This is a genomic window from Streptomyces sp. NPDC052682 (assembly GCF_040678435.1).
In the GTDB taxonomy this organism is placed as follows: domain Bacteria; phylum Actinomycetota; class Actinomycetes; order Streptomycetales; family Streptomycetaceae; genus Streptomyces.
Window position 1 is genome coordinate 115,343 of sequence record NZ_JBFATS010000004.1, and the last position, 53,878, is coordinate 169,220.

Consider the following 53,878-nt stretch of genomic DNA (forward strand, 5'->3'; position numbering starts at 1 on the left):
ACGTGCCCGTCTGAAAATCTACACACCACCGCTGGGCGACGAATTACTACAGTCGTTGACGGGAAGCGCTCCTGAAGAGTGTCCTTCACTTTGTTTAGCATTGTCCAAGGGGAGCCTGGCTGAATTCCCTTGAGTGATGCCAAAAAGTCTGCGTCACTGTACTGCCATACGCCAGTCCCGTGCCGGAGGGAACCAATTTCGAACATCTCGCGCAGACCCAAATAAGCATCAAGGCGCGTTTCGATAGAGCCGCGGTGGCGCCGTGCTGCATCGAACTGCGTTGCAGTTGGCGTGTAGAGACTGGTCAAATCGTCCAGCCAAGTCATAGCCGACTGTCCCACGATGCCCCCCACTGTTCCGTGTGACACGAGCGTCACTACAGGTGATCAGAGTGAACTCACGATAGCGGCAAACACTGACATTGGAAGGGGTTCGTGGAAGCCCGCAGTTGGGGACCGTGCCGGACACCGGTGATCCGGGGGTACGGGACATGGGAAGCTGGAAACGATGAGGTGCTGATCGCTGGCGAGAACTAGGGAGGGGAGCCCACGTGCCGCAGGGCAGTCCGCGAGGTACGTACCTGGAGGTCTCGGAATCCCTCCGCGAGAAGATCAGAGACGGCGAGATCACAGAAGCGCTGCCGTCTCAGTCGGCGCTCGTGAGCGAGTACGGCGTCAGCCGCAGCACCATCGAGCGGGCGCTTGCCGCGCTCAAGGCCGATGGTGTGATCGAGTCGGTACAGGGCGCGGGATGGTTCGTGGTGGGGACCGGCGACCGCCGGCCGTTGGTCGAGCGGGTGACCGACCTGTTGCGCGGCGGGGAGGTGAAGGTGGGCGACCGCTTCCCCACCGAGAAGGAGCTGTGCGAGCGGTTCGGCGCGTCCAGGACTGCCGTGCGCTCCGCCATCGCGCAGATGGAAGGCCAAGGGCTGATCGGCAAGGGGGCAGGGCGAGGGCGGGAAGTCCTCACGCTGCCGACCGGACGGGAGACACAGACGGCATGACGACGACGGAACGCACGGAGTTCGACGCGGACGCGGCAGAGGCCATCCTGCGCCGGGCATGCGCGGTCGCCGACCTGGAGCCGGACGGCATCGAGATCCTTCGGCTAGGCGACCATGCCGTGTTCCGTGTCGACGGCGGCCGGATCATCTCGCGGGTGGGCCGGGGTGCCGACCGGCTTGCCTCGGTGCGGCGAGAAGTAGCGGTGGCCCGGTGGCTTGCTGACCAGGGATACCCGGCCGCTCGTCTCGTCACGGACGCCGAACAGCCGATCGTGATCGAGGACCACCCGGTTACCTTCTGGGAAGGGCTCGCAGACGGCGACACGTACGCGAGTACGGCGGAAATGGGCGTGCTATTGCGGCGGCTCCACGAACTGGAGCCGCCGCCTTTTTCGCTGCCTCGACTCCAGCCGTTCGAAAAGGTCGCGAGCCGCTTGGAGCGTGCCTCCATTCCGGCGAGTGCCCGATCATTCCTGCGCTCGATGGCGAGGGATCTGGAGGTCGAGTATGGGCGCCTCGCATTCTCGCTTCCCTCGGGACATCTGCACGGTGACTTCAACGTGGGTAACGTCCTGCACGATGCGTCTGGCTATCCGCGCGTCATTGACCTGGACGGGTTTGCTACGGGCCCCCGCGAGTGGGACTTGATGCAAACAGCCATGTACTACGACAGCTTTGGATGGCATACGGAAGCGGAGTATGCGGATTTCGTGGCGGGCTACGGTTTCGACGTGCGCGAATGGGACGGATACGTCGTGCTCCGGAGCGTGCGAGAACTGCTGATGGTCACGTGGCTCTCGCAGAACGCGGGCACGGACCCCCGGGCCGCTGACGAGGTCGAGAAGCGGGTGGCAACTCTCAGGTCGGGAGGATCACGCCGAGATTGGGCGCCCTTCTAAGGCGTCAAGCCGCATTGCTGCCACAGGCGGTAGGTCCGTGCTTCTTCCATGAAGGTGCGGAATTCCACAGCGCCTCGCATCGCGGGGGAAACGCGTTCGCGGAATTCTCGAACGTACTGGACGCAGCGCGCCGACTTCAAACCCTCGCCGAGTTGTAGGGCAGTCTTGGCGATTTCGCAGCCGCGCCCAATTTCGCCTTGGTTGATATACACTTCGGCCTGCACCATCGTCGCGAAGAAGTCGCTTCGATTGTTCAGGCCGTCGCCGAAGATCGATCCCGCGCCCCGTTCTGCCGCTTCTGCGGACCGGCCCAAATCTCGGAAGCAATGGCCGATCTCGGCTGCAAGCTCCACCTCATCGAAATAAGCGATGTACGGCGGATCGCTGTCCGGGGTCCGCTGACTGAGCTTGCGCTCTGCCTCTATCAAGGCGAGGTCGCATCCCCGTTCGTCGCCGAGGCGGGCCAGGGCCCGCGCCTCCATCGCGTGGAACTGCGCGGACATCGTGGGGCCCACCGCGCCGGCCGGGCCCGTGTAGGCCGCCCGAGCAAGGGTGGCCGCGTCGTGGTAGCGCCCGAGGAACGTGGCCTGGTGGCTCATCGCGGAAAGGATGCTGCCCCCAAGAAGCCGGTCTCCTGCCGCTTGCGTCATGCGCAGCGCCTGGATGAAGTACCGCTGAGCGATGCCGTGAAGGCCGCTGTCGTACGACATCCACCCGGCGAGCAGGAGCGCTTCCGCCACGGCCGAGTAGAGCTGTTTGCCCACGTCGTCCGAGTACTTGCCGTCCAGCATCGGCCGGACATCCGTGTGCAGGTACTGGATCAGCGCGCGTCGGGCATGGCCACCGCCGAACTTGCCATCGAGCATGCTGAAGGCGTCGGCAGTGGAGCGGATCATTTCCACGTCCACCATGCCGATCGCGCGGTTGCCCGCGCGCGTCAGCTCCCCGTCCGGCGGGGCGACGATCCAGCGCAGGGACGCCGTGTTCCAGGCGGCCGAGTCCGGCTGCGCCCTGACCAGTACCTCAGCCTCAGCAAGGTCGGCACGCCAGAGGTCCGCGACGGTCTTGGCTGTCGCCTCGGGCCTGTCTGCAAACTCAAGTCCGAGGTCAGGCTGTACGGAAGACACGGCCGCGTCACCCATGCCGATGTCGTCCAGGGTGAGCCGGCGCCCTACCTTCTGGCCGATGGCATCCGCGATGAACTGCGGCATGTTGCCGCGCGGGATTGCCCCCTTGAGCCACCGCGAGACGTACGTGTGATCGCAGGTGATGTCTTCACCTGACCGTGCGGCAGCGGCGACCACCGCGCGAGCAAGGGACTTGTGTGAGAAGTCGCCTTCCTGCATGAGCGCGGCCAGTCTGGCGTTCCGGTCTGCCATGGGACCCCCAGGGTGCGGCCGTGGTACCAGCTTGACTCATCGTCACTCTAAGCAGGTCAGGCCGGGTGTGCAGAGGGTTCGCACCTAGGAGTGCACGAGTGCACCCCCAAGTACTCGCTCCCGAACCGCCCCCCGGATGAGGACAGTTGAATCACCACCGCACGGGACAGGCCGGCGGGACCGAGTCGAAAGCCACGGGTTGACGGCGCGGAATCCTTCTGCCAGCGTGAGTGGTAGGTAATACACACCACGCTTGGTGGTGTGTGGCACCGAAGCACGACCAATGGGGGCCACGTCCACCGGACGCGGCCTCAAGGGGCCCGGGACAGAGCGGGCCGAGGGCGCACCCGACCCTGGTCATTCGGGAGGGCTTAGACCGAAAGGTCACGTCTCCATACGCCTACAACGGGGTCATGCCGCGCTACCTGATACGGGCGCGGCACCCCCGAAGGAGACACCTCGCCCCGGCATCACGCCGCGAGGGCGCCGGGTCGAATCCGGCCCGGGGCACTTGGCCGGCCGCTACTTGCGGCGTTGGCCAGCAACACCGGGGCGGCGGCACTCCCGGACAAGGACAGCCCGCCGCTTCCGGTCTTCCTCCCGACAAAGTCAGAGGGGTCTTCCATGACCGAGCGCGTTTTCGTCTCCGAAATGTCCGGCCCGATCGTGCTGGGCGTCTCGTTGCCGGTGGGCAGCGTCCGCGTTCAGGTGATCGACAGCCTGACCACCGCCCGCGTTGTGTTGAGCACCGACGACACCAGCGGACCGGCGGCCGACGCCGTCAACCGCGCCCGCGCCTCGCAGAACGGCCAGGCGTTCGCCATCGAGGTGCCGGAGATGCCCGGCAACGTGATGGTGCAGAGCCAGCACGGCAATCGGGTCGTCCAGAACTTCGGGGTGATCAGCGGTTCCGTGACCGGCGTGACCATCGTCAACGGACACATCATCTCCGGCGGCATGGGCGCCATGCAGACCGTGAGCCCGATTGAGGCCACGGTGTGCCTGCCCCCGCACTCCTCCCTCGCGGTCGTCTCGCAGTCCGCTGACGCGCACGTCTTCGGCTACGTCGACCGCATGGAGTTCCGCTCCGTCTCCGGCGACCTGGTCGCCGACGGCGTCCGCGAGCTGCGCGCCAACACCACCTCCGGCGACATCCGCGCCGGTCGCGTCACTGAGCAGATCACGGCTCAGTCGGTCTCCGGTGACATCGGGGTGGACCTGTACGACGGCCGTGGCGCCGCCCTGGGGACCACGTCCGGGGACATCACGGTGCAGGCCACCAACGGGGCCGCCGGCCACGTCAGCGCCAACAGCGTCTCTGGCGATGTTCAGATCTTCGGCGCCCGGCACCTCAACGTCTCCGCCAACACCGTCTCCGGTCGCGTCCGCAACCGCTGACCGGTCATCTGCACTACTCGATCCCCGCATGGTGCGGGGCGGTCGCACTCCCGGACAAGGACAGCAGACCGCCCCGCGCCTTCCCGACGCTTAGGAGAGATCCACCATGCGCATGCGCACTTTCGTCGCTGGTCAAGAGGCCATCGGTGAGGCCGAGTTCGCGGAACTGGCGCTCGGCATCGACATCGACCTGTTCCGCGGGCCGCTGGAGCCGGAGACGGACTCCGAGCGCGCCGCCCGTGAGGACGCTGCCCGTGACGTGCTCGCCGACCTGCGGGCGCAGGGCGAGGCCGGTGACGAGATCGCCGCTTGGGACGCCCTGTATGCCGACGCGCTGACCCACACGGTGCCGTTCCTGCGCGCCGCTCGCGGCCACCTGCCGGGGACGGGGGAAGCGGCATGAACGACTTCATTACCGCACTCGCCGGAGCCGCGCCGCTCGCCTCGGGGTGGGCCTGGCACGGTGTGGCGATGCGGCGCCGTCTGGCCGCCGCGCGCAGGGACCCGCTGTCGGGTCTGCCGACGCGGGCCGCGTTCGAGCGGCGGGCGGAACGCGCGCTGGCCCGTGGCCCGCACGTGGTGATCGTGATGGACCTGGACGGGTTCAAGCACCTCAACGACGTGTTCGGGCACGCGGCCGGTGACGAGGCGATCCGCGTCACGGCCACGAGCCTGAACGACGCCCTCAGCGGCGAGCACGGCAGCGTGGCCGCCCGGCTCGGTGGTGACGAGTTCAGCGCCGTCGTGCCGCTGCGGGACCGGGCGTCGCTGCCGTGGTTGCTGGGTGGCCTGCACGGCGAGGTGACCGCGCCGTTCCGTCACGCGGGGTGTGACCTCGCCGTGGGTGCTTCGATCGGCGCGTGCGTGACCACTGACCTTCCGGCGCCCTCGCTGTCGCTGGCGCTGCGACGGGCGGATGAGGCCATGTACGAGGCCAAGCGCAGCGGGGGCGGATGGCGCATCGCCGACGGCCCCGCGCTGACCCACACCACCACGGTGGGCCGCCGCACCGGGCGCCCCGGAACGGCTGGAAGGGAGGCCGCGTGATGACGGGACGCAAGCCGTTGACCAAGACGCAGAAGACCGTACTGACGGCCGCGTTCGTGCCCATGCTGCTGACCGGCGTGGCCGGTGGCATCGGCACATTCAGCAACATCGGCCACGCCTACGGCAAAGGCACCGCGCTGGGAGCGGTGGCGGCCGGTGAGGGCGCGACCGCCGTGCTCGGCCTGGTCCTGTTGGGCCTGACCATGCTGGGTCAGTCGTCCCCGTGGCCGGTCCGGATCGGGCTGTGGGCACTGCCGGCCGCCGCTTCGGTCATGGCCGCGATGGCGGGCCCCGACGCCGGCCGTACCGTCATCTACGCCGTGACCCCCATGGGCATGTGCGTGTCGGCCGAGGGCATGGCGTTCCTCGCGCGGCGCATCGTCGTCCACACCGACGGCCGTGACGCCGAGGCGGAACGCAAGGCCGCCGCCGTCGTCCAGGCCCTCGCCTACCACCGCGCCCGCGCGGCCAACCACCCCGATACGCGTGTTCGGAAGCGGTCGGACCGCAAGTCGTGGCGGCTCGCGCGCAGGGTCGGCGTCGGGGACGTGGCGCTCGGATCGAGGCTGCTGGACGTGCAGCGTGATCGGGTGACGGACGGCGCGAACGCCGCCCTGTCCGCCATGTTCGGCGGGATCGCGATTGTGGAGGAATTGACCGAGAACATGAGGAATCGGTCTATGGCTGACCTGCCGGAATCGACCCCGGCACCCTCGGTAGTGCTGACTCGACTGCCGATCCCCGATCCGGTGCCGGTCGACTTCGCCAAGTCGACTCTCCCGCTCAAGCCCGCCCCGCCGATCGCCGCTCCGGTCGACCGGGTGAAGGTCGATCGGGCGTCGGCCGAGTCGAGCATGCCTCGGGCGGTGGCGGCCGACTCCCCTCGCCCCCGGCGGGCGACCGGCAGGGTTCCTGAGGTAGCCCGGTCGCCCCGACCGAAGCGCACGGCGGCGCAGTTGCTGGAGGAGGCACGCGCCGCAACCGCGGATTGGCCAGACGCGCAGATCACTGCCGAGGGCATCCGCCGCACGGTGCGCACCTCGCCGGCGAATGCCCGGAAGCTGCGGGACACGCTCCTTGCTGAGCGTGCCGACGGTGGCGCCGGAGCGGTGGCCGCGTGACGCGGCTGACCCTCGCCGACTGCTTCGACCCCGACGGCGAGCGGTTCGGCATTCCTACCTATCCGTGGCGCTGTGCTCCGGATGGCTTGGCCACTCGCAGCCAACTGCGCAGTCAGGGACTACGGCCGGGCGGTCAGGACGTGGCGGCACAGATCCTCCGGCCGCGTCGCCGGCGCGAGCCGCTGACCGCATACCTCTACCGGATCGATCGGGCGCTTCCCGTACGGCCGATGACGCCGGGCAGGTGGCGTGCGCACGCGGCGATGATGCGCGCCCGCCGCCGCTGCCCCGAGTGCGGCCAGGACGCCGGTTACGTCGTCCCCGCCTCGCTCGGCATGTGCGTGAACTGCGCCTACCCCGAACAACGCGCCGCCTGAGCCTCACCGCTCGCCCGGCGCGCCCTCCGTTGATCCCGGCGGGGCCCGACCGCTCACCTTCCACAGCGCCGGTTGGGCCCCGCCTTTCCTCCCACTGGAAGGGACCCTCAGTGAAGCATCCCGACGACGACGAACTGTTCAACCGGCTGGAAGCCGAGATGGCCGCCGAGGGCGGGGCCGACGTGGTCGACCTGGACAAGGCACGCGCGGCGCGCGAGTCGACCGGCCCCGAGGTGGATGACCCGGCGGCCCCCGTCATGGTTGACCAGCCGACCCTGACCGCGACCGGGCCCGGTTACCTGGGTCGGCTCGCCGCCGCCCGGCGCCGCCCGGTCGTCCCGATCTGGCTGCGGTCGGTGGCTGAGCTGCGGACCGCGTCGGCGTGGGTGGCCCGCCACTACGCCCACACGATCGGCTACCACGCCCTGCGCGCCCCGGTGTACGCCGCCCGGCTCACCTTGCAGGCCCCGACCGGCGCGGCGCGGTTCGTCGGGGGCACGATGCGGTGGGTGGCCGACCGCGAGGGTGAACCGGTCCGCCTCGCCGCCGTGCGCCGCGAGGACGCTGCCGAATACCTCAAGCTCTCCCGGCAGCGCGACGGCCGGGTACGGCTGCGCACTCTCGTGACCGTGCTGGCGCTGTTCGTCGGCCTCGCCACGGCGCTCGCCATCTACGTGCTCGCCCCCGCCTGGCTGCAGGCGGTCTCGGTGAGCGCGGTGGTGCTCGCCCTCGGGGTCGCCGGCCGCCGCGCGGATGACCCGGTTATCCACCGGGCGGTGGAACTGCCCAAGGCGACCAAGCTCACGTCGGACATCGTCCTGCGCGCGCTCGGTTCGCTCGGTATCTCCGCCATCAGCCAGGCTCAGGCCAAGGGACGGGACGGGTTCGAGTTCACCGCCCCGATCACCCGGGACGGCCCCGGCTGGCGGGCCGAGGGCAACCTTCCGTACGGCGTGACGGTGACGGACATCATCGAGCGGCGCGAACGCCTCGCCTCGGGTCTGCGCCGCCCGCTTGGCTGCGTGTGGCCCGAAGCGGTGCCGGATGAGCACACCGGGCACCTGGTGCTGTGGGTGGGCGATCAGGACATGAACAAGGCCAAGAGGCCCGCGTGGCCGCTGGCCAAGTCCGGGACCGTGGACCTGTTCAAGCCCGTCGCCTACGGCACTGACCAGCGCGGACGCTGGGTCGAGGTCACGCTGATGTACATCGCGGGCGTGATCGGCGCGATCCCGCGCATGGGCAAGACGTTCCTGCTGCGTCTGCTGCTGCTCATCGCCGCGCTCGACCCGCGCGCGGAGTTGCACACCTACGACATGAAGGGCACCGGAGACCTGGACCCGGTCGGCAACGCCGTCTCCCACCGGCATGCCGCCGGCGACGATGACGAGTCGATCGCCTACGCGCTCGCCGACTTCCGCGCCCTGCGGGAGGAACTGCGCCGCCGGACGAAGGTGATCCGCTCCCTGCCGCGGGACATCTGCCCCGAGTCCAAGGTGACCAGCGCGCTCGCGGACAAGCGGTCGTTGGGGCTGCATCCGATCGTGGTTGGTGTGGACGAGTGCCAGGTGCTGTTCGAGCACCCCGACCACGGCAAGGAGTTCGAGGAGATCGCCACCGACCTGGTCAAGCGAGGACCGGCGACCGGCATCGTGGTCCTGCTGGCCACGCAGCGCCCGGACGCCAAGTCGCTGCCCACCGGGATCAGCGCGAACGCGTCGGCCCGGTGGTGCCTTAAGGTCATGGGCCAGACCGAGAACGACATGGTGCTGGGCACCTCGCAGTACAAGCGCGGGGTGCGCGCCACCATGTTCGCCTGGGGTGACAAGGGCATTCACTACTTCGTCGGCGAGGGCGCCGACGCCCGTATCGTCGCCTCGGTCTACGTCGACGCCCCCGGCGCCGAAGCGATCGCCGCCCGCGCCCGCAAGGCGCGCGAGAAGGCCGGACTCCTGTCCGGCTACGCGCTCGGGGAGGCACCCGAGGAGGTCACCGGCCCGTCGTACGACCTGCTGGCCGACATCCTCGCCGTGGTGCCCGCGGCCGAGGCCAAGGTGTGGTCCGAAACCGTCGTCGCCCGGCTCGCCGAGCTGCGCCCCGAGGTCTACGGCGGATGGGACCCCGACGCGTTGGCCGCCGCCCTCAAACCGCACGGGATCAGCACGGTGCAGGTAGGTCGCCGGGTGGACGGCAAGGTCGTCAACCGGCGCGGCATCACCCGCGCCCACATCACGACCGCGATCGCGGAGCGTGACGGAAACCGGAACGCGGGCTGAGGCTCCGGGGCCGCTAACGATAGCGGCAAGCCCCGCTAACGTTAGCGACCCCGCTAGCGCCCCATACCGCCCCTGATCAGGCCGCTAGCGGATAGCGGCCCACCTGCGGAAACCCCTGGAAACCGCCCCGGAGGGCCCTCCATGACACCCATCTTGCTCGCCATCACCCTGCTTCTCGGCGTCACGTTGTGTTACTGCGCGGTGTGTGCCGCCTCGCCGTTCGGCAACTGCCGCAAGTGCCACGGCTGGGGCTTCGAGATGAAGACCGACCGCAAGGGCCGCATGAAGCGCGGCAAGGACTGCCGCCGCTGCCGCGCCACCGGCAAGCGCATCCGCGTCGGCCGCTGGCTCTACAACCGCTGGGCGCGCATCTACCGCGCCGGAACCGCCGACTGACCCCATCCGGAGGAAACCTCGATGGTCCTGAACATCTCCGCCGTGCTGCTGTTCGGCGCCGCCTCCGCCCTCGCCGTCAAGACCAAGTCGACCGGTGGCGGCGCCGCCCTGGTGCTGTTCCTGTTCGGCTTCTTCACCGCTGGGACCGGCGCCTACGAGCCCATCCACAATCTCGTGCAGGCATCGGCCGACGCCATCGCCCAGCTCGGCAAGTGACAGGAGAGCGAGCCGTGAACGAACACGTCCCCGCCGTGCGGCCGGACACCGTGACCGCTGCCGCGTACGCCCCGGCACCGCTGGAGCCGTACGCGCCCGCCCCGGCCTCCGTGGAACTGGCCGCCGAACGCGGCCCCGTGGTGTGGGTGCCCGACGCCTACGGCCGGATGGTCCCCATGCCCAAGCACCTCGCCCCTCCGCCCATGCCCATGCCGGAGCCGCGCGACCTGACCCCGCTGCCGCTGCTGGACCCGATCGCTCAGCGCTTCATCGGCGCCGGAATCGGCGCATGCACCCTCGCGGCCGGCGTCGGCTGGGGCGTCGGCGAGGTCATCAACGCCGTCGCCGGATTCACCTCCGGTGCCGCGATGTGGCTCGCCCTCGCCTTGCTCGCGTGGCGCATGCCCGCTCGCGCCATCGCTGACGGCGGGCGCGGCAGCACCGTCCACATCCGTAAGGCCGTCATCAAGCGTAGCCACTTCCACGGCTGACAAGGAGGCAATCCCTGTGATGCGACTGCGTATCCAGCGCACCGCGCTGACCCGCAACGCGCTGATCTTGACCGACACGCCTCGCCCCGACTGCCCGAACTGCGAGGGCGTGGGCGGCGTCCCGCACGACTACGGCGACCCGGCGACCGGTGAGTACGCCGGTACTGACTGGGAGCCCTGCGACTGCTGGACCGAGTGGCGGATGCTCCTGCTGCCGCTGCCCCGACTGCCGCGCTGTCTGCGCCGACGCGGTACCGGCCGCGACCCGTGGGCCCCCGGCGGTTACAGCGACGAACCGCCCTTCTAGCTACGCCCGAGGGCGGCGGCACTCCCGGACAAGGACAGCCCGCCGCCCCCGGTCTCCCAATCCCGACGAAGCAGAACAGGAGACCTACAGGATGACACCTGACTGCAAGACCCGGCGCCCCGCCGGCGGGAATCACCCGGACGGGAACGCCCTGCGAACCGCGCTGAACCTCGCGGCAGCGGGCGTGCCCGTGCTGCCCCTGCGCGAGGGCAAGGTGCCGATCGGGAACTGCCGCGCGTGCGCGGGCGGCGCCTGTGGCGGGCGGCCGAACATGAAGAACACCGGCCCCTGCCAGTGCCCCGCGCCCTGCCACGCGTGGGCCGCCGCCACGACCGACCCGCAGGTGATCACCTCGCCCGCGTGGGCGCCGGCGTGGCGTGAGGCCGTCTGCGTCGGCTACCACCCCGGCGGGGCCGGGCTCACCGTCGTAGACCTCGACAACGCGGCGGCCGTCGCGTGGGCCCACGAGACGTTGCTCCCCACCCGGACCGTGCCAACCACGCGCGGCCAGCACTGGATCTACCGGGGTGCCATGACCTCGCACAACGCCGTCCGGCCCGGTGTGGACGTCAAGTCGCTTATGGCCTACGCCCGGTGGCTTGGTCCCGGCAGCGGCACCATGACGGACCTGCCGCCGGCCGTCCGCGCCCTCGCGGAGAAGGAAGAGACCACCTCCGCGCAGGGCGAGGTGGTCTCTTCTCACCCCACCCCCGCCACCTGGGACCGGACGGTTGCCACCGGGTGCCGCCACACCGAGCGCTACGTACGCACGGGACTGGAACGCGGCCTCGCCAAGGTGCGCTCCCGCATCGAATCGGGCGCCGGATCACAGGCGTTCGGGGTGGCCCGGTTCCTCGCGGCTCAGCACGCGAACTGCCCCGGCCCGTGCGGACTGGAAGCCATCGGGGCAGAGATCGTGGCCGCCGCCGTCTCCGTCGGAGTCCCCGAGGCGTACGCGCGCCGCGCGGTCGCCAACGGCCTTGAGACGGCCTCGGAGCGAGCGGCATGAACAAGGCATCCCGCAATCCCGCGAACGGCCCGCAGGACGCCGTACGCGCCGCGCCACGGACGGCCGGAGGCGAACCGAAGAACGCCGCCCGTAAGGGCGTCCTTTCTGCTGTTCGTTCCGACGCGCAGCCGGTCACCATCACCGGCATGCAGCCGGGCTTGCAAGTCCGCTTCACCGAACCGCCCGTTGCCGACTGGCTCTGCTGCTGCGGCCACCACGAACGTGCCCGTGGCCACGCCGCCGTCATAAAGCTCACGGTCCGCGTCCACGTCGGTATCTGCCCGCACACCACCACCGCCGAAGGGAGGGCAGCCGCATGACCACACAGCCTGTGGACAGCCCCGACCTGTGGGCCGGACTGTCCACCCTCGAAGCACCGCCCTCCGAGGGCGAGACGACACCGGACGTGTGGGAAGACCCCATTCCCCTCACCGGCCGGCGCGAGCGTCCGCCGTTCCCGGTCCACGTCTTCCCCGCGTGGCTGCACGACTTCGTGGCGGCCGTCGCCGAGGAGACGCAGACCCCGGTGGACCTCGCCGGATCGATCGCCCTCGCCGTGCTCGCCACGGCCGCGGGCGGCCGGTCCGTCGTCCACGTGCGCGGCAACTGGCGTGAGCCCACCAACCTCTACACCGTGGTGGCGCTCCCGCCGGCCAACCGCAAGTCCGCCGTCTTTGCCCTGCTGACGGACCCGCTGTACGAGGCAGAAAAGCAGCTCAAGGCCGCGATGAAGCCGGTCATCGTCGAGGCGGAGCTGACCGCCCGCCTCGCCAAGGAAGCGGCCGACAAGGCCGCCGCCAAAGCCGCGTCCGCCGACGCGGACAAGCGTGACGAGATGGTTGCCACCGCCGTCGGTCTTGCGCAGACCGCCGACACGCTCACCGTCCCGGCCGAGCCGGTCCTGTTGGCGGACGACTCCACCCCGGAGACGGTCACCTCGCTCATGGCTGAGCAGGGCGGTCGGCTGTCGGTGATGAGTGCCGAGGGCGGCATCTTCGACATCATCGCCGGCCGCTACTCCGGCGCCCCGAACATGGAAGTGTTCCTCAAGGGGCACGCCGGGGACCGGCTGAGGGTCAACCGGCAGACCCGCCGCGAGTACATCGACACCCCCGCCCTGACCATCGGCCTCGCCGTCCAGCCAGACGTGTTGCGAGACATCGGCAAGGTAAAGGGGTTCGACGGGCGCGGACTGCTGGCACGCTTCCTGTACTCCCTCCCCCCGTCCACGGTCGGTGAACGGAAGGTCATCACCGACCCGGTCCCGGAGCAGACGGCCGCCACCTACACCGCCAACGTCATCAACCTCACCTTGGCGTTCGCGGAGTGGACCGACCCGGCCGTCATCCAGCTCAGCCCCGAGGCGGACGCGGCACTCATCGAATACCAAGAGCACGTCGAACCGCAGCTCAAGGCGCGCGGCGGCAAGCTCGGTCACATCTCTAACTGGGCCGGAAAGCTCGCCGGAGCGACCGCCCGCATGGCCGCACTGCTGCACCTCGCCGAGCACCTGGGCAACGGCTACGCCCACCCGGTCTCCGAGACCACCATGCACGCGGCCATCGAGCTGGGGGAGTACTACACCGCCCACGCCCTCGCCGTGTTCGACGTCATGGGCGCCGACCCGGTCCTGTCCCGCGCCCGCAGCGTCCTGGAAGCGCTCAGGGACAACGGATGGGACGACGTAAGCCGACGCGACCTGTTCACGGTCCTCTCGCGCGCCGAGGTCCCCACCATCGCGGACCTGGAACCGGCCCTCGCCCTGCTGGAGGACCACGGGTACCTGCGGACCTATCAGCCAGAGCGCACAGGCAAGCGCGGCAGGCCGCCGGCGCCCCGGTTGCAGGTCCACCCCGCCCTGCGGCACGGCGGCCGGTGAGCCGGGCCCCCTCTCGGCCCCGCCCGCACAAGCCGCGAAATCGCAAAAAACCCTGTCCGGGCCGTTGACCAGCGGCAGGACCTCGCGGCACCGCCCGGCGAGGCCCCGCCGCACTATCCCGCGATATTCCGCACAAACCACCGTTCGGGAGCGACGGCACCAGCCGCCGACGCGGCGCCAGGGATTTTTGCGGAATATCGCGGGTTTCTGCGGGCCCTGCCCCCTCGCCGTCCGCGCACCGCATCACCGCAGCTCAGCGGCAGCAGCCGGGCTTTCTGCGGATAACGCGGTTTGTGCGGCGGCATCTCCCGCGAACGCAGCACAAGAGGAGTGAGCCCTTGAGCGAGCACAGCACCCTCGCGGCGCCCACCGAGGACGACCCGACGCTGGTTCTCCTCACGGTCGAAGAGGCCGCCCGCCGACTCCGCATCGGGCGGACCACGTGCTTCAACCTGGTGAGTTCGGGCGCGCTGGAGTCCGTGAAGGTCGGCCACCTGCGCCGGGTGCCAGCCGACGCCGTACCCGCATTCGTCACGCGTCTCCGCACCACCCAACGCGCCGCTTGACGCCGACCGGGGCGGCGGCACTCCCGGACAAGGACAGCCTGCCGCCCCGACCTTCATCCCGACACCTGAGAACAGGAGCCTGCCTGTGGCAGAGAAAGAGAAGCGCACCCGACAGCCGAACGGCCGCAGTTCCATCTACTTCGGCAAGGACGGCAAGTGGCACGGCCGGGTCACGGTCGGCGTCCGCGACGACGGCAAGCCCGATCGTCGCCACGTCGAGCGGAAGACCAAGGCGGAAGTCGTCGCCGCCGTGCGCGAGCTGGAGCGACAGCGCGACGCCGGCACCGTACGCAAGCCGGGGAAGCCCTGGACGGTGAAGGCATGGCTGACGCACTGGATTAAAAACGTTGCCCCCCTCGCGGTCAACGACAACACGATGGTGGGGTACGGCGTGGCCGTCCGGAAGCATCTCATCCCCGGGCTGGGCGCTCACCGGCTCGACAAGCTCAAGCCCGAGCACATCGAGGCGTTCTACGCGAAGATGCAGGCCAACGGCAGCAAGCCCGCGACCGCCCACCAGGTACACCGCACCTTCCGTACCGCCCTCAACGAGGCCGTACGGCGCGGCCATCTCGGCCAGAACCCGGTTCAGTTGGCCAAGGCACCGAAGACTGGAGACTACGAGGTGGAGCCCTACAGCGTGCAGGAGATACAGCGGTTGCTGAAGGCCGCTGACCAGCACCGGAATACGGCTCGGTGGGCTGTCGCCCTCGCCCTCGGATTGCGTCAAGGGGAAGTGCTCGCACTGAAGTGGGAAGACGTGGACCTCGACGGTGGATTCCTCGTGGTCCGTCGTAGTCGCCACCGCCCGCAGTGGGCTCACGGGTGCGCGGAACCCTGCGGGCGCAAGGCTGCCGGGTACTGCCCGCAGAGGCGACGCACCAACCCGGAAATCTGCACTACCAAGTCGCGTGCCGGCCGCCGCGTCGTCGGTCTCCCGGAACAGCTCGTTGACCTACTGCGGGCCCACCTCAAGGCGCAGGAAGCGGAGCGAGAGGCGGCCGGGAAGCGCTGGGAAGAGAACGGCCTCGTGTTCCCGGACGAGTACGGCCGGAGCCCGTCGCACCGCCGGGACTGGGCTGAGTGGAAGGCGCTGCTCGCAGAGGCGAACGTTCGGGACGGGCGTTTGCACGACGCGCGCCACACGGCTGCCACGGTCCTACTCATCCTCGGTGTCCCCGAGCGGGCCGTCATGGGGCTCATGGGGTGGTCGACGACGGCCATGGCCGCCCGCTATCAGCACATGGTGGATGCCGTGCGGACGGATATCGCGCGGCAGGTCGACGGTCTCATCTGGAAGCCCGAGACGGACCGGCCGGACGACGGCGACGACGGGGCCGCCGGCGTGCTCGTACCGGCCAACTGAGACGGGAACTGAGACGGACGACTGAAAGGGCGACACCCCTTCCGGGGTGCCGCCCTTTCGTTTTGGCTGGTCAGGCCAGGTAGAGGCCGTGGCGGGAATCGAACCCACGTAACTCGCTTTGCAGGCGAGCCCCTCAACCACTCGGGCACACGGCCGTGTTGACTTCGTGCCTCGACCGTATGCCGGTGCCGGTACGGGCCTCAAGGGAAACCGGAGCCCTGCAACGTGACTGCCACACGCCGTTCATGGAAGAGGTGCTCGACAGCAGTCACCGTGGGCTGTGGCCCTTACCCTGGCGGGCATGACCGCCTTGAAGCCGCGCGCGACGGATGCCACGGACGCCGAGCAGGACGAGCGGACCGTGCTGAGCCGCTCCTACCGGGCGCTGAGCATCGGGATCGTCTCCGTCGTGCTGTTGATCGCCTTCGAGGCGACGGCGGTGGGCACGGCGATGCCGGTCGCGGCGCGGGAGCTGGACGGGGTGTCGCTGTACGCGTTCGCGTTCTCGGGGTACTTCACGACGAGTCTGTTCGGGATGGTGCTCGCCGGGCAGTGGTCGGACCGGCGCGGGCCGCTCGGGGCGCTGACGACCGGGATCGCCTCCTTCGCGGCCGGGCTGCTGCTGTCGGGGACGGCCGGGACGATGTGGCTGTTCATCCTCGGGCGGGCCGTGCAGGGGCTCGGCGGCGGGCTGGTGATCGTCGCGTTGTACGTCGTGGTCGGGCGGGCCTATCCGGAGCGGCTGCGGCCGGCCATCATGGCGGCGTTCGCGGCCAGCTGGGTGGTGCCGTCGATCGTCGGGCCACTGGCCTCCGGCGCGGTGACCGAGCAGCTGGGCTGGCGGTGGGTGTTCGTCGGCATACCGGTGCTGGTCGTCTTCCCGCTGGCGCTCGCGCTGCCCGAGATACGGCGGCGGGCCGCGGGTCCCGCGGAGGGCACCGAGGAGGCGGCCGAGGAGGCCGCCTCCTTCGACGGGCGCCGCATCCGGCTGGCCCTCGCGATCTCCCTCGGCGCCGGGCTGCTCCAGTACGCCGCCCAGGACCTGCGCTGGTTCTCCCTGCTCCCCGGCGCGGTGGGCGTGGCGCTGCTCGTGCCGGCCGTGCGCGGGCTGCTGCCGCGCGGCACGTACCGGGCGGCCCGGGGGCTGCCGTCCGTGGTGCTGTTGCGCGGGGTGGCCGCCGGGTCGTTCATCGCCGCGGAGTCCTTCGTGCCGCTGATGCTGGTCACCCAGCGGGGGCTGTCCCCGACCCTGGCCGGGTTCTCGCTCGCGGCGGGCGGCGGGACGTGGGCGCTGGGGTCCTGGGTGCAGTCGCGGCCGCAGCTGGAGCCGTACCGGGAGCGGCTGACGACCGTCGGGATGCTGCTGGTGGCGGCGGCCATCGCCACGGCGCCCAGTGTGCTGATCGACGCCGTACCCGCCTGGACGGTGGCCGTCGCCTGGGCGTTCGGCTGCTTCGGCATGGGGCTCGTCATCTCCTCCACGAGCGTGCTGGTGCTGAAGCTGTCCGCTCCCGAGGAGGCCGGCACCAACTCCGCCGCCCTCCAGATCTCCGACGGCCTGTCCAACGTGCTGCTGCTGGCCGCGGGCGGCGCGGCCTTCGCCGCGCTCGGTGGCGGAACGGTGAGCCACGCCACGACCCACGCCGCGACCGAGGCCGCCTCCGGCACGCACCCGGCCGCCTTCGCCGCCGTGTTCCTGCCGATGGCCGGGGTGGCGTTGGCGGGGGTGTGGGTGACGACGCGGCTGCGGGCCTCGGCTCCTGACTAGTACCACTCTGGCCCCATCGATTGGTACCATTCTGGTATGGCTATGAACCTGCGTCTCCGCGACGACCAGACGGAATCGCTGAAGCTGCGCGCCGAGGCGGAGGGGGTCAGCATGCACGCCATAGTGCTGAGGGCGGTGGACGACTACCTCGCTCGGACAGCTCATGAGGCGCTGGTCCGCAAGGCCGCCAAGGAGCAGACCGCCAAGTGGGCCGAACTGCTGGAGCGGCTGAAGTGACCCACGTGTACCTGTCGGCCGAGGACGTCCTGACCATCGCCGAGTACGCCGTCGATGACCAGGACGTCGTCGTGCGCGATGCGGGTCTGCTCGAGTCGGCCGTGCATCGTCCTGCGGCCTCGATGTTCGGGCACGAGGCGTATGCGGACGTCTTCGAGAAGGCGGCGGCGCTCCTGCAGTCGCTGGCGGTCAACCACCCCTTCGTCGACGGCAACAAGCGCACGGCATGGGTGTCGTGCGTCGTCTTCCTGGCGATGAACGAGGTGCAGCTGCGCCCCGACATCGATGCGGCCGAGCGCCTGGTCATCTCGGTGGCGACCGGCGGCATGGACGACATCAAGTCGATCTCCGAAGCGCTGAGGGACCTGGCCGAGCAGGCGGTGTGACGTCGGTCCCACCCCCGGGCGACCCGGTGCCGTGCGCGCTTCGGCGGGGGTGGGCCGCCGGTAGGGTGGCCCGGTTGTCATACGTAGCCGAGCCGCTCGACCCGAACCGGAGACCGTGACTACCACCGCCAGCTCCTCCCACTCGCACCACCTGTCCCCGGCCTTCCCCGGCCGTGCCCCCTGGGGCACCGCCAGCAAACTGCGTGCCTGGCAGCAGGGGGCGATGGAGAAGTACATCCAGGAGCAGCCGCGCGACTTCCTGGCGGTCGCCACCCCCGGCGCCGGTAAGACGACCTTCGCGCTGACGCTGGCCTCCTGGCTGCTGCACCACCACGTCGTCCAGCAGGTGACGGTGGTCGCGCCGACCGAGCACCTGAAGAAGCAGTGGGCGGAGGCGGCCGCGCGGATAGGGATCAAGCTGGATCCCGAGTACAGCGCGGGACCGCTCGGCAAGGAGTACCACGGGGTCGCCGTGACGTACGCCGGTGTCGGGGTACGGCCGATGCTGCACCGGAACCGGGTCGAGCAGCGCAAGACGCTCGTCATCCTCGACGAGATCCACCACGCCGGTGACACCAAGTCGTGGGGCGAGGCGTGCCTGGAGGCCTTCGAGCCGGCGACCCGGCGGCTGGCGCTGACCGGTACGCCGTTCCGCTCCGACACCAACCCCATCCCCTTCGTGACGTACGAGGAGGGGCCCGACGGGATCCGGCGTTCGGCGGCGGACTACACGTACGGATACGGCTCGGCCCTCGCGGACGGCGTCGTCCGGCCGGTCATCTTCCTCTCCTACAGCGGCAACATGCGCTGGCGGACCAAGGCCGGTGACGAGATCGAGGCCCGGCTCGGCGAGCCCATGACGAAGGACGCCATCAGCCAGGCCTGGCGTACCGCCCTGGACCCGCGCGGTGACTGGATGCCCGCGGTGCTGCGCGCCGCCGACCAGCGCCTGACCGAGGTCAGGAAGGCCATCCCGGACGCGGGCGCGCTGGTCATCGCCTCCGACCAGGACTCGGCGCGTGCGTACGCCAAGCTCATCCGGGAGATCACCGGGCACAAGGCGACCGTGGTGCTGTCGGACGACGCCGGTGCCTCGAAGAAGATCGACGAGTTCAGCGCGAACGACGACCGGTGGATGGTCGCGGTGCGGATGGTGTCCGAGGGCGTCGACGTGCCCCGCCTGGCGGTGGGCGTGTACGCCACCACCATCTCCACACCGCTGTTCTTCGCGCAGGCCGTCGGCCGTTTCGTACGGTCCCGGCGGCGCGGCGAGACCGCGTCGGTGTTCCTGCCCACCGTGCCCGACCTGCTCTCCTTCGCCAACGAGATGGAGAAGGAGCGCGACCACGTCCTCGACCGGCCCAAGAAGGGCGGCGAGGAGGACGACCCGTACGCCGAGGAGGACAAGCTCCTCAAGGAGGCCGAGCAGCAGAAGGACGAGGACACCGGCGAGCAGGACATGCTGCCCTTCGAGGCGCTGGAGTCCGACGCCGTCTTCGACCGGGTCATGTACAACGGTGCCGAGTTCGGCATGCAGGCCCACCCGGGGAGCGAGGAGGAGCAGGACTACCTGGGCATCCCCGGGCTGCTGGAGCCCGACCAGGTGCAGCTGCTGCTCCAGAAGCGGCAGGCCAAGCAGATCGCGCACAGCAGGAAGAAGCCGGCCGAGGAGGCGGACCTGCTCGAGCTGCCCGCCGAGCGGCGGCCCGTGGTCTCCCACAAGGAGATGATGGAGCTGCGCCGGCAGCTCAACAACCTGGTCGGCGCGTACGTCCACCAGAGCGGCAAGCCGCACGGGGTGATCCACACCGAGCTGCGCCGGGTGTGCGGCGGGCCCCCGGCCGCGGAGGCCACGGCGGGGCAGCTGCGGCAGCGGATCGCCAAGGTGCGGGAGTGGGCCACCCGGATGCGGTGAGGCCGGGGCCGTCGATGCGGTGAGGCCGGGGCCGTTGATGCGGTGAGGCCGGGGCCGTCGCGTGTGCGTCAGGACTGTGCGTAATTCAGTCCAAAAGGAACTACTTCCTGTCCGTCTGTGACCGGATTCTGGACGGAGCCTTCCGCTGAGCGGACCGGCTCGCTACTGTCCCGCTACGCACACGCCCCGTGGCAGCGCCGCCGCGGAGCGCAGCCGTGAAGCGACGAGCCCGGAACAAGGCCGGGCCGACAGCCGATCGGCGGCCTCTGACACGCGTCACTGACGGGACTCGGTGACGCGTCCGCCGCGACGGGGCCGCCGACCTCACCACTTAAGGAGTGGGCGTCGTGACCGCGGAGACCTCCCAGACGCTCGACCGAGGACTGCGTGTCCTGAAGCTCCTGGCCGACACGGACCACGGGCTGACCGTCACTGAGCTTTCCCACAAACTGGGCGTGAACCGGACCGTGGTGTACCGGTTGCTCGCCACGCTGGAACAGCACGCGCTGGTCCGCCGTGACCTGGGCGGGCGTGCCCGGGTCGGACTCGGGGTGCTGGGTCTGGGCCGCCAGGTGCACCCGCTCGTACGGGAGGCCGCGCTGCCGGCGCTCAGGTCTCTGGCCGAGGACATCGGGGCGACGGCGCACCTGACCCTGGTCGACGGGGCGGAGGCCCTGGCCGTGGCGGTCGTGGAGCCGACGTGGACGGACTACCACGTGGCCTACCGGGCCGGGTTCCGGCACCCGCTGGACCGGGGCGCGGCGGGCAAGGCGATCCTCGCGGCCCGGCAGCATCCGCTGGGCGACCCGGGTTACACGCTGACCCACGGCGAGCTGGAGGCCGGGGCGTGCGGGGCGGCTGCCCCGCTGCTGGGACTCACCGGCATCGAGGGCAGCGTCGGCGTCGTGATGCTGGCGGACGTGGTGCCCGAGCGGGTCGGTCCGCGGGTGGTCGAGGCGGCCCGGGAGGTGGCCGAGGCGCTGAGGTGAGAGCGCGGAGCACGTCTCCTGGAAGCGCCCGGCACGGCGGAGCCCCCTGCTGGTGCAGGGCCCGGTGGTGACGGCTGCGGTGTCGGTGCAGGGCTGTGGTGACGGCTCCGGGTGTCGATACCGCCCCCGGTAGTGACGCCCCCGGTAGTGACGGCCCCGGCCGTGACCGCCCCGGTGCCGATGCCGGCCCCGGCCGTGACCGCCCCGGTGCCGGGGCAGGGCCCGGCCGTGACCACCGCCCGGTCGCTTCCGGGCTCCGCGTTAGATTGATCCCGTGCTCACTCGCCTCACGCGCCCCCAGACCCTCGCCGTCTGCGCCCTGCCCGTCGCCGCCCTGCTCGCCACGGCGGCGTTCGCGCCGCTGCCGTTCTCGGTGGCGCAGCCGGGGATGACGGCCGACGTGCTCGGGGAGAACGAGGGCACGCCGGTGATCACGATCTCGGGCGCGCAGACCCGTAAGACGAGCGGGCAGCTGCGGATGACGACCATCGTGGCGACCGGCCCCGACACCCGCGTGACGCTCCCGGACATGATCGACGGCTGGTTCCGCACCGACCGGGCGGTCATGCCGCGGGACGCGGTCTACCCGAGCGGGGACAGCATCAAGGAGATCGAGCGGCACAACGTGGCGCAGATGAAGGAGTCCCAGGACGCGGCGACGCGGGCCGCGCTGGGCTACCTGGGCCGGGACGCCAAGGGCGTCAAGGTGAGCCTGAAGCTGTCCGACGTCGGCGGACCCAGCGCCGGACTGCTGTTCTCGCTCGGCATCATCGACAAGCTGAAGGGCGACGGGCAGGGCGGCGACCTCACCGGCGGCCGCACCATCGCCGGCACGGGCACCATCACCGCCGACGGCACGGTCGGAGCGGTGGGCGGCGTGTCCCTGAAGACCCAGGCCGCCCGGCGCGACGGCGCCACCGTGTTCCTCGTCCCGAAGGCGGAGTGCGGCGACGCCCAGGCGGAACTCCCGGGGGGCCTCCGCCTGATCCCGGTCACCACCCTCAAGGGCGCGGTCAGCGCACTGCAGGCCCTGGAAACGGGCAAGGGCCCGATCCCGAGCTGCTAGGCCGCGGCTGCCGCCGGCCTCGCGGTGGTGGCGAGGCGCAGGCCGACCGCTATGAGGGTCCAGCCGATGCGCACACGAAGGGTGGACGGACGTATCGGTCCGGTGGCGTGGGCGCGAACCTCCGCGCGCAGTTCGGCCGCGCGTGCGTGGTGCAGGGCCAGGTGGATGTCCGGGTGCATCTCAGTCCGTCCTGATCGGGAAGGCGTGGGTGTGGAGGCGGACCTGCTCGGCGCCTGGGGTGTCCTCCGCGACCGCGCGGGCACGGAAGGTGTCGACGAGCGCGTGCATCTTCTCGACGAGTTCGCGCGTCAGCTCGGGTGTCAGCCGCAGTGTCGCGCTGCTCATGTCCCAGACGTGGTGCCACTCCTCGGGCCATGCGTCGCGGTTGCCGAGCCACGTCGACAGTTCCCGGGTGTGCGTGGTGGCGACTTCGTGCAGGTACAGATCGGCCGCGCCGCGCACGGCCGGGTCCGTGTCGGTGAGCAGGGTCTCGTCGAAGCGCAGGCCGTGGTGGACCGCACGCCACCACCGCTCCCGTCCCTTGCCCAGCTCGGGGGCGTCCTCGACGAAGCCGTACTCGGCGAGCTGACGCAGGTGGTAGCTGGTGGCGCCACTGGACTCGCCCAGCTTCTCGGCCAGCTGTGAGGCCGTGGCGGGGCCGCCGAAGCGCAGGGAGTCCAGCAACTGCATGCGCAGCGGGTGCGCGAGCCCGCGTAGGGAACGTGCGTCGAGTTCTCTTACCTGTGGGTTCTGAGCGTCGGTCACCATGCAAAGGTATCTATGCAAAGGAGCCCTTGCAAGGGTCCCTTTGCATGGTTGGGAGGCCGCAGGGCGAGAGCGGCCGGCTCATGACGCGTCCAGCGCCGCCTGCTCCACCAGCGGGATGATCCGCAGTGGAACCGGGTTCTCCATGACGATCGCCGTGGAGGCCCGGACGATGCCCTCGAAACCGACGACCCGGTCGATCACCCGCTGCAGATCGGCGTTCGAGCGGGCCACCAGCCGGCACAGCATGTCCCCGCTGCCCGTGGTGGTGTGCAGTTCCAGCACCTCCGGCACGGTCGCCAGGTGGGCCCGTACGTCGGCCCCCTGGCCCTGCCGGATCTGCAGCGTCGCGAACGCGGTGACCGGGTAGCCGAGCGCCGCCGGGTCCACCTCGGGGCCGAAGCCGCGGATGACTCCGTTCGACTGCAGCCGGTCCAGCCGCGCCTGCACGGTGCCCCGCGCGACCCCCAGCCGCCGGGACATCTCCAGCACCCCGATCCGCGGCTCGCGCGCCAGCAGCAGGATGATCCGGCCGTCCAGCTGATCGATCGCCATGTCCCGCCTCCCGGGTGGTCATCCTGTACAGAAACACCGTCGCTACCGCCGTACGACTGAGCAGAATGCCCAGTGAACACGCAAACTATTGCGCACCTTGCGGGGTGGGTCCACGCTGCCGTTATGACGCAGACCACACACCACACTCCCGACACGACCGCCCGGCAGGCCGACCCCTTCCCGGTCAAGGGAATGGACGCGGTCGTCTTCGCCGTGGGCAACGCCAAGCAGGCGGCGCACTACTACTCCACCGCCTTCGGCATGCGGCTGGTCGCCTACTCCGGACCGGAGAACGGCAGCCGCGAGACCGCGAGCTACGTGCTGGAGAACGGCTCCGCCCGCTTTGTGTTCACCTCGGTGATCAAGCCCGCCACCGACTGGGGCCGCTTCCTGGCCCGGCACGTGGCCGAGCACGGCGACGGCGTCATCGACCTGGCCATCGAGGTGCCCGACGCGCGCGCCGCGTACGCCTACGCCCTCGAGCACGGCGCGAGGTCGGTCGCCGAGCCGTACGAAATGAAGGACGAGCACGGCACGGTCGTCCTGGCGGCGATCGCCACCTACGGCGAGACCCGCCACACGCTGGTCGAGCGGACCGGGTACGACGGCCCCTACCTGCCCGGCTACACAGCCGCCGGCCCGCTGGTCGAGCCGCCCGCCCGCCGCACCTTCCAGGCCATCGACCACTGCGTCGGCAACGTCGAGCTCGGCCGGATGAACGAGTGGGTGGAGTTCTACAACAAGGTCATGGGCTTCACCAACATGAAGGAGTTCGTCGGCGACGACATCGCCACCGAGTACTCGGCGCTGATGTCGAAGGTCGTTGCGGACGGCACCCGCAAGGTGAAGTTCCCGATCAACGAGCCCGCGATCGCGAAGAAGAAGTCGCAGATCGACGAGTACCTGGAGTTCTACGGCGGCCCGGGCGTGCAGCACATCGCGCTCGCCACCAACGACATCGTCGCCACCGTGCGCCACATGCGCGAGCACGGCGTGCAGTTCCTGGACACCCCGGACTCCTACTACGACACCCTCGGCGAGTGGGTCGGCGAGACCCGGGTGCCCATCGACACCCTGCGCGAGCTGAAGATCCTCGCCGACCGCGACGAGGACGGCTATCTGCTGCAGATCTTCACCAAGCCGGTCCAGGACCGTCCGACCGTGTTCTTCGAACTCATCGAGCGGCACGGTTCGATGGGCTTCGGCAAGGGCAACTTCAAGGCGCTGTTCGAGGCCATCGAGCGGGAGCAGGCCCGGCGCGGCAACCTGTGAGCCGCCCCGAGCCGCAACCGCCCGGCGCGCGGTGAGACTCTCCCGTCGTGCGGGTGTCACGGGGCACCCGCACGACCCGGGGGAGTGACACATGAACGAGCGCACCGAGCACGCCGACCCCGTCGAGCCCCTCGACCTCGCGGCACCGGCCGTGCGCTGGCTGTGGAAGAAGGACACGCTCAAGGAGCCGACGGTGCTCCAGTCCTTCGCCTTCGACGGAACCGGTCGGCACCTGTACGTCCTCCAGCTCCGCCGGGGCGGCGCCGACGCCGGTGACCTGTGCCTGAACAAGCTCGACCACCGGGGCGAACGGCTCGGCCACATGCTGCTGCGCGGCTTCGGGCACGGCGTGAGCATGGGCGTCCAGCACGCCCCCGACGGCACCGTGTGGATCTGGACCGAGGCCGACGCCCGGGGCGGCTACGGCCAGGGCGTCACCCGCTTCCGCTTCGCCGACGGCGCAGTCCGCACCGGCAAGGACGTCAGGATCCGCCACCCCGTACCCGGCTCCACCCACAACCAGCCCTCCGTCTGCCAGGCCACCGGCCGCATCGCCGTCCGCTACCGCCTCGACGGCCGCCCCCGCTACCGCGTCTGGGACCTCGACGCGTTCACCGCGCGCGCCTACGACCGTCCGCTCGCCGACCTCCCGCAGACCGGCGCCCACCCGGACCCGCACGTCCCCTTCCAGGGGTACGCCCTGTACGGCGACCACCTCTACCAACTCGCCGGCAGCGCCTACGCCCCCACCGCCAACCCGCCCGCCGGGCACGGCAACGCCTACCTGTCCTGCCTCGACATCCGCACCGGCGCCCTGGTGCAGCAGCGGCGCACCCGGGCCGGGTACTCCCTGGACTTCCGGGAACCGGAGGGCCTGGCGATCCGGCACCACCCCGAGCCGCGCCTGTACGTGGGCTTCGCCTCGGGCGCCCCGGGAGCCCGGAGATTCTCCCTCTACTACAAGCCGCGCGCGTGAGCGAACCCGTACGCTGGGCCCATGGCCAGGATCAACGACGTGGGCGGCATGCAGGGCTTCGGTGCCGTCGACACCGCCGAGGACGCCGCCCCCTTCCACGCGGACTGGGAGGTACGGGTCCTCGGGCTCCTCAACGCCCTCCGCGAGCAAGGGGTGTTCAACACCGACGAGTTCCGGGACGCGATCGAGGCGCTGCCGCCCGCCGAGTACCTGGCGAGCTCCTACTACGAGCGCTGGTTCAAGGCGATCTGCGCGCTGCTGGAACGCAAGGGCGTCATCGCACCGGGTGAGCTGGATGACTGACCGCTTCCCGCCCGGCACCCGGGTGCGCACCTACCGCCACGACCCGCCACACCACACGCGGCTGCCCCGGTACGCCCGCGGCAAGCTGGGCGTCGTGGTCGAACCGGAAGGCCCGGCACCGCTCGCGGACGTGAACGCCCGGGGCCGCGGCGACGCCCCGGTCGAGCAGATCTACGCCGTCCGCTTCGCCGCCCGCGACCTGTGGGGCGAGGGCGACCACCACGTCGTACTGGACCTGTGGGAAAGCTACCTGGAAGAGGTTGTCCAAGATGAGCGGTGACCACACCGACGCCACCATCGCCCGCCGGGTCCGGCGCCTGGAGACCCTGCTGGAGGACAAGGGCGTGCTCTCCGGCGCGCGGCTGGACGAGATCATCGACGCCTCCCTGTCCGGCGCGTCCCCGGCCAGCGGCGCCCGGGTCGTCGCGCGCGCCTGGACCGACCCCGCCTTCAAGGCCCGCCTCCTCGCGGACGGCACGGCCGCCGTACGCGAACTCGGGTACATGGAAGGCGCCTACCAGCGCCTGCGGGTCGTGGAGAACACCGAGTCGGTGCACAACGTCATCGTCTGCACCCTTTGCTCCTGCTACCCGATCCGGCTGCTCGGCCCGTCCCCGAGCTGGTACAAGTCCGAGGCCTACCGCTCCCGCGTGGTCCGCGAACCCCGCGCGGTGCTGGCCGAGTTCGGCCTGGAGCTGCCCGCCGGGACCGAGATCACCGTGTGGGACTCGAGCGCGGAGAGCCGCTACATGGTGCTGCCCCGGCGTCCCGAGGGCACGGAAGGACTGGGGGAGGAGCAACTGGCCCGCCTGGTCACGCGCAACGCGCTGATCGGCACGGCGGCGGTGTGACAACAGCGCCCCGGGCCTGCCCGGCCCCCGCCGGGGAGAGGTACGGGTTGCTGCGCAGGGCCTGCTGAAGGCGCCGGCGCGCCGGGCCGTCCTTCCCCAGCGCCCGCTCGATCATGCCCTCGTCCGGCTGCGTGGCCTCGGTGACGTCCGTCCGCCTGGCTTGAGTGGCTCCGGTCTGCGTGGCCTCCATGGCGCTCACCGCGTCACCCCGACGGCCGCGCCCGGGCATCCTGCGGCTGCCGTACACGGGGTTCACACCGGTGGCCCCGGGTGCGACGCTGTGATCATGAGCCGTAGCGAAGCGTCCCGCTCCGAAGCCCCCGCCTCGACCGGCGCCCTCGTCGACCGGCTGCTCGACGGCCTGCCCGCCGAGGCCGTCCTGACCGACCCCGACGTCACGGCCTCCTACGCGCACGACATGGCGAGCTTCTGCCCGGCCGGCACCCCGGCCGTGGTGGTCCTGCCCCGCACGGTCGCACAGGTGCAGCACGTCATGCGGACCGCCACCGCGCTGCGCGTCCCGGTCGTCCCGCAGGGCGCCCGCACCGGCCTGTCCGGCGCCGCCAACGCCACCGACGGGTGCATCGTGCTCTCCCTGACCCGGATGGACCGCATCCTCGACATCGACCCGGTCGACCGGATCGCCGTCGTCGAGCCGGGCGTCGTCAACGCGGCCCTGTCCCGCGCGGTCGCCGCACACGGCCTGTCCTACCCGCCCGACCCCTCCAGCTGGGAGATGTGCACCATCGGCGGCAACATCGGCACCGCGTCGGGCGGGCTGTGCTGTGTGAAGTACGGGGTGACGGCCGAGTACGTGCTCGGCCTGGACGTCGTGCTGGCCGACGGCCGCCTGATGTCCACCGGCCGCCGCACCGCCAAGGGCGTCGCCGGGTACGACCTGACCCGCCTGTTCGTCGGCTCGGAGGGCTCCCTCGGCATCGTCGTCCGGGCCGTGCTCGCCCTGAAGCCCAAGCCGCCCGGGCAGCTGGTGCTGGCCGCCGAGTTCGCCTCCGGCGCCGCCGCCTGCGACGCCGTGTGCCGGATCATGGCGGCCGGACACGTCCCGTCACTCCTGGAACTGATGGACCGTACGACGGTCAGGGCCGTCAACGACCTGGCCCGCATGGGTCTGCCGGACAGCACCGAGGCCCTGCTGCTGGCCGCGTTCGACACCCCCGACCCGGCCGCCGACCTCGCCGCCGTCGGCGCGCTGTGCGAGGCCGCCGGTGCCACCCAGGTGGTACCCGCCGAGGACGCGGCCGAGTCCGAACTGCTCCTCCAGGCACGCAGGTTGAGCCTGACCGCGCTGGAGGCGGTGAAGGGTGTGACGATGATCGACGACGTGTGCGTGCCCCGCTCCCGGCTCGCCGAGCTGCTCCAGGGAGTGGAGCGGATCGCCGAGGAGCACCACCTCACCATCGGCCTCGTCGCCCACGCGGGCGACGGCAACACCCACCCCACGGTCTGCTTCGACCCGGCCGACCCCGACGAGTCCCGCCGGGCCCGCGCGTCCTTCGACGCGATCATGGCCCTCGGTCTGGAGCTCGGCGGCACCATCACCGGCGAACACGGCGTCGGCGTCCTGAAGAAGGACTGGCTCGCGCGCGAGCTCGGCCCGGTGGGACTTCAGATGCAGCGGGCCGTCAAACAGGTCTTCGACCCGCTGGGCATCCTCAACCCGGGCAAGCTGTTCTGACGCCTCCGCGCGGCGGGGCCTGACCGGCTCACCGGGCGAACAACTGGACCAGCGCGTCGTCCAGGCCCAGCTCCTCGCCCTCCGTGCCCGGCGGGACGATCCGCAGGGTGCGCTCCAGCCACGCCGACACGGGGGCCGCCGGCGCCTCCAGCAGGGCGTCGCCGTCGGGGGAACTCAGCGCCATCAGCACGACGTCCCTCCCTCGCGCCTTCGCCGGCCACACCCGCACATCCCCGTGCCCGCAGGGCCGGAACACGCCCTCCACCAGCAGATCGCGGGCGAACGTCCAGTGCACGGGCCGCCCGGAGTCGATGTGGAAGGTGACGTGGACGGCGTACGGGTCGTCGCTGCGGTAGCCGAGGCGTGCCGGCACCGGGACGCCGTGCGCCGGCGACAGGACGAGCCTCAGCTCCAGTTCGCGCTCCACGACGGTGTACATGACGTTCCCCTCTCCAGTCCGCGGCCCAGGTGAGCCGGTACGGCAGGAGAGAGCGGCCAGCGGCGCGCGCATTACGCGGGTTCACGGACCTTTTGTCGCCGGGGTCCGCGCGGCTACCACATCCGTGCCCGAAAGGGGTGGGTCCGGCGGGACGGGCGGTGGGGGTTGCGCCCGTCTGATAGATGTGGAGGCCCCCATTACACCCCCGAGCAGATACGGGACGACGGACATGAGCGCCCCAACCCCGGCACCCGGTGACGACAGGCCCCGCGAAGGGTACTACCCGGACCCGTCCATTCCTGGGTACGTCCGGTACTGGAACGGTGCCGCCTGGGTACCGGGCACCAGCCGTCCGGCGCCCCGGGACGGCGAGACACCGGCCCCGCCGCCGGGGGTGCGCCCGGCGCAGCCCACCGCGTCCCCCGCGGCCGCCTCCGCGGCCGCCCCGGTCGAGGAGACCGGGCCGCACTTCTTCGACGAGGACCCGGCGGGGGAACCGCCGGCGTCCGGGGCCCAGCACGGCAGCCGCCCCGAGCCCGCCTCCGCCTGGGGCGCCGACCGCTCCCGCCAGTCCGGCTTCGGCGGCGACCAGGACCGCCGGGTGTCCTGGGGCGCCCCGCAGGGCGCGCAGAGCGCCGACCCACGGGTGCCGGGTCCCGCCCGGCCTGACGGTACGACGGTGAACCCGCCGGCCGGCCAGGACGCGCAGGGCGCCGACCCGGGCGGCACGTTCGTGTTCCGCCGGCCGGGGGCGAAGCCCGGGGGAGCGGCGCCGTCCGACGAGGGCACCATGACCTTCCGCGCCGTACCGCCGCGTGCGGGGCAGCAGGGCGGGGCGGGTGGCGCGAGCGCCGGTGCCGAGGGCGGGGCAGCAGCCCCGGGTGCGGGGGCGGCTTCAGGGTTCGGTGCCTCCGGGGGTGCGGGGGCGGGTGCTTCCGCCGGGGCCGCGGCCCAGGGTGGGGCAGGGACCTCGCCGGCCCACGGCGGTTTCGGTGCCCCCGCCCGGGATGCTGCGGCCACGCCCGCCGCCGGTGCAGGGGCCGGGACCCCCGCCGTGGGCCCCGCGTCCGGGTTCGGTGCGCCGGAGCAGGCCGCTGCCGCCGGACGCCCCGGGTTCGGGGCCGGGAAGGCCGCCGCCGCCCGGGCCTCGGCCGGGCAGGCGGCGGCATCGGCAGGACCGGCCGCCCCGGCCGCCCCGGCCGCGCCCACCGCACTGTCCGGCCCGCAGCAGGCACCTGCCGCGGCCGTCCCCGCGCAGCCCGCTGCCCCCACGGCCTCGGCCACCCCGCTGACCAGCGGCCCCGGCGGCGGACAGTCGTCCTGGGCGCAGCAGGTGCACCGGCTGGCGGGCGACGAGCAGCCCGTCGCGCCCTGGAAGCCGCCGGTCGAGGACCCCTTCCAGGCGGCCGCCCGGCGTCAGGCGGCGGCACGCCCCGCGCCGCTCGGCAAACGGCTGGCCGCCCGGCTGCTGGACACCCTCGTCCTCGCGGGCGTCACCTCCGCGGCCGCCGTCCCCCTCGGCATCAAGGCGGTCGACCACGTCAACGAGAAGATCGACGCCGCCAGACTCTCCGGCCAGACCGTCACGGTCTGGCTGCTGGACGGCACGACGTCGCTGTACCTCGGCATCGTCCTGGCCGTCCTGCTGCTGGCCGGTCTGCTGTACGAGGTGCTGCCCACCGCCAAGTGGGGCCGCACGCTGGGCAAGAAGCTGCTGGGCCTGGAGGTCCGGGACATCGAGGCGCACGAACCCCCGGGGTTCGGCGCGGCCCTGCGCCGCTGGCTGGTCTACAGCATCCCCGGGCTCCTCGTCGTCGGTGCGGTGGGCGTCCTGTGGGGCCTGTTCGACAAGCCGTGGCGGCAGTGCTGGCACGACAAGGCCGCGCACACGTTCGTCGCGGGCTGAGGACGTCCCCCCCGCCGGCCCGCTGATCCGGTAGCCCTAACGGCGGCACGCCGGATGCGTGGCCGGGAGGTTCGCGGTCCACTCGGGCCATGAGCACCGAACCGCCCTCCGGCTCCGGCCTCCCACCCGAAGACGACCCGTTCCGGAAGCAGCCCCCGCCGTACCAGGGCCCCTCCGAAGGCGGCCCCCAGGGCGGGGACCCGTACGGCGGGCCTCCGCCCGGCGGTCCTCCGCCCGGCGAGGGCCCGTACGGTGGCGGCCCGCAGGGCGGGGACCCGTACGGCGGCGGCCCGTACGGCGGCGGCTCCGCTCCCGGTGACCCGCTCGCCGGCATGCCCCCGCTCGCCGACAGCGGCAGGCGCACGCTCGCCCGCCTCATCGACATGATCCTGGTGGGCGCGGCGGCCTTCCTGCTCGGCTGGGCGTTCGGCGTCAACCAGTACGAGATCGACGACGACCGGTTCCAGGTGGGCCGGTCCGTGGGACAGGCCGTGCTGACCGCCGTCCTCTACATCGCCTACGACACCTTCCTGACCGCCCGGACCGGCCAGACCCTCGGCAAGCGGTGGCTGGGCATGCGGGTGGCCAACCTGGACAACGGCGCCACGCCCTCCGTACCGACCGCGCTGACGCGCGCGGCCGTGCTGTGGCTGCCGTTCGCGTTCTGCTGCGCGTGCGTGTGGACCGCCATCGCGGGCGGCTGGAGCTTCTTCGACAAGCCCTACAAGCAGGGCCTGCACGACAAGGCGGCCCGAACGGTGGTCGTCAGCACGAGTTGACAACCGCCCGGCCCGGGGCGCTCGGTCAGGAGGCCGCCCGCTCGCGCACGGGTTCCGCGGGCGCCGCCGAAGTGACCGAGGCGGGGACGCGCTCGGTGGGCGCGGGCTGGTCCAGCACGCTCGTGCGCTGCTTGGGGAGAGGCACCGTCAGTGCGACGAGCAGCCCGAGTACGAGCCCCGCGACGGCGATGACCGCGATGGCCGGGCCGGAACTCGTCTGTGACAGCAACAGCATGGCGAGCGTCGAGAGAACGACGGTGCACGCACCGTAGGCGAGCTGTGCGACGGTCGGACGAGGCATGGCAATCGTGTCCTCGGAAGCGGGGGCATCTCGACTTTATTCGCGTGCATGCCCGAGCGGAACCGACGGTAAGCGTGACCTGACCAACAGTGCCGGTGCACAGGGGGCGCACGGAGTCATGGTGTCCACCAGGTGGACGATCGCACGCGCCTGCCGGGGAGCCGCCGGGCGTCCGTAAAGCGGACACCGGCTCCGCATAATGCAATTGACCTGTGCAAGTCAAGATCTGTCTTTTCCTCTTAACCTCTAGTCAAATGTCGTCACTTGACTACACGCGTTGATCGCGCGCGCGGACCTTCCACGACCAGGACCCTTCCTTGCCGCGCGCCCGGACGCGGGGGAGGATCTCAAGTGACCAGTAGACGCTGGACGTTCAGGGCCGCGGCCATCGGTGTGGCGCTCGCGGCGGCCACCACCACGCTCTCCGCGTACGCCGTGGCCCAGGCCGCCGACCCGGCCGGTACGTCCGCCACCGTGGACCGGCGCGACCCGGCGGACCACGACCACGCCGAGCACGACCTCGAGGGCCCGCTCTCCAAGACCCAGGAGGCGCAGCGCGAGGAGGCCCTGAAGCAGGTCATATCCGGCACAGCCGAGGTGAAGGACCGGGAGGGCTCGAAGGTCGTCCAGCTCAAGAGCAAGAAGGGCGACCCGAAGTACGTCGAGCTCGGCCGCGAGAAGACCGACAAGATCTTCACGATCCTGGTCGAGTTCGGCGACCAGATCGACAGCCGCTACGGCGGCACCCCGGGCCCGCTGCACAACCAGATCCCGCAGCCGGACCGCAGCAAGGACAACTCCACGGCCTGGCAGGCGGACTACGACCGCGAGCACTTCCAGAACCTCTACTTCGGCACCGGCAAGAAGACCGAGTCGGTCAAGAAGTACTACGAGAAGCAGTCCTCGGGCCGCTACTCGGTCGAGGGCGAGGTCTCCGACTGGGTCAAGGTCCCCTACAACGAGGCCCGTTACGGCAACAACGCCTGCGGTGACAAGAACTGCCCGAGCGTCTGGAACGTCGTCAGCGACGGTCTGAACGCGTGGGTCTCCCAGCAGAAGGCAGCGGGGAAGACCGACGCGCAGATCAAGGCGGCCGTCGCCCGGTACGACCAGTGGGACCGCTACGACTTCGACGGCGACGGCGACTTCAACGAGCCCGACGGCTACATCGACCACTTCCAGATCGTGCACGCCGGCGAGGACGAGTCCGCGGGCGGCGGCGCGCAGGGCGAGAACGCCATCTGGGCGCACCGCTGGTACGCGTTCGGCACCGACGCCGGCGCCACCGGCCCGGCGAACAACAAGCTGGGCGGCGCGCAGATCGGCGGCACCGGCATCTGGGTCGGCGACTACACCATCCAGCCGGAGAACGGCGGACTCGGCGTCTACGCCCACGAGTACGGCCACGACCTCGGCCTGCCGGACCACTACGACACCAACGGCGGCGAGAACTCCACCGGGTTCTGGACGCTGATGTCCTCCGGTTCCTGGCTCGGCACCGGCAAGAACGAGATCGGTGACCTGCCCGGCGACATGACCGCCTGGGACAAGCTCCAGCTCGGCTGGCTGAACTACGGCACGGCCAAGGCCGCGACGAAGTCGAAGCACAAGCTGGGCGTCGCCGAGTACAACACCAAGCGCAAGCAGGCGCTCGTGGTCGAGCTGCCCAAGAAGGCGGTCACCACCGAGATCGTCACCCCCGCCCAGGGCGCCACCCAGTGGTGGAGCGGCAGCGGCGACAACCTCAAGAACACGCTGACCCGTTCCGTCGACCTCACCGGCAGGACGTCGGCCGCCCTCACCTTCGACGGCTGGTACGACATCGAGGCCGGGTACGACTACCTCTACACCGAGGTCTCCACCGACGGCGGCGCCAACTGGACCGCGCTGGACGGCACGGTGGACGGGCAGCCGATCCCGCGCGACGGCAGCGACAAGCCGGCCCTGACCGGCACGGTGGACGGCCACAAGAAGCTGGCGTTCTCCCTCGACGCCTACGCCGGCAAGAAGATCGACCTGCGCTTCCGCTACCAGACCGACGGCGGGGTGGCCCAGAAGGGCTTCACGGCCGACCGGATCACGGTGACGGCGGACGGCACGGCGCTCTTCTCCGACGACGCTGAGTCCGCCGACGCGGCCTGGACGGCGAGCGGCTTCTCCCGCGTCGGGGCGTCCTTCACCAAGGACTACGCGCAGTACTACCTGGCCGAGAACCGCCAGTACGTGTCGTACGACAAGACCCTCAAGGTCGGCCCGTACAACTTCGGCTTCGCGCCGGAGCGGCCGGACTGGGTGGAGCACTACCCGTACCAGAACGGCCTGCTGATCTGGAAGTGGGACACCTCCCAGGCGGACAACAACACCAGCCAGCACCCGGGCACCGGCCTGGTCCTCCCGGTCGACTCGCACCCGGTCCCGCTGAAGTGGTCCGACGGCACGCTGATGCGCAACCGCATCCAGGCCTACGACTCGCCCTTCAGCCTGTACCGCACGGACGGCATCACGCTGCACAAGGCGGGTGTCGCGACGAAGATCCCGTCGTCGAAGGGCGTGCCGGTCTTCAACGACCACACCAGCACGTACTACGACGCCTCGAACCCGGCCGCCGGTGTCAAGATCACTGACACCAACACCAAGATCAAGATCGTCAAGGAGGCCAAGGACGGCTCGACGATCTCCCTCGAGGTCGGCCCCGCAGTGAAGTAGCTCTGCGTTATCGCAGGTCAAACGGTGTTCGGCGGCAACCCACTGGCGGGTTGCCGCCGATCCGTGTTTAGGTGCGTCCTGTGGCTCTCTTATTGACACCGACCGGTACGGGGGGATGACCGCATGGCCGCAGGAGGTTTCTGCAAACTGCCGAACGGCTCGGTGGTCGTGGCGCTGAACCTGCCCAGCCCCGCCCCCGACGGCCCCGGCTGCGTACGCGTACTCGTCCACGCCCAGAACCGCGCCCGGGCCCTGACCAGGCTCCGCAACCTGGGCATGCGGGCGGTCTACCTGCGGGGCAACGCGGCTCCGCCGACCCCCGACGAGGTCACCGCGGTCCTGCACCACCCCGACGGCCTGATATGGCGCACGGCCCCCGGCAACGGTGTCGCGCCAGGCCCCGAACCGGTGCAGGAGCTCTGGCGCCCGATCAGGGCCCTGCTCGGCCGCCCGGCGGCCCGGACCTGACGACGGCCCGCGCCGTACGCACGACGCGGGCCATCGGTGCGGCGGGAGTGCCCGAGGTCACTCCCGTCCGGCCCCGGAGGGCCGCGCGCGTTCGTTCGCGGCGGCCACCGAGGCGGCCTTCTGCAGCCCGGCGACCGTCGTGGTGAACCTGGTGCGCTTCGGCGCGGGCGCGTCCGAGCCCCCGTTCACCTTCTCGGCGTCCGCTGCGGTGAGCCCCACGATGGTGGTGGAGGCCGGCTGGACGCTGCCCTTGGTGACCAGGAAGATGCCCTGGTTGCCGCCCACCGGGATCCAGAACTGGGGCACCGAGGTGATGCCCGGGTGGTCGCCGGCGGCCAGCTGGGTGAGGTAGAGGGCGTACTGCTTGCCGACGACGAGCGGCGTGGTCCCTTCCATGGACACGGCGTCCGTGTCGATGTTGCCGACGGTGATCTCGTCGCCCTCACTGACGCCGAAGCCGCGCTTCATCATCCCGCTGACGCGCACCTTCAGGAACACCATCGGCATGCAGGTGGTGTCCCCCGAGCCGTCCCCGGCGATCCCGGACGGCGTCGAGGTGGGATCGGGCGAGCTGGTGGCGGACGGATCCGGGCTGGGATCGATGCTGTCGGGGGCGGTCGGGTCGACGGGCGGCTCGGTGGTGGATTCGCCGCCCTCGTCGCACTCCTTGGTCTGCACGCTCAGGACCGCGCCGGTGATGGCGATGTCCGCGGCGGTGGTGACCTCCTCGGCGCTGGCGTACTGGGCGTAGTCCGCCTCGACGTGGGGCCGTCCGTCACCGCCCCCGGCCGACGAGCCGGGTCCCGAGCAGGCCGTCAGGCAGGCGAGGGCCAGGCCGGCGGCGACGGGGAAACGCATGCTCTTCTTCACACAACCCCGATCTTGGACTCGCCGTTGCTCTTCGCGTGCCGGAAGCAGCCGGTTGCCCGGTGGCGTCCCCGCGGCCCCGGGCGCTCGGAATCGGCGATCTTGGGTTGGCGACCGTGTCCGTCAGGTGGCGACGACCGGCTTGCCGGACAGTTCCACCCCGGCCTCGCGCATCTCCTCCAGTGCGCGTTCGGTCGTCTCCTGGGAGACCCCGGCGGTCAGGTCCAGCAGGACGTGGGTGCGGAAACCCTCCCGCACGGCGTCCAGGGCGGTGGCCCGTACGCAGTGGTCCGTGGCGATGCCCACCACGTCCACCTCGTCGATCTCCCGGGCCCGCAGCCAGTCCGCGAGCTGCACCCCGTTCTCGTCGGCCCCTTCGAAGCCGCTGTACGCCGCCGCGTACGCCCCCTTGTCGAAGACGGCGTCGATGGCGCCCGAGGCGACGGCCGGGGCGAAGTTCGGGTGGAAGCCCACGCCCTCCGTGCCGGCCACGCAGTGCGCGGGCCAGGAGCGGACGTAGTCGGGGTTGTCGGCGAAGTGGCCGCCGGGCGCGATGTGGTGGTCGCGGGTGGCCACCACGTGCCGGTAGCCGGCGGGTGCCTGCCCGATCAGCTCGGTGATGGCGGCGGCCACGTCGGCACCGCCGGCCACCGGGAGGCTGCCCCCCTCGCAGAAGTCGTTCTGCACGTCTACGACGATCAAGGCGCGGCGCATGGTCGGTGTCCTTCGACTATGGGGTCGGGGTTCTCGGCTGCGGGGCCCGGCCGGTGAACCTCCGAGCCTATGAAGTGGAAATGCCGCCGGGGAGGGGGTCTGCGGGGCGTACGACGGCACACGGCCCTTAGCTACCCGAGCCCCCGTGGACGTACTCCGTCGGAAGGACGGGTTCCCCGCGCGAGAGCTGGGTAGCGGACAGCGGCAGGCCGGCCCGGGCGGCCGCGTGCCGCTCCCGGGCCGCGTCCAGCGGCTCGCGGGCGACCACCTCGCCCCCCTTGACCAGCTCGACCAGCAGCTGCCGGTCCACCAGCTCGCCCGGCACCCGGCCCGTGCCGACCACCTCGGCCTCCGCCACCCCGTGGGTGTCCAGCCGCCGCGCGGCCCACTTGCGCCCCCCGAGGGAGGTCTTGCCGCCGGTGGACTTCTTCGCCACCGGCACCAGCGGCGCCCTGGGGTCGGCGGACTCGGCCCGCGCGACCAGCTTGTAGACCATCGACGCCGTCGGATGGCCCGACCCGGTCACCAGCTGGGTACCGACGCCGTAGGCGTCCACGGGCGCCGCCGCCAGCGAGGCGATGGCGTACTCGTCCAGGTCGGAGGTCACGATGATCTTCGTGTCCCGCGCGCCCAGCTCGTCCAGCTGCTGCCGCACCCGGTGCGCGACCAGCAGCAGGTCGCCGGAGTCGATCCGGACCGCGCCCAGCTCGGTGCCCGCGACCTCCACCGCCGTACGGACCGCTTCGGTGACGTCGTACGTGTCCACCAGCAGCGTGGTGCCCCGGCCCAGCGACTCCACCTGGGCCTGGAAGGCGTCCCGCTCGCTGTCGTGCAGCAGGGTGAAGGCGTGCGCGGAGGTGCCGACGGTGGGGATGTTGTAGCGGAATCCGGCAGCGAGGTCGGAGGTCGAGGAGAAGCCGCCGACGTACGCGGCCCGGGACGCGGCCACCGCCGCCAGCTCGTGGGTGCGCCGGGCGCCCATCTCGATCAGCGGCCGGTCCCCGGCGGCCGACGCCATCCGGGAGGCCGCCGCGGCGATCGCCGAGTCGTGGTTGAGGATCGACAGGATCACGGTCTCCAGCAGCACGCACTCGGCGAAGCTGCCCTCGACCCGCATGATCGGCGAGCCGGGGAAGTAGACCTCGCCCTCGGGGTAGCCCCAGATGTCGCCGCGGAAGCGGTACCCGGCGAGCCAGGCCAGGGTCTGCTCGTCGACGATCTGCCGCTGCCGCAGGAAGCGGAGCACGCCCTCGTCGAAACGGAAGTTCTCCACGGCGTCCAGCACCCGCCCGGTGCCCGCGACGACCCCGTACCGCCGCCCCTCGGGCAGCCGCCGGGTGAAGACCTCGAACACGCTCCGCCGCTCGGCCGTACCGGCCTTCAGCGCGGCCTGGAGCATCGTCAGCTCGTACTGGTCCGTGAAGAGCGCCGTCGAGGGAACGTCCACCGGCAGCCCAAGGTCCGCTGTGTTCATAGGAAGAGATCGTACCCCCATTTCGTCACTCTGACGATTGTGGTCGATTCCCGTACGCGCCAGGCCTGTTTGTGCGAGTACCCCCCTGTGGTGGCAGCATGGGCCTTGTGACGGCAGCCGCACCCATCGAGATCGAGAAGACCGAGTCGGCGGAGGAGACCTCCGCCGTACCCGAGCCGGACGTCCCCTGGGTGACGATCGTCCACAACGACCCCGTCAACCTCATGAGCTATGTGACGTACGTCTTCCAGACGTACTTCGGCTACTCCAAGGACAAGGCCACCAAGCTCATGCTCGACGTCCACCACAAGGGCCGGGCGGTCGTCTCCAGCGGAACCCGCGAGGAGATGGAACGGGATGTGCAGGCCATGCACGGCTATGGCCTGTGGGCCACCCTCCAGCAGGACCGGAAGTAGCGAATCGCCTTCATGCCAGGACACTTCGAACCGCTCCCCGGCGGCGGCGCGGCCGTCGCCCTCGACGACGTCGAGATCTCCATCATCCGGTCGCTGGCCGTGCAGCTCCTGGAGCTCATCGGCCCCGGCCCCGCCGAGGACGCCGAGGCCGACCCGCTGGCCGAGCTGTTCGCCGAGGGCCCGAGCGAACCGCCCTCCGACCCGGTCCTCCAGCGCCTCTTCCCGGACGCCTACAGCGACCCCGAGCAGGCTCCCGCCTCCCCGCGGGAGGCCGAGGAGCGGCGGGCGTACTCCGCCGAGTTCCGCCGCTACACCGAGAACGACCTGCGCGCCGGGAAGCGCGACAACGCCCTGGCGGTGATCCGGACCCTGGACCAGCTGGCGTCGGCCGCCGCCGGCGAGGGCGGGGCGGTGCTCAAGCTCTCCCCGCAGCAGTCCCGGCAGTGGCTCGGTGCCCTGAACGACCTGCGCCTGGCGATCGGCTCCCGGCTGGAGATCACCGACGAGGACGACACCGACGCGCTCTTCCGCCTTCCCGACGAGGACCCGCGCAAGCCGATGGTGATGGCCTACCTGTGGCTCGGCGGGCTCCAGGAGACGCTCGTCGGCACCCTTATGCCGTGAAGTGTGGGGATTTCGTGTTCGCTCAGCGGACGCTCAAATCCGCATAACGATCCCGTCACCGCGACGGCCCCGTATGGGCGGCTGGCGCGGCTTTTGTCCGCTTCTTTCTGTGGCATGCGCCACACTCCGCCCCGGTGATCAATGACGCGGCCGTGGTACATCTTCACGACCGCCCGGCGAACACCACCCGTATGTTCGGCCGGGTGCGCCATGTGGCCGGCGGATCGCCGGCCGGGCACCGCTCCATCAATCCGGGGGGATCGAAACCCGATCCGCGGCCGACTCCAGGCCCGGGTCGGCATGGAGAAAGGCGCACCACACATGACCTCAGCGCAGGTCGACAAGAACACCGGGGACGCCGTGCCCGAGGAGGGGTACGAGCGCGGGCTCGGCAGCCGTCAGGTCCAGATGATCGCCATCGGCGGCGCCATCGGCGTCGGTCTGTTCCTGGGCGCCGGTGCGAACATCGCCAAGGCCGGTCCCAGCCTCATCCTGATGTACGCCCTCGCCGGCGTGATCATCTTCTTCATCATGCGGGCGCTCGGCGAGCTGCTGCTCTACCGCCCGGTCTCGGGCTCCTTCGCCGAGTACTCGCGCGAGTTCCTCGGCCCGTTCTTCGGCTACTTCACCGGCTGGACGTACTGGCTGATGTGGGTGGTCACCGGCATGGCGGAGCTCACCGCCGCCGCGATCTACGTGAACTACTGGTGGCCGTCCGTCCCGCAGTGGGTCACCGCCCTGGTCTTCCTGGTCGTGCTGTTCACGGCCAACCTGATCTCGGTGAAGCTGTTCGGCGAGATCGAGTTCTGGTTCTCGATGGTCAAGGTCACCGCCCTGATCGGCATGATCGTGATCGGCCTGGGCGTGCTCACCTTCGGCTTCAGCGCCGCCGGCGACACCGCGGCCGTCTCCAACCTGTGGGCCTTCGACGGCTTCTTCCCCAAGGGCATCGGCTCGTCCCTGATGACCCTCCAGGGCGTGATGTTCGCCTACCTCGCCGTCGAGCTGGTCGGTGTGACCGCCGGTGAGTCGGAGGACCCGGAGAAGACCCTGCCCAAGGCGATCAACACCCTGCCCTGGCGCATCGCGCTGTTCTACGTCGGCGCCCTGACCGTCATCCTCTGCGTCGTGAAGTGGACCGAGTTCGCCGAGGGCGTCAGCCCCTTCGTGAAGGCCTTCGCGGTCATCGGCATCCCGGCCGGCGCGGGCATCGTCAACTTCGTCGTGCTGACCGCCGCGCTGTCCTCCTGCAACTCCGGCATGTACTCCACGGGCCGCATGCTGCGCACCCTGGCCGACAACGGGGAGGCCCCCAAGGTCTTCACCAAGCTGTCGTCGACCAAGACCCCGGCGCTCGGCATCACCGTCTCGGTGCTCTTCATGGGCATCGGCGTGATCCTGAACTACATCGTCCCGGAGAAGGCCTTCGGCTACGTCACCTCCGTCGCCACCGCGGCCGGCATCTGGACCTGGCTGATGATCCTCGTCAGCCACGTGCTGTACCGCCGCGCGGTGGTCGCGGGCCGGCTGCCCGCCTCCTCCTTCCCGGCGCCGGGCGGCGCGGTGTGCTCCTACATCGCCATCGCGTTCCTGCTCTTCGTCACGGGCCTGATCGCCTACGACGCCGACTCCCGGGTCTGCCTGTACGTCATGGCCGGCTGGGCCGCCGCCCTGGCCATCGGCTGGGCCGTGCTCAAGAGCCGCAACCCGGAGGTCACCCAGCGCCGCGAGCCCGAGCTGGAGAACGTCTGAGCCAGGGGGTCCTGCCCTCTCCAGGACGTCCAGGCGGACGGGGTTCTCGTGGCACCCCGTCCGCCTGCCGCTCAGGACGTCCGGCATGTGGGCCGTTCCGTACCATCCCTCGGTACGGAACGGCCCTGTTGCTTATCCTGACGAGCATGCTGACCATCACCCAGGCCCTGTACGACCAGATCGTCGCCCACGCGCGCAAGGACCACCCCGACGAGGCGTGCGGGGTCGTGGCGGGTCCGGCGGGCTCGGACCGCCCCGAGCGCTTCATCCCCATGCTGAACGCGGCGATGTCGCCCACCTTCTACGAGTTCGACTCGGGCGACCTGCTGAAGCTCTACCGCGAGATGGACGACCGGGACGAGGAGCCGGTGATCATCTACCACTCCCACACGGCGACCGAGGCGTACCCGTCCCGCACGGACATCTCGTACGCCAACGAGCCCGGCGCCCACTACGTCCTGGTCTCCACCGCCGACACCGACGGACTCGGCGAGTTCCAGTTCCGCTCCTTCCGGATCGTCGACGGCGAGGTGACGGAGGAGGAGGTCACGGTTGTCGAGGCCTACTGACCAGGGCCCTGAGCTGCTGCGTCTCGCCAGGCGGTCGTAAGGCGTCCACCATGCGATATCACACTCCGAGCCCCGGATCGGGAATCGATACGATGAGCCCATGGTTCTCCACGACGTGAGCGACAAGACGCCGGGCACTCTGCTCGTGGCGCGGCTGCACGTCGACCTGTGCAGGCTTGCCAGCGCCATCTGTTGACGCCCCCTGCCGCCGTACGGCCGTGAGCCGCGGCGACCGCTCCCCCTGCGTACGACCACGCACTCCCGCGCCGCCGCGCGTCCACCGACCCGACGAAACCTTCCGACAGGAGCCCGCAATCATGGCCATCGAGGTCCGCATCCCGACCATCCTCCGCCAGTACACCGACGGCCAGAAGGCGGTGGAGGGAACCGGGGACACCCTCGCCGAGCTCTTCGCCGACCTCGAGACCCGGCACGCGGGCATCCAGGCCCGCATCGTGGACGGCGACCAGCTGCGCCGCTTCGTCAACGTCTACCTCAACGACGAGGACGTGCGCTTCCTGGACGGCATCAACACCAAGCTGTCCGACGGTGACAACGTCACGATCCTGCCGGCGGTGGCCGGCGGCATGGCCTGACCAGGGCTGCTGATCCTCGATGCGTTACGACTCCCCGCTGGCCGCGGTGGGCAACACCCCGTTGGTGCGCCTGCCGCGGCTGTCGCCGTCCGCCGACGTCCGGATCTGGGCGAAGCTGGAGGACCGCAACCCGACCGGCTCGGTCAAGGACCGCCCGGCCCTGCACATGATCGAGCAGGCGGAGAAGGACGGCCGCCTGACGCCCGGCTGCACGATCCTGGAGCCGACGTCCGGCAACACCGGCATCTCCCTGGCCATGGCGGCCAAGCTCAAGGGCTACCGCATGGTGTGCGTGATGCCGGAGAACACCTCCCAGGAGCGCCGGGACCTGCTCGGCATGTGGGGCGCGGAGATCATCTCCTCCCCGGCCGCGGGCGGCTCCAACACGGCGGTCCGTCTCGCCAAGGAGCTGGCGGCCGAGCACCCGGACTGGGTGATGCTCTACCAGTACGGCAACCCGGACAACGCCGGCGCCCACTACGCGACGACGGGCCCGGAGATCCTGGCGGACCTGCCCTCGATCACCCACTTCGTGGCCGGCCTCGGCACCACCGGCACCCTCATGGGCGTCGGCCGCTACCTGCGCGAGCACAAGCCCGACGTGAAGATCGTCGCCGCCGAACCGCGCTACGACGACCTGGTCTACGGCCTGCGCAACCTCGACGAGGGCTTCGTCCCCGAGCTGTACGACGCCTCCGTGCTGACGACCCGCTACTCGGTCGGCTCGGCCGACGCCGTGACCCGCACCCGCGAGCTGCTCCAGCAGGAGGGCATCTTCGCCGGCGTCTCCACGGGCGCGGCCCTGCACGCCGCGATCGGCGTCGGAAGGAAGGCCCTGAAGGCCGGCGAACAGGCCGACATCGTCTTCATCGTGGCCGACGGCGGCTGGAAGTACCTCTCCACCGGCGTATACACGGCCGCCACCACGGAAGAGGCCATCGAAACGCTCCAGGGCCAGCTCTGGGCCTGACCCGCCACGGGGGACCGGGGCCCTGAAGCTCCGGTCCCTTCGCCGGACCGGGCCGGTCCACCCGGCAGCCGCTGTGCCGCCGGCCAGGCTGCCGGGCGTCCCCTCACCCCGCCAGGTACCGCACCCGGTCCCACAGCGCCGGGTCCACCACACCCACCCTGTGCCGGAACCCCCACACCGGCACCTCGCGCAGTTCGTCCGTCTCCAGGAAGCTCGCGCGGCCCTGCGCGTCGCCCACCGCACCGGGCGGCAGCGCGATCACCCCGGCCCGTCCGTCCCGGAAACTCGTCGTGATGCCGGCGACCGTGGCGCGTTCGCCCCGCACCGCCAGCACCAGACACGGCCGGTCCTGCGCCCGGCCCCGCTCGTCCTCGCAGGGCACCTCCGCCCACCAGATCTCCGCCGGCTGCGGCCGCCCGTCCCCGGGCCCGGCCGAGCCCCGGCCCCACAGCCGCGCCCGCCGCTCCAGCGACCGGCGGCCCCACCCGTCGACGAGCGTGGCGACGAGGACGAGGAGCATCACCGCCGCGAGCGCCAGCCACCAGGAGGTGTCCATATCGTTGACAGTACCGGCGCACAACCGCCCCCGCGCGCCCCCTGCCAGGTCCCGCACACCCCGCGACCAGCCGAACCGGTGATACCACAGGTGAGTTCGCCCACAACGGCCCCTGGTGGAGGAGCGACCGGACGTTTTGCGCCTTACGCTCGACGCACCGCACGACCCCCTACGCCCCTACCAGACTTTTCCCGCCAGCGGAGGTTTCTGCTTCATGAAGCTCACCGTCGTCGGCTGCTCGGGGTCGTTCCCGTCCGCGGAATCGGCCTGCTCGAGCTACCTCGTCGAGGCCGACGGCTTCCGGCTGCTTCTCGACATGGGCAACGGCGCCCTGGGCGAGCTGCAGCGCCACTGCGGTCTCTACGACCTCGACGCGATCTTCCTCAGCCATCTGCACGCCGATCACTGCATCGACATGTGCGCGTACTTCGTGGCGCGCTACTACCGGCACGACGGCGGCCGCTGCGCTCCGCTCCCCGTCTTCGGACCCGAGGGCACCGAGCACCGGCTGACCACCGCCTACGCCGACACCCCCTCGGCCTCCTCCATGAGCGAGGTCTTCGACTTCCACACGGTCAAGCCGGGCACCTTCGAGATCGGCCCGTTCACCGTGCACACCGAGCGCGTGGCGCACCCCGTGGAGGCGTACGGCATCCGCATCGAGCACGGCGGGAAGGTCCTGACGTACTCCGGCGACACGGGCGTCAGCCAGGCCCTGGACCAACTGGCCCAGGACGCCGACCTGTTCCTGTGCGAGGCCGCGTTCACGCACGGCAAGGAGAACATCCCCGACCTGCACCTCAACGGCCGCGAGGCGGGCGAGACGGCGGCCCGGGCCCACGCCCGGCGCCTGGTCCTCACCCACATCCCCCCGTGGACCGACCCGCAGGTCAACCTCGCCGACGCCCGCACGGTCTACGACGGCCCGGTCGAGCTGGCCGTGCCGCGCCGGACGTACGAGATCTGACCATCCGGACCCGGACACGGCTGTGGGCCACGGACGCTCCCGTCCGTGGCCCACAGTCATGTCCGCCGCGTGAGGCCTACTTGGCCTCCGCCTTCTGCAGTTCGGCCAGCTCCTCGTCGGACTCGCGGCCCGGCGTCGGCAGGTTGAACTTCGTGATCGCGAAGCGGAAGACCGCGTAGTACACCGCCGCGAAGCACAGGCCGACCAGGGCCAGGCCCCACGGGTTGGTCGCGATGCCCAGGTTCAGGAGGAAGTCGATCGCGCCGGCCGAGAAGCCGAAGCCGTCCTTCATGCCGAGGGCCCAGGTCAGCGCCAGCGACACACCGGTGAGCACCGCGTGGATCGCGTACAGGACCGGGGCGATGAACATGAACGTGAACTCGATCGGCTCGGTGACACCGGTGACGAACGAGGTCAGCGCGAGGGAGAACATCATGCCGCCGACGACCTTGCGGCGCTCCGGACGGGCGCAGTGCACGATCGCCAGGGCGGCGGCCGGCAGCGCGAACATCATGATCGGGAAGAAGCCGGTCATGAACTGGCCGGCGGTCGGGTCACCGGCCAGGAAGCGGGCGATGTCGCCGTGCTTGCCCTCGTACTCGCCGGCCTGCAGCCACGGGAAGGAGTTCAGCAGGTGGTGCATGCCGACCGGGATCAGGGCGCGGTTGGCGACACCGAAGATGCCCGCGCCGACGGCGCCGGAGCCGACCAGCCACTCGCCGAGGTTGTGCAGTCCCGCGCCGAGGACCGGCCAGATGTAGCCGAAGACGATGCCGATGATCAGACCGGCGAAGGCCGACAGGATCGGGACCAGACGGCGGCCGCCGAAGAAGCCGGCCCAGTCGGGCAGCTTGGTGCGGTGGAAGCGCTGGTAGAGGAGGGCGACGACGATGCCCATCACGACACCGCCGAGGACCCCCGCGTCGACCGGCTTGTCCACCATGACGATCTTGTCGTCGACGACGGTGGCGACCTTCGGCAGGTTCTTGTCGGTGAACGTGGCCAGGACGTTCTTGAAGACCAGATAACCGGTGACGGCGGCGAGCGCCGTCGAACCGTCCGACTTCTTGGCGAAGCCGATGGCGATGCCCACGGCGAACAGCAGCGGCATGTTCTCGAGGATGGCGTTGCCGCCGGCCGCCATGAAGGAGGCGATCTTCGTGAGGAACGCGGGGAACGACTCGCGCCCGAGCATGTCGCCGTTGCCGAGGCGGACCAGGAGTGCGGCGGCGGGCAGTACCGCCACCGGGAGCATCAGGCTGCGGCCGATACGCTGCAGTACAGCCATCGCCCCGGCGCCCTTCTTCTTGTCGGCCGCGGGAGCGGCGCTGGCCGTGGTCACAACTTCCTCCAGGGGGTGCCCCCGGCCGGGCCGGACCGGGGGAGGGCATGGCGCCGCCCGGACAAGGAGGGGACGGCGGGTGTCTGGTCTACACCACTCAGTGGTGTAGACCTGTTGTAGCACGGTGAAGGCAGGATAAGGAACCCGCGATTCGCGCTACTGATCCGCTACGTTCCGCCGCCGGCGTCCGGCCCTTTGTCGAGGGGCGGGCTCCTGGTGTAGACCAGTCGGCGAACGGTACCGCTGGGACCATTCGCGAAGACGGGCCAACTGTGGGTTACTGCGACAAAGCGGTTTTGACCAGGGAGAACGAACATGGCCAGCAAGGCTGAGAAGATCGTTGCCGGGCTCGGCGGCATCGACAACATCGAGGAGGTCGAGGGCTGCATCACGCGCCTGCGCACCGAGGTCGTGGACCCCGGCAAGGTCGACGAGGCCGCGCTGAAGGCCGCGGGCGCCCACGGCGTCGTCAAGATGGGCACGGCGATCCAGGTCGTCATCGGCACCGACGCCGACCCGATCGCGGCGGAGATCGAAGACATGATGTGAAGAGCCGGCATCATCCCCGGCTTCACCCCTTAAGGGCCCTTCCCCCGGCGGGAGGGGCCCCGTCCGTCGCTACGGCTAGGCTCAGCCCATGTCTCGAATCGACGGCCGCACCCCCGAACAACTCCGCCCGATCACCATCGAACGCGGCTGGAGCAAGCACGCCGAGGGCTCCGTCCTCGTCTCCTTCGGCGACACCAAGGTGCTGTGCACCGCCTCCGTCACCGAGGGCGTCCCGCGCTGGCGCAAGGGCAGCGGCGAGGGCTGGGTCACCGCCGAGTACGCCATGCTGCCCCGCGCCACCAACACCCGCGGCGACCGCGAGTCGGTCAAGGGCCGGATCGGCGGCCGCACCCACGAGATCAGCCGCCTCATCGGCCGCTCCCTGCGCGCCGTCATCGACTACAAGGCGCTCGGCGAGAACACCATCGTCCTGGACTGCGACGTCCTCCAGGCCGACGGCGGCACGCGCACCGCGGCCATCACCGGCGCCTACGTCGCCCTCGCCGACGCGGTCGGCTGGGCCCAGGGCAAGAAGCTGATCAAGCCCGGCCGCCAGTGCCTCACCGGCACCGTCAGCGCGGTCTCGGTCGGCATCGTCGGCGGCGTCCCCATGCTGGACCTCTGCTACGAGGAGGACGTCAAGGCCGACACCGACATGAACGTCGTCTGCACCGGCGACGGCCGCTTCGTCGAGGTCCAGGGCACCGCCGAGGCCGAACCCTTCGCCCGCGAGGAACTGAACGCCCTGCTCGACCTCGCCGTCGCCGGCTGCACGGAACTGGCCGCCCACCAGCGCACCGCGCTCGACACGACCCTGGCAAGGTAAAGGGAACCCCAAAAAAGCCGGCCGGTGCGCGCAACCGCACCGGCCGTCCGCCGCGTCTGAGGAAGTACGGGCGCACGGCTCATCCCTGTGCGCCCGGCCAGTACCCAGGGCCCCTGAGCCCCACCGAGGAGGGACTCTGCCATGTCCGCGAGGTCCGCGAGCCGCCGACGACGCACCGCAGCCGTCGCCGCCGGCCTGGCCGCACTCGCCCTGACGGCCGGGCTGACCACCGGCTGCGACGCCGTGGGCAAGGCCCTGGACTGCGTCCAGACCGCCGACGCCATCGCCGGCAGCGTCGCGGACCTCCAGCAGGCCGTCGAGAACGCCGCGAACGACCCCACCCAGCTCGACGAGTCCCTCGACTCCATCGACAAGAACCTCGACGAACTCGGCGACAAGACCGGCGACGCCGACGTCAACAAGGCCGTCGACGACCTGAACAAGGCCGTCGAGAACGTCCGTACGGCGATCAGGAACGGCGACGAGACGCCCGACATCAGCCCCGTCACGGACGCGGCCGGCGAACTCACCAAGGTCTGCACGCCGTAACGGGCCGCCCGGGCCCCCGGCGATACTGGGGGCCATGACCCGCTTGATCCTCGCCACCCGCAACGCCGGAAAGATCACCGAGCTGAAGGCGATCCTCGCCGAGGCCGGCCTCCCGCACGACCTGGTCGGCGCCGACGCGTTCCCCGACATCCCCGACGTCAAGGAAACCGGCGTCACCTTCGCCGAGAACGCCCTGCTCAAGGCCCACGCCCTCGCCCGGGCCACCGGCCTGCCGGCCGTGGCCGACGACTCGGGCCTGTGTGTGGACGTCCTCAACGGCGCCCCCGGCATCTTCTCCGCCCGCTGGTCGGGCCGCCACGGCGACGACCGGGCCAACCTCGACCTGCTGCTGGCCCAGCTCGCCGACATCCCCGACGCGCACCGGGGAGCCCACTTCGCCTGCGCGGCGGCCCTGGCCCTGCCCGACGGCACGGAACGCGTGGTGGAGGGCCGGCTGCGCGGCGTCCTGCGCCGCGAGCCCGCCGGCACGAACGGCTTCGGCTACGACCCGATCCTCCAGCCGGAGGGCGAGACCCGCACCTGCGCGGAACTGACCCCACAGGAGAAGAACGCCATCAGCCACCGGGGCAAGGCGTTCCGGGCGCTGGTGCCGGTGGTGCGGGAGCTGCTCGGCTGAGCAGCCGACGAGCTGGTGCGGCCGGAGGGACTCGAACCCTCACGGGAGTTACCCCACTGGGACCTAAACCCAGCGTGACTGCCAATTCCACCACGGCCGCCCGGCGCTGCCCGGCCATGCTACTGGTCGGGCACCGTCCTCACAGGCCCAGATCCCGGATGATCTTGGCCACGTGACCCGTCGCCTTGACGTTGTACAGGGCGCGTTCCACCTTGCCGTCCTCGTCCACGACCACCGTGGAGCGGATCACGCCGACCGTGGTCTTGCCGTACAGCTTCTTCTCGCCGTACGCGCCGTAGGCCTTCAGGACCTCCTTGTCCGGGTCGGCGAGGAGGGTGACCCGCAGGGACTCCTTGTCGCGGAACTTCGCCAGCTTCTCCGGCTTGTCGGGGGAGATGCCGATGACGTCGTAGCCGGCGCCGGCCAGCAGGTCGAGGTTGTCCGTGAAGTCGCAGGCCTGCTTCGTGCAGCCGGGGGTGAGGGCGGCCGGGTAGAAGTAGACGATGACCTTGCGGCCCTTGTGGTCCGTCAGGGAGACCTCGGTGCCGTCGGCGTCGGGGAGGGTGAAGGCGGGGGCCACGTCCCCCGGCTGGAGTCGCTCGCTCATCGGACCAGCGTAACCGGGGGTGCTGACATGTCCGCCGGGCATCGAGCTGACAGACTGTGCGGCACAGGCTTTCAACCGACTTCGGAGGCGACACGGTGGCGGACCAGGCGGACACCAGAACCCCGGCGCAGATCGAGGCGGACATCAGGCGCCGCCGCGAGGTGCTGGCCGAGACCCTCGACGAGATCGGGGTGCGGGTGCATCCGAAGACGATCGTCGGGGACGCCAAGGCCAAGGTCGCGTCCCACGTCGACCACACCCTCGGGCGGGCCTACGTCCAGGTCAATCGCGTGGTGAGCGAGGTGAGGGCGCAGTTCGTGGACGAGGAGGGCGCGCCCCGGCTGGAGCGGGTGGTGCCCGCCGCGCTCCTGGTGGTGGGGGTCGTCGGGCTGCTCACGCTGAGCACCCGGCGGCGCAAGGACTGACCCACCCGCGTACGGATGCGGCGAAGGCAGGTAGGTTTCACAGCGTGAGCGCCAACAGAAACGACAGCACCCATCACGACAAGCTGCCCATCCGGATGCTCCACGACCGCGTTCTCGTGCGGCAGGACACCAACGAGAAGGGCGAGCGGCGTTCCGGCGGCGGCATCCTGATCCCGGCCACGGCGGCGGTCGGCCGCCGGCTGGCCTGGGCCGAGGTCGTCGCGGTGGGGCAGAACGTACGGACCGTGGAGCCGGGTGACCGGGTTCTGTTCGATCCGGAGGACCGGGCCGAGGTCGAGGTGCGGGGCGTCGCGTACGTGCTGATGCGCGAGCGGGACCTGCACGCGGTGGCCGCGGACCGGTTCGAGGGAGCCGAGGACTCCACGGGCCTGTACCTGTAGATCAGCTGCCGAGTCCAGTGGCCAGAAGGGGCCGGTGACCGTTGTCACCGGCCCCTTCTGGCCGTGGTCCGCCGGCCCGCTACTCCCTGCGGGTCGTCTGCGGGAGGGTGCCGCCGGTCGTGCCGCCGGTCGAGCCGCCCGCCGGGCCTCCGGTGGTGCCGCCGTCGGTGGTGTCGCCGCCGCCCGTCGTACCGCCGTCGGTGGTGCCGCCCGTGGTCGTGTCGCCGCCGCCCGTCGTCGTGCCGCCGTCGGTGGTGGTGGTGCCGCCGTTCTGGCCCGGGGTCTGCTCGGGCGTGCTCGGCGTCTGCTCGGGCGTGCTCGGGGTCTGCTCCGGCGTCTGGCTGCTGTCCTGCCCGCCGGTCGCCGTGCCGTCGTCGCCCTGGCCGCCGGTGGTCGGGTCGGCCGGGGCCTCGCTGATGCCCTGGTCCTCCCCGGCGCCCGTCTGGAGCTGGAGGTCGAAGTCGGTGACCGGCTTGCCCTTGAGGGCGTTGCGGGTGAACTGGGCCCAGATCTCCGCGGGCGCCCCGCCGCCGTTGATGCGCGGCAGGCCCATCGCGCCGTACAGCGGCTTGTGCGCGGCCGTGACCGGGTCCTGGCCCATCACCGCGACGACGGTGGCCAGGTCGGGCGTGTAGCCGGCGAACCAGGCGGCCTTGTCCTGCTCGGCGGTACCGGTCTTGCCCGCCGCGGGGCGGCCGGCGGCCTGGGCGGCGGTGGCGGTGCCGTTCTGGACGACGCTGCGCAGCACGGAGGTCGTGGTGTCGGCGGCCTCCCGGCTCACGGCCTGCTTGGTGCGCCGCTCGGGCAGCTGGATCGGCCTGCCCTCCTTGGTGACCTTCTCGACGATCGTGTACGTGCCGTGCCGGCCGTGGTTGGCGAGCGTGGCGTAGGCCTCGGCCATGTCCAGCACGCTGGCGTGCGCCACGCCGAGCGCGATGGACGGGGAGGGGTACAGCTCGGGGGTCGAGGCGGGCAGGCCCAGGTCGACGGCGGTCTGCTTGACCTTGGCGGGGCCGACGTCGACCGCCATCTGCGCGTACACGGAGTTGACGGACTTGTCGGTGGCCTGGCGGACCGTGATGTCGCCGTAGTCGACCTGGTCCTCGTTCTCCGGGGCGTAGGAGCCGCCGGACCAGCCCTGCACGGGCCGCTGGTTGGTCCCGTCGTAGACCGTGTTCGGGGTGATCATGCGGCCGTCCTGGGTCTGCGAGTGGTTCTCGACGGCCGAGGTGAGCACGAACGGCTTGAAGGTGGAGCCGACCTGGAAGTCCCGCCGGGTGGCGTTGGGGGTGTACTGCTTGACGTAGTCGATGCCGTTGTACATCGCGACGACCTTGCCGGTCTTCGGGTCGACGGCGGCGCCGCCCGCGCGGACGTACGTGTCCACCTTGCGCTTCTTGTCGAGCTTGTCGATCAGCTTGTCGTTGACGGCCTTCACGAACGCGTTCTGCTTGCTCTTCTGCAGTGTCGTCGTGACGCGGTAGCCGCCGGCGTCCAGCGACTGCTTGTCGACGATCTTCTTCTGGACGAGGTAGTCCTCGACGATCCGGACGATGTAGCCGCGCTGCCCGGACATGCCGGTGGAGACGGCGGACTCCTTGGGCATCGGGAACTTCATGCCGGCCCGCTTCGAGGCGTCGAGCCAGCCCTTCTTGACCATGCCGTCCAGGACGTAGTTCCAGCGGGCCTCGGCGGCCTTGCGGTTCTCCGGGTGGACGACGACGTCGTACTCGCTGGGCGCGTTGACCAGCGCGGCCAGGTAGGCGGCGCGGCCCGCGTCGAGGTCCCTGGCGTCCATGCCGTAGTAGGCCTGGGCGGCGGCCTGGATGCCGTAGGCGTTGCGGCCGAAGAAGCTGGTGTTGAGGTAGCCCTCGAGGATCTCGTCCTTGCTCTTCTCGCGGTCCAGCTTGATCGAGATGAAGAACTCCTTCACCTTGCGGGTGACGGTCTGCTCCTGGCGCAGGTAGTAGTTCTTCACGTACTGCTGGGTGATCGTGGAGCCGGACTGCTTGCCCTTGCCGGTGGCGGTGTTCCAGGCGGCGCGCAGCATCGCCTTGGGGTCGATCGCGGACTCGGTGTAGAAGTCGCGGTCCTCGGCGGCCAGGATGGCGTGCTGGGCGGGCTTGGAGATCTGGGCGAGGGTGACGTTTTCCCGGTTGACCTCGCCGTCGCGGGCGATCACGGAGCCGTCCGCGTACAGGTAGACGTTGGCCTGCTTGGTGGCGAGCGCGTTGGCGGGCGGGATCTTCACCAGCGAGTAGCCGAGGAAGAACCCGCCGACCAGCAGCAGGGCGACGACGATCGTGGTGCCCAGCACCATCCGCCAGGTCGGGATCGCCCGGCGCCAGCCGGTGCGGCGGCGCTTGCCCTGTCTGTCGTCTCCCGGGTCGTCAGCCGCCTGTGGCTCACCCGGTGCCCAGCCCTGGGTCGGCTGCTGCGGCTGCGGCTCGTCGCTCATCTCGTGCACGGACTCCTGTTTCGCGTCGTACGTTCCCGTACGCCTCGTACGCTTCTGCGCCCCCTGGTGAAGACACCGGCACCGCGCGTTCCGTTCCCGGCAGCCGGCACCCGGTAAATCCGTGGCAGGCCCTGCCGTCCGCCGACTAGGCTCCTGCGCTTCGGTGCCAGGCGCGCTGCCGACGGGTGGGGAGGGCTGTGGGTGTGGGCTCGGGACGGTTGTACGCGGCCGTCGCGGCGGGGGGCTTCCGACGGTACGCGACGTATCGGGCGGCCACGGTCGCCGGGGTGTTCACCAACACTGTCTTCGGCGTGATCCTCGTCTACACCTACCTGGCCCTGTGGGACGAAAGACCCCACCTGGGAGGGTACGACCAGGCGCAGGCCGTCACCTTCGTGTGGGTCGGGCAGGCGCTGTTCAAGACGCTCGGCGTCAGCGGGGGCGGCTTCGAGGACGAGCTGATCGAGCGCATCCGTACGGGTGATGTCGTCACGGACCTGTACCGGCCCGCCGACCTCCAGCTGTGGTGGATGGCGACGGACGGGGGCCGGGCGCTGTTCGAGCTGTTCGGGCGCGGGGTGGTGCCCTTCGTGTTCGGGGCGCTGGTCTTCGACCTGGCGCTGCCGGCAAACGTGCTGACGTGGCTGGCGTTCCTGGTCGCGCTGGTGCTGGCGTGGACGGTCGGCTTCGCCGTCCGCTTCCTGGTGGCGCTGTCGGCGTTCTGGCTGATCGACGGCACCGGTGTGACGCAGATCTCGTGGTTCGTCGGGTTCTTCTGCTCGGGGATGCTGCTGCCGCTGAACGTCTTCCCGGGCGCCTTCGGCGAGGTCGTGCGGGCGCTGCCCTGGGCGTCGATCCTCCAGGCCCCCGCCGACGTCCTCCTGGGCGCGGCCGACCCCGTGGGCACGTACGCCTTCCAGGCGATGTGGGCGGTCGTCCTGCTGACGGCGGGCCGGCTGGTGCAGTCGGCGGCGACCCGGCGGGTGGTGGTCCAGGGTGGGTGAGCCGGCCGGCGTGCGCGAGCGAGGGGCCGCGCTGGAGGGCGTACGGGCCTACGGCCTGGTCGCCCGGATGTGGATCCGCTCGACCCTGGCCTACCGGGCCTCCTTCGCGCTGACCCTGATCACCAACTTCGCGGTGACCGGGCTGGACTTCGTGGCGATCCTGCTGATGTTCTCCCGCGTGGAGGAGCTCGGCGGCTGGTCGCTGCCCGAGATCGCCTTCCTGTACGGCCTGTCCGGTGTCGCCTTCGGGCTGGCGGACCTGCTGGTCGGCGGCATCGAGCGGCTGGGGCGCCGGGTGCGCGACGGCACGCTGGACACCCTGCTGGTGCGGCCCGCGCCGGTGCTGGCGCAGATGGCCGCCGACCGTTTCGCGCTGCGCCGCCTGGGCCGGATCACCCAGGGCCTGCTGGTGCTCGGCTACGCGCTGACCCGGCTGGACATCGCCTGGACCCCGCTGAAGCTGCTGC

General features: G+C 70.8%; 63 protein-coding genes and 2 tRNA genes (2 of these 65 cut by a window edge). 49 read left to right on the top strand and 16 right to left on the bottom strand.

Going from position 1 to position 53,878, the window contains the following annotated elements:
• Positions 1–326, bottom strand: partial view of a nucleotidyltransferase gene (locus tag AB0K80_RS07345; protein WP_365666796.1) — the start only. 484 nt of this gene lie to the left of the window's left edge; only the first 326 of its 810 coding nucleotides appear in the window; its start codon is at positions 324–326; its stop codon lies beyond the left edge, outside the window.
• Positions 327–550: 224 nt separating this feature from the next.
• On the opposite strand from AB0K80_RS07345, the gene AB0K80_RS07350 reads away from it, so the two are divergent.
• On the top strand, positions 551–1,003 hold the full coding sequence (locus AB0K80_RS07350) for a GntR family transcriptional regulator (protein ID WP_329873292.1): 453 nt from the start codon (positions 551–553) through the stop codon (positions 1,001–1,003).
• The gene (locus AB0K80_RS07355; RefSeq protein ID WP_365666798.1) at positions 1,000–1,902 is read left to right on the top strand and encodes an aminoglycoside phosphotransferase family protein; all 903 of its coding nucleotides are present in this window, start codon (positions 1,000–1,002) and stop codon (positions 1,900–1,902) included. Before AB0K80_RS07350 ends, AB0K80_RS07355 begins: the two co-directional genes overlap by 4 nt.
• Here AB0K80_RS07355 and AB0K80_RS07360 read toward each other — a convergent pair.
• Positions 1,899–3,281, bottom strand: a complete 1,383-nt coding sequence (locus tag AB0K80_RS07360; protein WP_365666800.1) for a hypothetical protein — start codon at positions 3,279–3,281, stop codon at positions 1,899–1,901. The genes AB0K80_RS07355 and AB0K80_RS07360 overlap by 4 nt on opposite strands.
• Before the next feature lie 624 nt (positions 3,282–3,905).
• Between AB0K80_RS07360 and AB0K80_RS07365 the strand changes: the two genes are divergently transcribed.
• The 15 genes from AB0K80_RS07365 to AB0K80_RS07435 all read left to right on the top strand — a co-directional run bounded on the left by AB0K80_RS07365 (position 3,906) and on the right by AB0K80_RS07435 (position 15,730).
• Entirely contained in the window at positions 3,906–4,679 is a 774-nt protein-coding gene (locus AB0K80_RS07365) for a DUF4097 family beta strand repeat-containing protein (RefSeq protein WP_365666802.1), read from the top strand.
• Between the two features lie 112 nt (positions 4,680–4,791).
• Positions 4,792–5,082 carry a hypothetical protein gene (locus tag AB0K80_RS07370; protein WP_365667292.1) on the top strand — a complete coding sequence of 97 codons (291 nt, stop codon included), beginning with the start codon at positions 4,792–4,794 and terminating at the stop codon, positions 5,080–5,082.
• On the top strand, positions 5,079–5,726 hold the full coding sequence (locus tag AB0K80_RS07375; protein ID WP_365666803.1) for a GGDEF domain-containing protein: 648 nt from the start codon (positions 5,079–5,081) through the stop codon (positions 5,724–5,726). The genes AB0K80_RS07370 and AB0K80_RS07375 overlap by 4 nt, the downstream gene beginning before the upstream one ends.
• Positions 5,726–6,847: a conjugal transfer protein gene (locus AB0K80_RS07380; RefSeq protein WP_365666805.1), complete on the top strand. Its 1,122-nt coding sequence runs from the start codon at positions 5,726–5,728 to the stop codon at positions 6,845–6,847. Before AB0K80_RS07375 ends, AB0K80_RS07380 begins: the two co-directional genes overlap by 1 nt.
• Complete coding sequence (locus AB0K80_RS07385) at positions 6,844–7,224, top strand: RRQRL motif-containing zinc-binding protein (protein WP_365666807.1); 381 nt, start codon at positions 6,844–6,846, stop codon at positions 7,222–7,224. The genes AB0K80_RS07380 and AB0K80_RS07385 overlap by 4 nt, the downstream gene beginning before the upstream one ends.
• 110 nt (positions 7,225–7,334) lie before the next feature.
• Positions 7,335–9,500 carry a cell division protein FtsK gene (locus AB0K80_RS07390; protein WP_365666809.1) on the top strand — a complete coding sequence of 722 codons (2,166 nt, stop codon included), beginning with the start codon at positions 7,335–7,337 and terminating at the stop codon, positions 9,498–9,500.
• 141 nt (positions 9,501–9,641) lie between these two features.
• Entirely contained in the window at positions 9,642–9,896 is a 255-nt protein-coding gene (locus AB0K80_RS07395) for a hypothetical protein (protein WP_365666811.1), read from the top strand.
• A gap of 21 nt (positions 9,897–9,917) precedes the next feature.
• Positions 9,918–10,112: a hypothetical protein gene (locus AB0K80_RS07400; RefSeq protein WP_270883042.1), complete on the top strand. Its 195-nt coding sequence runs from the start codon at positions 9,918–9,920 to the stop codon at positions 10,110–10,112.
• Between the two features lie 14 nt (positions 10,113–10,126).
• On the top strand, positions 10,127–10,603 hold the full coding sequence (locus AB0K80_RS07405) for a hypothetical protein (protein ID WP_365666813.1): 477 nt from the start codon (positions 10,127–10,129) through the stop codon (positions 10,601–10,603).
• Between the two features lie 16 nt (positions 10,604–10,619).
• Entirely contained in the window at positions 10,620–10,910 is a 291-nt protein-coding gene (locus AB0K80_RS07410; RefSeq protein WP_365666815.1) for a hypothetical protein, read from the top strand.
• A 91-nt stretch (positions 10,911–11,001) separates the two neighbouring features.
• Positions 11,002–11,919 (top strand): bifunctional DNA primase/polymerase, encoded by a 918-nt coding sequence (locus AB0K80_RS07415; protein WP_365666817.1) that lies wholly within the window; start codon positions 11,002–11,004, stop codon positions 11,917–11,919.
• Positions 11,916–12,239 (top strand): hypothetical protein, encoded by a 324-nt coding sequence (locus tag AB0K80_RS07420; RefSeq protein ID WP_365666819.1) that lies wholly within the window; start codon positions 11,916–11,918, stop codon positions 12,237–12,239. The genes AB0K80_RS07415 and AB0K80_RS07420 overlap by 4 nt, the downstream gene beginning before the upstream one ends.
• A gap of 11 nt (positions 12,240–12,250) precedes the next feature.
• Positions 12,251–13,798, top strand: a complete 1,548-nt coding sequence (locus AB0K80_RS07425; RefSeq protein WP_365667294.1) for a YfjI family protein — start codon at positions 12,251–12,253, stop codon at positions 13,796–13,798.
• Between the two features lie 338 nt (positions 13,799–14,136).
• Positions 14,137–14,364: a helix-turn-helix domain-containing protein gene (locus AB0K80_RS07430; protein WP_365666821.1), complete on the top strand. Its 228-nt coding sequence runs from the start codon at positions 14,137–14,139 to the stop codon at positions 14,362–14,364.
• Between the two features lie 85 nt (positions 14,365–14,449).
• Positions 14,450–15,730: a site-specific integrase gene (locus AB0K80_RS07435; protein WP_365666823.1), complete on the top strand. Its 1,281-nt coding sequence runs from the start codon at positions 14,450–14,452 to the stop codon at positions 15,728–15,730.
• Positions 15,731–15,813: 83 nt separating this feature from the next.
• Here AB0K80_RS07435 and AB0K80_RS07440 read toward each other — a convergent pair.
• Positions 15,814–15,885 (bottom strand) — tRNA-Cys (locus AB0K80_RS07440).
• 146 nt (positions 15,886–16,031) lie between these two features.
• On the opposite strand from AB0K80_RS07440, the gene AB0K80_RS07445 reads away from it, so the two are divergent.
• The 6 genes from AB0K80_RS07445 (at position 16,032) to AB0K80_RS07470 (ending at position 22,091) form a co-directional block, all read left to right on the top strand.
• Positions 16,032–17,498: an MFS transporter gene (locus AB0K80_RS07445; protein ID WP_365666825.1), complete on the top strand. Its 1,467-nt coding sequence runs from the start codon at positions 16,032–16,034 to the stop codon at positions 17,496–17,498.
• Positions 17,499–17,534: 36 nt separating this feature from the next.
• On the top strand, positions 17,535–17,735 hold the full coding sequence (locus AB0K80_RS07450; protein ID WP_365666827.1) for a ribbon-helix-helix protein, CopG family: 201 nt from the start codon (positions 17,535–17,537) through the stop codon (positions 17,733–17,735).
• Entirely contained in the window at positions 17,732–18,121 is a 390-nt protein-coding gene (locus AB0K80_RS07455) for a type II toxin-antitoxin system death-on-curing family toxin (protein ID WP_365666829.1), read from the top strand. Before AB0K80_RS07450 ends, AB0K80_RS07455 begins: the two co-directional genes overlap by 4 nt.
• Positions 18,122–18,236: 115 nt before the next feature.
• On the top strand, positions 18,237–20,036 hold the full coding sequence (locus AB0K80_RS07460) for a DEAD/DEAH box helicase (RefSeq protein ID WP_365666831.1): 1,800 nt from the start codon (positions 18,237–18,239) through the stop codon (positions 20,034–20,036).
• A 347-nt stretch (positions 20,037–20,383) separates the two neighbouring features.
• The gene (locus AB0K80_RS07465) at positions 20,384–21,025 is read left to right on the top strand and encodes a helix-turn-helix domain-containing protein (protein ID WP_365666833.1); all 642 of its coding nucleotides are present in this window, start codon (positions 20,384–20,386) and stop codon (positions 21,023–21,025) included.
• Between the two features lie 274 nt (positions 21,026–21,299).
• Positions 21,300–22,091 (top strand): S16 family serine protease, encoded by a 792-nt coding sequence (locus AB0K80_RS07470; protein WP_365666835.1) that lies wholly within the window; start codon positions 21,300–21,302, stop codon positions 22,089–22,091.
• Here the strand turns inward: AB0K80_RS07470 and AB0K80_RS07475 are convergent.
• From AB0K80_RS07475 to AB0K80_RS07485, 3 genes are all read right to left on the bottom strand, one after another.
• Positions 22,088–22,270 (bottom strand): hypothetical protein, encoded by a 183-nt coding sequence (locus AB0K80_RS07475; protein ID WP_365666837.1) that lies wholly within the window; start codon positions 22,268–22,270, stop codon positions 22,088–22,090. The two genes, AB0K80_RS07470 and AB0K80_RS07475, sit on opposite strands and share 4 nt — an antisense overlap.
• 1 nt (position 22,271) lies before the next feature.
• A complete protein-coding gene (locus tag AB0K80_RS07480; protein WP_365666839.1) occupies positions 22,272–22,859 on the bottom strand; it encodes a helix-turn-helix domain-containing protein in 588 nt (195 codons plus the stop codon).
• A 78-nt stretch (positions 22,860–22,937) separates the two neighbouring features.
• Positions 22,938–23,411, bottom strand: a complete 474-nt coding sequence (locus tag AB0K80_RS07485; RefSeq protein ID WP_365666841.1) for an Lrp/AsnC family transcriptional regulator — start codon at positions 23,409–23,411, stop codon at positions 22,938–22,940.
• Between the two features lie 123 nt (positions 23,412–23,534).
• Between AB0K80_RS07485 and hppD the strand changes: the two genes are divergently transcribed.
• From hppD to AB0K80_RS07515, 6 genes are all read left to right on the top strand, one after another.
• The gene (gene hppD / locus AB0K80_RS07490; protein ID WP_365666843.1) at positions 23,535–24,683 is read left to right on the top strand and encodes a 4-hydroxyphenylpyruvate dioxygenase; all 1,149 of its coding nucleotides are present in this window, start codon (positions 23,535–23,537) and stop codon (positions 24,681–24,683) included.
• A gap of 91 nt (positions 24,684–24,774) precedes the next feature.
• Complete coding sequence (locus tag AB0K80_RS07495; RefSeq protein WP_365666845.1) at positions 24,775–25,659, top strand: Teichoic acid biosynthesis protein C (Precursor); 885 nt, start codon at positions 24,775–24,777, stop codon at positions 25,657–25,659.
• Positions 25,660–25,680: 21 nt separating this feature from the next.
• On the top strand, positions 25,681–25,962 hold the full coding sequence (locus tag AB0K80_RS07500) for a hypothetical protein (protein WP_365666847.1): 282 nt from the start codon (positions 25,681–25,683) through the stop codon (positions 25,960–25,962).
• Positions 25,955–26,242: an SH3-like domain-containing protein gene (locus tag AB0K80_RS07505; RefSeq protein ID WP_365666849.1), complete on the top strand. Its 288-nt coding sequence runs from the start codon at positions 25,955–25,957 to the stop codon at positions 26,240–26,242. Before AB0K80_RS07500 ends, AB0K80_RS07505 begins: the two co-directional genes overlap by 8 nt.
• Entirely contained in the window at positions 26,232–26,813 is a 582-nt protein-coding gene (gene nthA / locus AB0K80_RS07510) for a nitrile hydratase subunit alpha (RefSeq protein WP_365666851.1), read from the top strand. Before AB0K80_RS07505 ends, nthA begins: the two co-directional genes overlap by 11 nt.
• Positions 26,814–27,093: 280 nt before the next feature.
• Positions 27,094–28,509 carry an FAD-linked oxidase C-terminal domain-containing protein gene (locus tag AB0K80_RS07515; protein WP_365666853.1) on the top strand — a complete coding sequence of 472 codons (1,416 nt, stop codon included), beginning with the start codon at positions 27,094–27,096 and terminating at the stop codon, positions 28,507–28,509.
• A 28-nt stretch (positions 28,510–28,537) separates the two neighbouring features.
• On the opposite strand, the gene AB0K80_RS07520 is transcribed toward AB0K80_RS07515, so the two are convergent.
• A complete protein-coding gene (locus AB0K80_RS07520) occupies positions 28,538–28,948 on the bottom strand; it encodes an SsgA family sporulation/cell division regulator (RefSeq protein WP_365666855.1) in 411 nt (136 codons plus the stop codon).
• Positions 28,949–29,177: 229 nt separating this feature from the next.
• On the opposite strand from AB0K80_RS07520, the gene AB0K80_RS07525 reads away from it, so the two are divergent.
• On the top strand, positions 29,178–30,854 hold the full coding sequence (locus AB0K80_RS07525; protein WP_365666857.1) for an RDD family protein: 1,677 nt from the start codon (positions 29,178–29,180) through the stop codon (positions 30,852–30,854).
• Between the two features lie 89 nt (positions 30,855–30,943).
• The gene (locus AB0K80_RS07530) at positions 30,944–31,633 is read left to right on the top strand and encodes an RDD family protein (RefSeq protein WP_365666859.1); all 690 of its coding nucleotides are present in this window, start codon (positions 30,944–30,946) and stop codon (positions 31,631–31,633) included.
• A 25-nt stretch (positions 31,634–31,658) separates the two neighbouring features.
• Here AB0K80_RS07530 and AB0K80_RS07535 read toward each other — a convergent pair whose 3' ends face one another.
• A complete protein-coding gene (locus tag AB0K80_RS07535; protein WP_365666861.1) occupies positions 31,659–31,934 on the bottom strand; it encodes a hypothetical protein in 276 nt (91 codons plus the stop codon).
• Between the two features lie 351 nt (positions 31,935–32,285).
• On the opposite strand from AB0K80_RS07535, the gene AB0K80_RS07540 reads away from it, so the two are divergent.
• Both AB0K80_RS07540 and AB0K80_RS07545 read left to right on the top strand, forming a co-directional pair.
• A complete protein-coding gene (locus tag AB0K80_RS07540; protein WP_365666863.1) occupies positions 32,286–34,640 on the top strand; it encodes an immune inhibitor A domain-containing protein in 2,355 nt (784 codons plus the stop codon).
• Positions 34,641–34,763: 123 nt separating this feature from the next.
• Positions 34,764–35,108 (top strand): hypothetical protein, encoded by a 345-nt coding sequence (locus AB0K80_RS07545; protein ID WP_365666865.1) that lies wholly within the window; start codon positions 34,764–34,766, stop codon positions 35,106–35,108.
• 57 nt (positions 35,109–35,165) lie between these two features.
• On the opposite strand, the gene AB0K80_RS07550 is transcribed toward AB0K80_RS07545, so the two are convergent.
• The 3 genes from AB0K80_RS07550 to AB0K80_RS07560 form a co-directional block, all read right to left on the bottom strand.
• Entirely contained in the window at positions 35,166–35,966 is an 801-nt protein-coding gene (locus AB0K80_RS07550; protein ID WP_365666867.1) for a hypothetical protein, read from the bottom strand.
• A 132-nt stretch (positions 35,967–36,098) separates the two neighbouring features.
• Positions 36,099–36,689 carry a nicotinamidase gene (locus AB0K80_RS07555; RefSeq protein ID WP_365666868.1) on the bottom strand — a complete coding sequence of 197 codons (591 nt, stop codon included), beginning with the start codon at positions 36,687–36,689 and terminating at the stop codon, positions 36,099–36,101.
• 127 nt (positions 36,690–36,816) lie between these two features.
• Positions 36,817–38,163 carry a nicotinate phosphoribosyltransferase gene (locus AB0K80_RS07560; RefSeq protein WP_365666870.1) on the bottom strand — a complete coding sequence of 449 codons (1,347 nt, stop codon included), beginning with the start codon at positions 38,161–38,163 and terminating at the stop codon, positions 36,817–36,819.
• Between the two features lie 98 nt (positions 38,164–38,261).
• On the opposite strand from AB0K80_RS07560, the gene clpS reads away from it, so the two are divergent.
• The 7 genes from clpS to AB0K80_RS07595 all read left to right on the top strand — a co-directional run bounded on the left by clpS (position 38,262) and on the right by AB0K80_RS07595 (position 43,090).
• Entirely contained in the window at positions 38,262–38,579 is a 318-nt protein-coding gene (gene clpS, locus AB0K80_RS07565; protein ID WP_365666872.1) for an ATP-dependent Clp protease adapter ClpS, read from the top strand.
• Positions 38,580–38,591: 12 nt separating this feature from the next.
• A complete protein-coding gene (locus AB0K80_RS07570) occupies positions 38,592–39,203 on the top strand; it encodes a DUF2017 domain-containing protein (RefSeq protein WP_365666874.1) in 612 nt (203 codons plus the stop codon).
• A 321-nt stretch (positions 39,204–39,524) separates the two neighbouring features.
• Positions 39,525–40,955, top strand: a complete 1,431-nt coding sequence (locus AB0K80_RS07575; RefSeq protein ID WP_365666876.1) for an amino acid permease — start codon at positions 39,525–39,527, stop codon at positions 40,953–40,955.
• A 146-nt stretch (positions 40,956–41,101) separates the two neighbouring features.
• Complete coding sequence (locus tag AB0K80_RS07580; RefSeq protein ID WP_365666878.1) at positions 41,102–41,524, top strand: M67 family metallopeptidase; 423 nt, start codon at positions 41,102–41,104, stop codon at positions 41,522–41,524.
• A 100-nt stretch (positions 41,525–41,624) separates the two neighbouring features.
• On the top strand, positions 41,625–41,720 hold the full coding sequence (locus AB0K80_RS07585) for a putative leader peptide (RefSeq protein WP_356041199.1): 96 nt from the start codon (positions 41,625–41,627) through the stop codon (positions 41,718–41,720).
• Between the two features lie 121 nt (positions 41,721–41,841).
• Complete coding sequence (locus AB0K80_RS07590) at positions 41,842–42,120, top strand: MoaD/ThiS family protein (protein WP_365666880.1); 279 nt, start codon at positions 41,842–41,844, stop codon at positions 42,118–42,120.
• A 19-nt stretch (positions 42,121–42,139) separates the two neighbouring features.
• Positions 42,140–43,090: a cysteine synthase gene (locus AB0K80_RS07595; protein WP_365666882.1), complete on the top strand. Its 951-nt coding sequence runs from the start codon at positions 42,140–42,142 to the stop codon at positions 43,088–43,090.
• Positions 43,091–43,193: 103 nt separating this feature from the next.
• On the opposite strand, the gene AB0K80_RS07600 is transcribed toward AB0K80_RS07595, so the two are convergent.
• Positions 43,194–43,646, bottom strand: coding sequence for a type II toxin-antitoxin system PemK/MazF family toxin (locus tag AB0K80_RS07600; protein ID WP_365666884.1), 453 nt, complete (start codon positions 43,644–43,646; stop codon positions 43,194–43,196).
• Between the two features lie 214 nt (positions 43,647–43,860).
• Between AB0K80_RS07600 and AB0K80_RS07605 the strand changes: the two genes are divergently transcribed.
• Complete coding sequence (locus AB0K80_RS07605) at positions 43,861–44,613, top strand: MBL fold metallo-hydrolase (RefSeq protein WP_365666885.1); 753 nt, start codon at positions 43,861–43,863, stop codon at positions 44,611–44,613.
• A 76-nt stretch (positions 44,614–44,689) separates the two neighbouring features.
• On the opposite strand, the gene AB0K80_RS07610 is transcribed toward AB0K80_RS07605, so the two are convergent.
• Complete coding sequence (locus AB0K80_RS07610) at positions 44,690–45,955, bottom strand: PTS transporter subunit EIIC (RefSeq protein WP_365666887.1); 1,266 nt, start codon at positions 45,953–45,955, stop codon at positions 44,690–44,692.
• 315 nt (positions 45,956–46,270) lie between these two features.
• Here AB0K80_RS07610 and AB0K80_RS07615 point away from each other — a divergent pair, with 315 nt between their 5' ends.
• The 4 genes from AB0K80_RS07615 (at position 46,271) to rdgB (ending at position 48,516) form a co-directional block, all read left to right on the top strand.
• The gene (locus tag AB0K80_RS07615) at positions 46,271–46,504 is read left to right on the top strand and encodes a PTS glucose/sucrose transporter subunit IIB (protein ID WP_365666889.1); all 234 of its coding nucleotides are present in this window, start codon (positions 46,271–46,273) and stop codon (positions 46,502–46,504) included.
• An 88-nt stretch (positions 46,505–46,592) separates the two neighbouring features.
• Positions 46,593–47,330 (top strand): ribonuclease PH, encoded by a 738-nt coding sequence (gene rph, locus AB0K80_RS07620; RefSeq protein WP_365666891.1) that lies wholly within the window; start codon positions 46,593–46,595, stop codon positions 47,328–47,330.
• Positions 47,331–47,471: 141 nt separating this feature from the next.
• Positions 47,472–47,879, top strand: coding sequence for a hypothetical protein (locus tag AB0K80_RS07625; RefSeq protein ID WP_365666893.1), 408 nt, complete (start codon positions 47,472–47,474; stop codon positions 47,877–47,879).
• Positions 47,880–47,913: 34 nt separating this feature from the next.
• A complete protein-coding gene (rdgB, locus tag AB0K80_RS07630) occupies positions 47,914–48,516 on the top strand; it encodes an RdgB/HAM1 family non-canonical purine NTP pyrophosphatase (RefSeq protein WP_365666895.1) in 603 nt (200 codons plus the stop codon).
• Positions 48,517–48,529: 13 nt separating this feature from the next.
• Here rdgB and AB0K80_RS07635 read toward each other — a convergent pair.
• Together AB0K80_RS07635 and bcp are read right to left on the bottom strand one after the other, a co-directional pair.
• Positions 48,530–48,616, bottom strand: a tRNA-Leu gene (locus tag AB0K80_RS07635).
• A 39-nt stretch (positions 48,617–48,655) separates the two neighbouring features.
• The gene (gene bcp, locus AB0K80_RS07640) at positions 48,656–49,123 is read right to left on the bottom strand and encodes a thioredoxin-dependent thiol peroxidase (RefSeq protein ID WP_365666897.1); all 468 of its coding nucleotides are present in this window, start codon (positions 49,121–49,123) and stop codon (positions 48,656–48,658) included.
• Between the two features lie 95 nt (positions 49,124–49,218).
• On the opposite strand from bcp, the gene AB0K80_RS07645 reads away from it, so the two are divergent.
• Both AB0K80_RS07645 and AB0K80_RS07650 read left to right on the top strand, forming a co-directional pair.
• Positions 49,219–49,548 (top strand): DUF3618 domain-containing protein, encoded by a 330-nt coding sequence (locus AB0K80_RS07645; RefSeq protein ID WP_365666899.1) that lies wholly within the window; start codon positions 49,219–49,221, stop codon positions 49,546–49,548.
• A gap of 44 nt (positions 49,549–49,592) precedes the next feature.
• Positions 49,593–49,949, top strand: a complete 357-nt coding sequence (locus AB0K80_RS07650; RefSeq protein WP_365666900.1) for a co-chaperone GroES — start codon at positions 49,593–49,595, stop codon at positions 49,947–49,949.
• Positions 49,950–50,028: 79 nt separating this feature from the next.
• On the opposite strand, the gene AB0K80_RS07655 is transcribed toward AB0K80_RS07650, so the two are convergent.
• Entirely contained in the window at positions 50,029–52,407 is a 2,379-nt protein-coding gene (locus tag AB0K80_RS07655) for a transglycosylase domain-containing protein (RefSeq protein ID WP_365666902.1), read from the bottom strand.
• A gap of 203 nt (positions 52,408–52,610) precedes the next feature.
• On the opposite strand from AB0K80_RS07655, the gene AB0K80_RS07660 reads away from it, so the two are divergent.
• Both AB0K80_RS07660 and AB0K80_RS07665 read left to right on the top strand, forming a co-directional pair.
• Positions 52,611–53,411, top strand: a complete 801-nt coding sequence (locus AB0K80_RS07660; protein WP_365666904.1) for an ABC-2 family transporter protein — start codon at positions 52,611–52,613, stop codon at positions 53,409–53,411.
• Between the two features lie 67 nt (positions 53,412–53,478).
• Positions 53,479–53,878, top strand: partial view of an ABC transporter permease gene (locus AB0K80_RS07665; protein ID WP_365667296.1) — the 5' portion only. Its footprint extends 365 nt past the window's final position; only the first 400 of its 765 coding nucleotides appear in the window; its start codon is at positions 53,479–53,481; its stop codon lies off the right edge, out of view.

Coding starts and splice junctions, on each gene's coding strand:
- AB0K80_RS07560 (WP_365666870.1), bottom strand. CDS start 38,163: ATGAACACAGCGGACCTTGGGCTGCCGGTGGACGTTCCCTCGACGGCG.
- AB0K80_RS07360 (WP_365666800.1), bottom strand. CDS start 3,281: ATGGCAGACCGGAACGCCAGACTGGCCGCGCTCATGCAGGAAGGCGAC.
- AB0K80_RS07615 (WP_365666889.1), top strand. CDS start 46,271: ATGGCCAGCAAGGCTGAGAAGATCGTTGCCGGGCTCGGCGGCATCGAC.
- hppD (WP_365666843.1), top strand. CDS start 23,535: ATGACGCAGACCACACACCACACTCCCGACACGACCGCCCGGCAGGCC.
- AB0K80_RS07580 (WP_365666878.1), top strand. CDS start 41,102: ATGCTGACCATCACCCAGGCCCTGTACGACCAGATCGTCGCCCACGCG.
- AB0K80_RS07625 (WP_365666893.1), top strand. CDS start 47,472: ATGTCCGCGAGGTCCGCGAGCCGCCGACGACGCACCGCAGCCGTCGCC.
- AB0K80_RS07530 (WP_365666859.1), top strand. CDS start 30,944: ATGAGCACCGAACCGCCCTCCGGCTCCGGCCTCCCACCCGAAGACGAC.
- AB0K80_RS07400 (WP_270883042.1), top strand. CDS start 9,918: ATGGTCCTGAACATCTCCGCCGTGCTGCTGTTCGGCGCCGCCTCCGCC.
- AB0K80_RS07555 (WP_365666868.1), bottom strand. CDS start 36,689: ATGCGCCGCGCCTTGATCGTCGTAGACGTGCAGAACGACTTCTGCGAG.
- AB0K80_RS07585 (WP_356041199.1), top strand. CDS start 41,625: ATGGTTCTCCACGACGTGAGCGACAAGACGCCGGGCACTCTGCTCGTG.
- AB0K80_RS07535 (WP_365666861.1), bottom strand. CDS start 31,934: ATGCCTCGTCCGACCGTCGCACAGCTCGCCTACGGTGCGTGCACCGTC.
- AB0K80_RS07550 (WP_365666867.1), bottom strand. CDS start 35,966: ATGCGTTTCCCCGTCGCCGCCGGCCTGGCCCTCGCCTGCCTGACGGCC.
- AB0K80_RS07395 (WP_365666811.1), top strand. CDS start 9,642: ATGACACCCATCTTGCTCGCCATCACCCTGCTTCTCGGCGTCACGTTG.
- AB0K80_RS07365 (WP_365666802.1), top strand. CDS start 3,906: ATGACCGAGCGCGTTTTCGTCTCCGAAATGTCCGGCCCGATCGTGCTG.
- AB0K80_RS07415 (WP_365666817.1), top strand. CDS start 11,002: ATGACACCTGACTGCAAGACCCGGCGCCCCGCCGGCGGGAATCACCCG.
- AB0K80_RS07445 (WP_365666825.1), top strand. CDS start 16,032: ATGACCGCCTTGAAGCCGCGCGCGACGGATGCCACGGACGCCGAGCAG.
- AB0K80_RS07590 (WP_365666880.1), top strand. CDS start 41,842: ATGGCCATCGAGGTCCGCATCCCGACCATCCTCCGCCAGTACACCGAC.
- AB0K80_RS07450 (WP_365666827.1), top strand. CDS start 17,535: ATGGCTATGAACCTGCGTCTCCGCGACGACCAGACGGAATCGCTGAAG.
- AB0K80_RS07485 (WP_365666841.1), bottom strand. CDS start 23,411: ATGGCGATCGATCAGCTGGACGGCCGGATCATCCTGCTGCTGGCGCGC.
- AB0K80_RS07655 (WP_365666902.1), bottom strand. CDS start 52,407: ATGAGCGACGAGCCGCAGCCGCAGCAGCCGACCCAGGGCTGGGCACCG.
- AB0K80_RS07505 (WP_365666849.1), top strand. CDS start 25,955: ATGACTGACCGCTTCCCGCCCGGCACCCGGGTGCGCACCTACCGCCAC.
- AB0K80_RS07480 (WP_365666839.1), bottom strand. CDS start 22,859: ATGGTGACCGACGCTCAGAACCCACAGGTAAGAGAACTCGACGCACGT.
- AB0K80_RS07380 (WP_365666805.1), top strand. CDS start 5,726: ATGACGGGACGCAAGCCGTTGACCAAGACGCAGAAGACCGTACTGACG.
- clpS (WP_365666872.1), top strand. CDS start 38,262: ATGGGCCTTGTGACGGCAGCCGCACCCATCGAGATCGAGAAGACCGAG.
- AB0K80_RS07600 (WP_365666884.1), bottom strand. CDS start 43,646: ATGGACACCTCCTGGTGGCTGGCGCTCGCGGCGGTGATGCTCCTCGTC.
- AB0K80_RS07420 (WP_365666819.1), top strand. CDS start 11,916: ATGAACAAGGCATCCCGCAATCCCGCGAACGGCCCGCAGGACGCCGTA.
- AB0K80_RS07375 (WP_365666803.1), top strand. CDS start 5,079: ATGAACGACTTCATTACCGCACTCGCCGGAGCCGCGCCGCTCGCCTCG.
- AB0K80_RS07605 (WP_365666885.1), top strand. CDS start 43,861: ATGAAGCTCACCGTCGTCGGCTGCTCGGGGTCGTTCCCGTCCGCGGAA.
- AB0K80_RS07370 (WP_365667292.1), top strand. CDS start 4,792: ATGCGCACTTTCGTCGCTGGTCAAGAGGCCATCGGTGAGGCCGAGTTC.
- AB0K80_RS07575 (WP_365666876.1), top strand. CDS start 39,525: ATGACCTCAGCGCAGGTCGACAAGAACACCGGGGACGCCGTGCCCGAG.
- AB0K80_RS07475 (WP_365666837.1), bottom strand. CDS start 22,270: ATGCACCCGGACATCCACCTGGCCCTGCACCACGCACGCGCGGCCGAA.
- AB0K80_RS07595 (WP_365666882.1), top strand. CDS start 42,140: ATGCGTTACGACTCCCCGCTGGCCGCGGTGGGCAACACCCCGTTGGTG.
- rdgB (WP_365666895.1), top strand. CDS start 47,914: ATGACCCGCTTGATCCTCGCCACCCGCAACGCCGGAAAGATCACCGAG.
- bcp (WP_365666897.1), bottom strand. CDS start 49,123: ATGAGCGAGCGACTCCAGCCGGGGGACGTGGCCCCCGCCTTCACCCTC.
- AB0K80_RS07500 (WP_365666847.1), top strand. CDS start 25,681: ATGGCCAGGATCAACGACGTGGGCGGCATGCAGGGCTTCGGTGCCGTC.
- AB0K80_RS07570 (WP_365666874.1), top strand. CDS start 38,592: ATGCCAGGACACTTCGAACCGCTCCCCGGCGGCGGCGCGGCCGTCGCC.
- nthA (WP_365666851.1), top strand. CDS start 26,232: ATGAGCGGTGACCACACCGACGCCACCATCGCCCGCCGGGTCCGGCGC.
- rph (WP_365666891.1), top strand. CDS start 46,593: ATGTCTCGAATCGACGGCCGCACCCCCGAACAACTCCGCCCGATCACC.
- AB0K80_RS07495 (WP_365666845.1), top strand. CDS start 24,775: ATGAACGAGCGCACCGAGCACGCCGACCCCGTCGAGCCCCTCGACCTC.
- AB0K80_RS07520 (WP_365666855.1), bottom strand. CDS start 28,948: ATGTACACCGTCGTGGAGCGCGAACTGGAGCTGAGGCTCGTCCTGTCG.
- AB0K80_RS07545 (WP_365666865.1), top strand. CDS start 34,764: ATGGCCGCAGGAGGTTTCTGCAAACTGCCGAACGGCTCGGTGGTCGTG.
- AB0K80_RS07355 (WP_365666798.1), top strand. CDS start 1,000: ATGACGACGACGGAACGCACGGAGTTCGACGCGGACGCGGCAGAGGCC.
- AB0K80_RS07525 (WP_365666857.1), top strand. CDS start 29,178: ATGAGCGCCCCAACCCCGGCACCCGGTGACGACAGGCCCCGCGAAGGG.